Consider the following 56,799-nt stretch of genomic DNA (forward strand, 5'->3'; position numbering starts at 1 on the left):
GAATATTACATCCCGACTGAGAAAGAAAAGTACCTTACCGGTACACGCCTGGCCAGCTCTATGGGTCTTGGCCAACTAGCCGAAGAGCAGCTCCGCTATTTGAAACGCCGGCTGGAGAACGACAATTTGTTAGTGCCTTTTGAAGCTGAGATTTACTACTCCCGTGGATTTATTGCAGAGGCGCTACTGATACAGAACTATCTAAAATCCCCGCACGAAAAAGTTAGAAACGTGAATCGTACAGGCCTGATTCGGGCTAAAAATAAACCTGCAACAGCGCTTTTATTTTATCTTGCTCGGTGGTTAAGGGGCCCACTCAAAGTCTCATTTGATGAGCAAATCGATGCGTTTGGCTGTATGCTCGATATCGCTGAACGGAGACAAAAATGGCGACTCTGGCAGAGTAAACCTTTGCGATGTCTCAGCGAAAAGATATGCATCCTTTTCCGTAGGTATTTCATGAGGCTTGAGAATACTAAGCTGCCTCTGTATCTGCATGGAAGATTACAAATGCAGTCCATTCGCTTGGGCACTTTGTTTTATGACGAAGAGGTTTTTCCCTTTGGAGAGGTCTGGAATTTGCTGTATCGCGAGAGCAATCCGCCGAGTTTTTACACTCCGTTCGGCCCGGCAATCCCTGGTTTTTATCTTACTGAACGCAGCACTGCCCGTGAAGAAGATCGCATAGCAGACTTGGCACTGGCCAATATTAATTACGTCAATATCCTGCTTTCCGCTCTGCGGCGTCGCTGGCCTAAGGGCAGCAAAAGTGTGTTTAAAGAAAGGCAGCAGAAGGATGGGTATTTTGATTCGGGAGAGTATGTTGTTACGTATATCGTGCGATTATTAAATGAAAGCTCCCAAATCATCAGTGTACTAAATGCACCGCATTTGCAGATCCATGTAGCCAGAGCATGGATTAGGGCGGATAGCATTTTAGGCGGTATCGAATATTGGAAACAGCAACGGCTTTATCTTGGTACTCCACCCTCGCTAAAGAGCGCTTAGGTATAAGTATGCACTTCGAACTTCCGCTCCTCGCTCATAGCGGACATTGGCCTGAGCGTAAGTCCGCTCAGTGCCAGAAGCGGACATTGCAGATCTGGAGTGTATACGCCAGACTGGAGACAGACAGGAGCGCAGGTCAGCCAGTCTTTTTTGCATGAGTGTAAATATCAGGGCGTGTGATACTCCATGCATAGTTTTCCCGATTAACAGGCTCGTAGCCAAATTTTTCATAGAGCCAGGGCGCTGTGGTTGTAAACAACATGATCCTGCGAAGCCGCTCAAAAACAGGATGATCATGTATGCATTGCATCACCCATCTACCCAATCCTTCTCCCTGATATTCCTCCAGGATATAAACATCACAAAGGTAAGCGAACGTAGCGTAATCTGTTATTAAGCGCGCGAAACCAATCTGGGCGTCATCGTGATAAACACCGAAATTAAGGCTGTTTTCAACGGATGCACGGACAAGAGCCAGATCAATCCCTTTAGCCCAGGTTGACCTCGTGAGATAGAGATGGATAGCCTGCACATCCAGTTTTTTTCTGTCTGTACTTATCAGGTAGTTATCTTTATGCCACTCATATTTCTCTGAAATACTCACGCTCAATCCTGTTTAAGAATTCCCGGAAAACCTGACCTTATCACCTGATGGAAAATCGGACTATCAATACTTCTTAGTAAAAAAATGAATCCTGCACTCTTATACCAGCGTTTCATTTAGCACTTTTGCGCAGCGGGCTCCGTTTCCTGGAAAAGAGTGTCCATCATTACTGGACAGGAGTAATCAGCCGGTATCAGGCCCCATGATGAACTCCCCGGCTGATTCAGCGTTATGCATCCAGACTAATAACCACTTTCCCGATATGTCCGGCAGCCTCAAGGTAGCGATAAGCTTTCCGTGTATCGGCAAAAGTAAAAATACGATCAATTACGGGATAAATCGTGGATGCTTCAATCGCCCTGACCGCCGCGCGCAAATCTGAAGTCGAACCCGTATTGTTACCCACAATATTCAACATCTTTTGCATTACGGGCAGAACAGGCATGCTGACTTCAACACCACCAACAAAACCAATAACGAAAATGGTTCCGTTATGAGCTGCTGCGTTAATCGATTTCGCAAATGTTGAGCCGCCCACTGATTCCAGTACGAGATCAGCGCCATGCCCCTCAGTCAGCTTAAGCACCCGTTGATCCCATTCGGGCACCTCGTGATAGTTAATTCCTTCATCCGCTCCCAGGGCTTTCACTCTGTCCAGTTTTTCCTCAGAAGAGGAAATGATGATTACCCGCGCACCTGCTGCCTTCGCATATTGCAATGCAAACAGACTCACACCTCCCGTGCCAAGCAGTAAAACAGTGCTGCCGGGCTGTATTTTACCGCGCACTATAGCGTTCCATGCGGTCGTTGCGGCAATGGGTAACGTCGCTGCCTGCTGCCAGTTGAGAAAATCGGGGATACGCACCAGTGATTCAGCAGGCACTACAGCGTATTCTGCCAGCCCACCATTGGTTGTAACTCCGCGTAATGTTTGATGATGTTCGGATCGTATTGCTCCAGCATGCCAGTGAGACATCATACCCGGTACCACACGTTCGCCAATTTGCCAGCCTTCAACTCCCTCTCCAGACTCAACAATTTCTCCCGCGCTGTCTGCACCAGGAATAACCGGCTGCGAAACAGCGCCGAATTTACCAGTGGCCAGCGCCAAATCAAGGTAATTCAGACTCACAGCATGCTGACGAATCAGCACTTCGCCATACCCTGGTTGTGGTCGTGAAATATCACATATTTTTAAGCCGTCTATTCCTGCAGCGGATAAGTGGATAGCTTTCATGGTGTCCCCCGGTTCAATTAATACGACCATTTTGAGGCAGAACTGACGCTATAATGAGCCTGAAAAACAAATAACTGTTGCATGAGGTGCAATAATGCATGATGACGATTATCGTCAGCGGGAAGCTTTTCTTGCGGTAGTGCGCGCTGGCAGCTTTAGTGCTGGTGCGCGCGATTTGGGAAGAGATGTCTCTGTCGTTTCCCGGCGTGTAGCTGCATTAGAAAAACGTCTGGGAATTCGCTTGCTGGAACGCACCACCCGCCGCATACGTCCCACAGAAGAGGGCTTACGCTATCGGCAAAAAATTGAATTGGCAGATGAACTGCTACGGGAAGCGGAAGAGGAAGCCCGTGATTTGGCAGCGCGTCCGGCTGGGACGATTCGCCTTACCGTTCCAGCCTCATTCGGACGAAAGTGGGTCGTACAGGCCTTACCATTCTTTTTAAAAGCCTATCCCGACATCCGTATTGTGCTGCACTGCAGCGATCGCTACGTAGATTTACTGGGTGATAATTTTGATATGGCAATCCGTATTGGTGTTCTGAAGGACAGCAGATTAATTGCCCGAAAGCTGGCAAATACAAGTCGCATTTTATGTGTCGCGCCGGATTACCTGGAGCGCCATTCTCCTGTAACACACCCTCAGGACCTTCGTAAGCATGATTGCCTGGGTTTCACGCCCATGCACAGCTGGCCCGAATGGCGACTCGAGAAAGACGGTCAACAGATAGCGGTACCAGTTAAGACGCGTTACGAGAGTGACGAAATGGATGGGCTTATACTGGCCGCTCAATCGGGTATGGGGATATTACTCGCGGCCAACTGGCTGGTACAGAAAGAACTGGCTGAGGGTTCACTGGTGCCAGTGCTGTCGGACTGGCAGGCAACAGGCGAGGATGGTGTCTGGTTAATGAAACCTTCAAGCCAGTTGCAGTCGGCAAAAATCAGTGCATTAACAGACTGGCTGACTTCATGGTTTTCCACACCACGCTGGTAACCTGCGGGACGCAATATGAAACAGCCTGTCACCTTTTCTGAATAGCAGATGGGTTATGTATGTACAGCTTGTGCAGTCCAGCAGTCGACATACCCCGGAATAATGTCGGCGCTCCTGGAGATAATAACGTATTTCTTCACGCTGATGCCGCTCCACTTCGTCATGGATCACCGGCAGGTTAGATCGCTCTTTATATGCTACGGCAGACTCAGCTAAACCCCCTTAATACTGCTCCGGCGGAATCATGATGTCATATAACCTTTCTGCCCGATGCAGATAACAGCGGGACATAAATTGCCAGCTTGAGTGCAGGGGAGTCATTTGACGTAAACGTTGAATAGCTGAATGTCCGCGTTATCCCGTCTTTTCCTGTGAGTTTTTTCTCTCCGGACACCGGTGCCGTTATCACATGCTCGCTCCACCATGTATCAAACTCCGGGCATTCACGGCTTAAGCGTTCTACCAGCGCAGTGAAGGTCTCATTGTCTGCATTTCGTGAATAACTGGAATGAAACAGGCCAAGCATTCTCTGTGCCTCTGCAGGCCAGGTGTCGCCAAAAAGGTATCTGGCTGCCTCTGTAGTGAACATGAAAACCATGATATTTCGCTCATTCGCAGCCAACAGGCTGAAGTCCGTGATGACCTGTTCTGCTGCAGAATTCCACACCAATACATCCCATCTGTCATTGGTGACGTAGGCAGGCTCATTCAGCGCCCTGACCAGATGCGATAAGCTAGCCGGGACTTCCTGTTCGATATCTGCACTTTTTTTCCGGCCTGTCAGTGTTTTCAGGTGCAGAAATTCTGCCTCGTTCAGCTGCAGAGCTTTACATAGGGCGTTAACTATCCGTTCGGAAAGCGTGCTGACCCGTCCCTGTTCGATTTTGGTATACCATTCCGTACTTATTCCCAGCATCGCCGCAACTTCCTCACGCCTTAGCCCGGGCGTTCGCCGTCTTTCTGGCCCGGCAGAGGGGGGACGCTCAGGCTTTACCCTTGCACGTCGTGAACGTAAAAACTGACTGAGCTCAGTATTCTTAACCATTTTTTGAACCTGGTAGTAAATTATACCTGTATAAAACTAGTGTATTTTACGCCGTTTTGGGTGGCTCTATGATGGTTTCAAATTGTTCTATGCCCTCAGGAGAATATGACCATGAAAGCTGCTGTGCTTACTGCCTTTGGCCGTCCGCTGGACGTTAAGAATGTGCCTGCACCGGTGATGGGAACCGGGGAAGTCATTGTCGATGTGGTTGCGGCGCCCGTTCTCTCCTACACGAATGAAGTACTGAGTGGGGAAAGAAAATATCTTTTACCTGTGCCGGTCATCCCGGGCTGTGGTGCCATCGGAAAGGTTTGCCAGACCGGCCCTGACTCAGCCTGGCTGAAACCAGGAGACTGGGTATTTTGCGATCCGACGGTGCGTTCCCGTGACAACGCGCTGTCGCCAGAAATTGTCCTTCAGGGATGGAGTGCCCGTGGTGAAGGAGGACAAAAAATCCAGCAATATCACCTGAATGGCAGTCTTGCTGAACAAATACGCATTCCGACTGAAAACGCAGTGCCCATTGGCGACATATCGCCTGCAGAAGCGGGGCGGTGGTGTGCCATCAATACGCTGCTTGTAGCCTATGGCGGATTGTTATCTATGGATTTGAAAGCGGGAGAGCGCCTGCTGGTCAGTGGCGCAACCGGTAATTTCGGCAGTTCCGCTGTGCTTGCTGCCCTGGCCATGGGAGCCCATAAAGTCATCGCACCGGGCCGTAGTGAACGGGTGCTGAACGATTTGAAAAAACGTTTTGGATCGCGTGTGGAAACAGTAAAGCTCACAGGTACAGCAGAGATCGATATTGCTGCCATGAAGCACATGGCCGGGGGACCCATTGATGCGGTCCTTGATTTCCTTCCGCCGTCTGCGCAGGCCTCTGTCGCCCGGAATGCGATTATGTCAGTCAGACCTTATGGTCGTGCAGTCCTTATGGGCGGTGTTGGCATGCTGGGTGGGGACGATCTTTCGCTACCTTATCCCTGGATAATGCGTAACCTCATTACCGTAAAAGGGCAGTGGATGTATGAACCTTCGGCAGTCCATACGCTCTGCGGCCTTATACGCGCGGGACTGCTTGATCTCAGCCACTATGACGTAACCGAGTTTCCGCTTGAGAGAGTGAATGATTCAGTCGCGTATGCTGCGAAAAACAGCGGGCCGTTTAAACTCACCGTCGTGCGTCCCTGACCAAAGGCGCCGCGTTGGACCGGATTGCTCTCCTACGACGGCCCTGCGTATGGGTTCAATCACAAAGTTCTGGCACAAAAAAGCCCGCTGCGCGGGCTTGATAAGAACCGATTAATGCGGAATCTCAGAGACTTCTTTGACATCCGCTTTGTTGATCTGCTGTTTGACACCATTGGCATCAACGTAACCCAGCAGTCCGCTTTCCGCTTCCTGCGGTTTACCATCGCTGACAATGGTACGGCCATCATTGGTATGAATGGCGTAGCTGGTACGGGTACAGCCGGTCAGGGCGCTCAGTGCCACAATGGCTGCCAGTGGTAACAAAATCACTTTTTTCATGTCGCTCTCCCTATCGAGTAGATCAGTTGTTCAGTTCACTCATATTGGTGATCTGGTCACGGTTAATCTGTTCTGTTTTACCGGTTTGCGCATCTTTATAAGAGACCAGGCCAGTATCACTATCCACCTGTGGCTTACCATCGGTGACGATAGTACGTCCGTCGGTGGTTTTAATCGCCTGATTCGATGAACAGCCGGCGATGGCAAAAATTGATGTCAATAACACAGCCGCTACAGTCAGTTTCTTCATAGTAATTTCCCTGATTGGTCTGAAGTCCAGCTATAAGCGTAGAACAAAATCCGGATTCTGGTCTGACCTGACTCGCTTTCTTTGCACAATTAATGCGGTTTAGCGTGCAATTGATGAGGAGGAAATTACCAGGCGCGGCTAATGTGTTTCGCCGCGTATATTGGGAAGGCAGGATAGCGTTGCGATATTACTCAGCGGCCAGGCGACCAAGCAGCAGAGAAAAAATAGCCTCGTAATGCGTTTTCAATATCACATCGTCGCACTGGTCGAGACGTGCTATTAGCGCGACAAACAGGGTTTTTCGGTTCAGCAACTTGCCGCTACACAAAATTTCCTGCACCAGCGTGCCAAGTAACTCATGCTGCTTTGCCTGCAGCGATCCACCAGTCCATGGTAATGCATCTTCAGAATTATTATGAAAAGGATCGTATCGCATCATCATTACCCTGATAGCAGTGCGTTAATTCAGCTTTTTGGCCAGCAGCCTGATCGCATTATCGCAGGCCTGCTGGATGGCCGGATTCTCCGAGCGCAAGCCCGTGCGATACAGCGCGCCAATTATTTGCTGAACAGATAAGGTTTCACCCGGTTGTACAATCTGTGTGACGACTTTGCCCAATAAAAGATAGATCTCATCGGCATCTTCTAATTCATCGTGCTTCACTCAACCCCCGGAACAAATAAACATAAATCTAAGTAATATGTTACTGACTGATAAATATTATTAAGCGCGCGATTCCAGGGTTTAAAAAGTTATCGCGGCGAATATTAATTAGGAAACGCCTATTTCCTAATAGGCCAGACGAATCAGTCCAGAATGCTGAGTACCATATTAATGGTTTCTTTGCCATTAGTCACATCCTGAATTTTGCCTACCACGCGCATACCAAATGCCACGCAAAGCAGCAGTCCGGCGGCGGTGTCGGCATCCAGTCGTGGCGAAATCGATCCGTCCTCTTGCCCCTGCTCAACCAGCGAAGTCAGGAAGTTGCGGTTGCGTAATACCGCTTCACGCACCAGCTGGGATAACTCTTCGTCCAGCGTTTGCAGTTCCACGGTACTGCCAACCACCAGGCAGCCGCGTCTGCCCTCGATCTCGCTGGCTGAGTCGAGATAAAACTGCAACAGCTCAGCAATGCGCGCCCGGCCGGTCGGGTACTGTTGCAAACGGGCGCGCAGGTCCACATTGCGCAGCAGGATGTAGCGCTCAAACACCCGCAGAAACAGGGAACGTTTATCCTGAAACGCTTTATAGATACTGCCCGCCGTCAGGTTCATCGCTTCACCTAAATCGGCAATCGAGGCCGCATGAAAACCCTTCTGGCGGAACACGATCATAGCGCTGTCGAGCGCTTCGTCGATATCAAAGTTGCGCGGTCTGCCGCGCTCTCTGGCAGCCGGCGCCGGATTGGGTTTACTGGTCATAATGCGTGCTATTTAGAATGAATCGTTTCCAAATTATCCGGCTTATCGGTGACAGGGTCAAATCCTGCACAAACGCCTGGCCCGGCGTGCACTGATCGACAGCGAGCCGCGTTAATGTTCAGCCCAGCTAGTTGAGAATTTTTGACCGCCGGAGGATGATAAACCTTTTGCCGGGCCAGGACCTTTTCATGCTGATCTCCACTGAGGATACGCGCACTTTCAACACCGACATCCGCCTGGCGGCGACGCTGGCCGCCGTGGCGGGCGCACTGAACACTGCGGCGTTCGAAACGGTTGGTTTCTTCTCCGCCAACATGACCGGTAACGTCTCATCCCTGTCCGATCATCTGGCGAAAGCCAATCTGCATATCGGGCTGTTCTTCCTGCTGATTGTGCTGTTATTCATCGCCGGTTCGTCTGTCTCCACGCTAATCATTAATTCCGGCCGCAGGCGGCAGATACGCGGCATCTACGCCATCAATATTCTGCTCGAGGGCATTGCGTTGCTGGTGCTGGGGATTGTCGAAAGCGGCTTTCATTTTAGCGAGGGCGGCGTGTTGCTGATTCTCAGCCTGAGCTTTCTGATGGGCCTGCAAAATGCGGTGGTAACGCGCATCTCCAATGCCCGCGTGCGCACGACTCACGTTTCCGGCACGTCAACCGATATCGGCATTGAGCTGGCGATGCTGTTCGACGTGCTGCGTCGCAAAGAGTCACCAAAAGACGCGCCGCTGTACATTGAGCGGCTAAAACTGCATTGCTACACCGTGCTGGCATTTCTCGCTGGCGGCGTGCTGGGCATTCTGCTGCTGCAGTGGCTAAGCTACGCGCTGCTGATCGTCATTGGGTTACTGCTCAGTGCGCTGGCGCTGTCGGCGCTGAAACGTGCGGGCAGCAATCCGCTTCACGCCCGCTAAGGAAGGGAATCATGATCTCGCTCGACGACCGCCTGCAAGCCATCTGGCAGCTGCTTAGCACAGCCACCACATCGCGTTCGGCTTTCACCCTGATGCAGCTGGCAACGGTGACCGCTGACGGCCAGCCCAGCCTGCGCACCGTGGTGATACGGCAGTTTTTACCCGCGCTGCCGGCCCTGCGTTTTACCGCCGATCGGCGCAGCGCCAAAATGCAGGATATTGCAGCCCAGCCGCAGGTGGCGTTACTGGCTTATGATGCCGCCAGTCGCGTTCAGCTCAGGCTGGCAGGCACGGCTCAGCGCGTTGACGATGCACAACAGCGTGCCGCAGCCTGGCATGCATTGCGCCCGCACTCACACGCGTTGTTTCAGTCACCGGTCAGGCCGGGCAGCGTCATTACTCATCCTGATGACGCACTGCCTGCCAGCGCGCAAAAGGCGGGCACCGGGCCCGACGAGCACTTTGCGCTGGTGCAGATCACCTTGCACAGCGTGGAGTGGCTGGATGTAAGCCGCGAGCCCCATCAGCGCGCGCGATTTGAGGCCACTGCGGATGGCTGGCAGGGCAGCTGGCGCGTGCCCTGAGATTTATTGTTCCGCCGGTGTTTTTGCCTGACGCGGGCGGCCAGCCGCACCGGCGCACACCAGCGCCAGCAGAACCATGATCAGTACCGGCAGCATCGCCATGCGCAATCCGGCATGTTCGCCGATAAAGCCCAGTCCGGGCGGGCCGACCAGAAACGCCAGATAACCCAGCGTGGCGGCAATCGTGACGCGCACCGCGCTGTTATGGCCATCGCCCGCCGCCGAGACCGTTAGCGGGAAGCCGAGCGACGCGCCGACGCCCCAGAACAGCACGGCCGCCGCCGCCAGCCATGGGTTATCGGAGAAAATCACCAGCGTCAGCCCCAGCGCGGCGGAGAAAGCGCTGGCGCGCAGTACCCAGACGCGGCCCAGACGATCAACCACCAGCCCACCGAGAAAGCGCCCCAGCGTCATGCCAGCGGTGAAGCCCGCGTAGACCAGCGTGCTTTGGGTATGATTGAGGTTATGGCCGTCGATCATCAGTAACGGCAGCCAGTCGTTAGCCGAGCCTTCCGCCAGCGCCATCGCCAGAATCACCACGCCGAGCACCAGCAGCTGGCGGTCACGCAGTTCACGTCCAACCTGGGCCAGAAAGCCGCCATGATGCGGCTGTTCGCTGCGTTCGCTGTCGCTGGTGGCGGGCAGATGGCGCAGCGCCAGGGCGGCAATCAGCAGGTTAACCAGCAGCACCACGCTAAAGTGCCAGTGGGTGCTGATATCGGCTGCGGTCATGGCCAGCCCCGCCAGTGCACCGAGCAGCGTGCCGAAACTGAAGAAGCCGTGAATGATTGTCATGATTGACTTGCCGATGCGCCGCTCAAACGCTGCCCCTTCGACATTAACCACCACATCCATCAGCGCGGTTCCGCCGCCCAGCAACACCAGACTGGTGAACACCAGCCCGCTACTGGCGAGCGTTAACGCGACGGTCATCAGCACCAGGCCACCGAGCAGGATCAGGTAACCCGAGCGCATCACACGGCTGGTGCCAAAGTGCGCGACCAGCTTACCGGCCAGCAGCACGCCCAGCATGGAGCCACAGGAGAAGCCAAACAGAATCAGGCCCATCATTTCCGTCGAGGCGTACAGCACATCGCGCATAAAGGGCGTGCGGCTGACCCAGGAAGCCCAGGTAAAGCCAGGGATAAACATCAGGCCAAAGATGGCCCATTTACCGCGTGTCTGTTGCTGAGGGTGCATAAGGTTCCTTTAGGGAGCGGTGGGCAAGCGGGGGTGAAACGCTTTCGTTGCTGATGGCCGTTAGCATGGTTCACAGAATAGCAGTTTTGCTGGCGCTCGTTGAGGCAATGTCGCTCGCGTCAGCGCGCCGGGGAAAATTCGTCAGTGGGAGAAAGCCCCTCCGCGCGACGACGCGGAGGGCAAAGGGATTAGAAACTCTGCCAGTCGGCATCGCTGGCCAGTGCCAGGCGTCCCGGCTGTGGCGCTTTGTGGCTCGCCGGCGCAGGCTCGATGACCGGCGTTGCGCCGGATTCCGTCAGCACGAAGCGGGTCACCAGCTGGTTGAGCGTCTGGGCCTGCTCCTGCAGCGATTGCGACGCGGCTGAGGCCTGCTCCACCAGCGCGGCGTTCTGCTGCGTCACATCATCCATCTGATTCACCGCCTGCTGCACCTGGCTGATGCCCTGACTCTGCTCAACCGCGGCCGCGGCGATTTCGCTCATCAGTTCGCTGACCTGATGGATAGCGTCATTCATCACCTGCATATTGCTGCTGACGTCGCTGGCCTGGGCGGCCCCGGCTTCAGTCAGTCGATGCGACTCTTCAATCAGTCCCTTAATTTCGCGTGCGGCGGAAGTGGAGCGCTGAGACAGGCTGCGTACTTCGCCGGCCACCACCGCAAAGCCCTTGCCGTGCTCACCGGCGCGTGCGGCTTCGACTGCGGCGTTGAGCGCCAGAATATTGGTCTGGAAAGCGATGCCTTCGATCATCGAAACAATGTCCGTGACCTTGCGCGAGCTGCCACGAATGTCATCCATGGTCGAGAGCATGGTGCTGAGCGAGGTACCACTTTTTTCTGACAGCGAACTGGCGTTAGCCGCCAGCTGGCTGGCCTGACGCGTGTTATCGGCAGTCTGACGTACGGTTTCACTCAGTTCAGTCATGCTGGCCGCAGTCTGCTCCAGCGAGGCGGCCTGCTGTTCGGTACGCGCAGAGAGATCTTCATTGCCGGCGGCGATTTGCACCGATGCGCTGCTCACCGAATGCGACGCGCTGCGCACGGCACTCAGCGAACCGGCCACGCTGCGCATCAGCTGATTAAAGGAGCGCGCCATATTGCCCACCTCATCGCGACGGCTTTCGTCTGCGCTGAGCGTCAGGTCGAGATTTTCGCTGGCGTGCATCATGACTTTGCCGACATCGGACAGACTGCGACGAATGCGCAGCACGGTGAACAGGGCGAACAGGCCAAAAATAATCACTGTGGCTATCACGCCGGTAATGGTGGTCCACAGCACTTCATGGAAGGTGCTGAGGTTGGTGGCGCGTAACTCATCGCCGATAGAAATATTCAGCATCAGCTGCTGCTGGTAATTGGTGACCAGCTGGCGAATGGCGGCACCAATGCCGTTCTGCCCCTCGATCAGATCAAGGCTGATGGCGTTCTGATGCGCGCGCGAGGCAGTGAGAAACGCCGGCAGCCGCTCGCTCACGCGCTGAATATTGGCAAAGGCCAGCTCGGTCAGGCGCTTATCTTCGTCACTGGAGAGGTTGTGAGTCAGGTAGTAATCGGTGAGCGATTTCAGGCCGCCGATCTGTTTATCAATGTCCGCTTCGACGGCGGGCATGTTGCTGTCCTGCAACTGGGTCTGGTGTTTGTACAGCGTCAGCGCCAGCTGGTTGCTGCGATCAATTAACGTGTTGAGATCTTTGATCGAGGGGATGGCGTTGGTTTGCACATATTCAAAGCGCTCCTGGAAGCCGGAAAGCAGTGAGATGGCGAGCACGGCTTGCAGAATGATGGCGCCAAACAGCATGGTAAAGGTCAGTAACAATCGTTGGGAGATGTTCATCTTATTATCCTTAATCTAAACGCACCCCGACGCCTGACGCGGCGGGTACAAGGGCAGATTAAAGAACATCGGCAGATTGTGGTTTTTAGTTAATGAAATTTTAGCGCCGGGTAGCAGAAGAGGCTGGCGGGTTAACAATGGAGCCGGTCGCCGTGAACGGCGACCCTACGGTGCATGTCCCGTTATTTCCGCAGGGTACGCATTCATGCGCACCTGGATACCGGGAGTGCATGTCCCGTTGTTTCCGTAGGGTGCGCATTCATGCGCACCTGGAAAGCGGGGTGCATGTCCCGTTTTTTCCGTAGGGTGCGCATTCATGCGCACCTGGAAACCGGGAGTGCATGCCCCGTTATTTCCGCAGGGTGCGCATTCATGCGCACCTGGAAAGCGGGAGTGCATGTCCCGTTATTTCTGTAGGGTGCGCATTCATGCGCACCTGGAAACCGGCACCCCGCGTTTCACTCACGGCCGGCGGAACAGCGCCAGGCTGCGGCCCTCCAGCTCGAAATCCTTCTCTTTGGTAATTACCAATCCCTTACTGGCGCTGTCGGAGGTGGTCAGCTCCAGCACCCAGCCGCCTTCACCAAACTGCGGGATGCGGAACGGCACATTGCCTTCAAACGGATTGAACAGCATCAGCACATCGTGCCAGATACCCTCTTCGGTTTGCAGATCCGGACGCCCGATGTACACACCGAGCGTCGAGCCCTCGTCCCACTGTTCCGCCTGCTGAAAACCGCCGCCGGCGTTAAACCATTTGATCTCCATGCCGTCGCGCCAGCTTTCGCGTCGCAGCAGCGGCTGCTGCGCGCGCAATGAGATGATCTGACGGGTAAAATCGCGTAACGCATCAGCGGAAGCCGGCAGATCTTCCCAGTGCAGCCAGGAAATCTCGCTGTCCTGGCAATAGCCGTTGTTGTTGCCCATCTGGCTGCGGCCAAACTCATCGCCCGCCAGCAGCATCGGTGTGCCGTGAGAGAAAAACAGCGTGGCGAGGAAGTTACGCTTCTGCCGCTCGCGCACCGCGTTGATGCCTTCGTCGTCGGTGGGGCCTTCGGCACCGTAGTTGTATGAACGGTTATCGTTATGGCCGTCGTTGTTATCTTCCCCGTTGGCATCGTTGTGCTTGTCGTTGTACGAGACCAGATCGTTCAGCGTAAAGCCATCGTGCGCGGTGATGAAATTCACACTGGCCCACGGGCGGCGGCCGCGTTGATCGTACAGATCGCCGGAACCAAGCAGGCGCGCGGCAAAGTCGGTTGAGACGTTGTCGCCTTTCCAGTACTCACGCACCGTGTCGCGATATTTGTCGTTCCACTCAGCCCAGCCGGGCGGGAAACCACCCACCTGGTAGCCACCTGGGCCGATGTCCCAGGGTTCGCCGATCAGTTTTAGCTTAGACAACACCGGATCCTGCGTCATGGCATCAAAGAAGCCGCCACGCTGATCGAACCCTTCCGGCTCGCGGCCGAGAATGGTGCCGAGGTCGAAGCGAAAACCGTCGATATGCATCGATTCTGCCCAGTAGCGCAGCGAATCCGTCACCAGCTGCAGCACGCGCGGATGGGAGGTATTCACCGTGTTACCGGTGCCGGTATCGTTGATGTAATAACGATGCTGATCCGGCAGCGTGCGGTAATAAGAGAAGTTATCAATGCCTTTAAACGACAGCGTTGGCCCCAGTTCGTTGCCTTCCGCGGTGTGGTTATAAACCACGTCGAGAATCACTTCGATGCCGGCATCGTGGAAAGCGCGCACCATGTCGCGAAAGCCCTGAATACCGCGCGGGCCAAAATAGCGGCTGGCAGGCGCAAAAAAGGCCAGCGAGTTATAGCCCCAGAAGTTTTTCAGTCCGCGATCCAGCAGATGCTGATCGTCCGGGAACCAGTGCACCGGCAGCAATTCCACTGACGTCACGCCGAGGCTTTTGATGTAGTCGACGGTGGATTTGTGGCTCATGCCGTCATAGGTGCCGCGCATCTCTGCCGGAATGCCCTGATTAAGCTGGGTGAAACCTTTGACGTGGGTTTCATAAATCACCGTACTGGACCACGGAATGCTGGGGCGGTTATGGTCCTGCCAGTCAAACTCATTAGTGTCAATCACCCGGCACTTGGGAGTAAACGGCGCGCTGTCACGGGTATCCAGCGTCAGATCTTTATCTTCGTGCAGTAAATCGTAAGCGAAGTGCGCTTCATTCCAGTCGATGTTGCCCTGCAGCTCGCGGGCGTAGGGATCAATCAGTAATTTGCTCGGGTTAAAACGGTGACCGTTTTCCGGATCGAACGGTCCGTGAACGCGATAACCATACAGCGCGCCGGGTTTCAGCCCGGGCACGTAGCCGTGCCAGATTTCGTGGGTATATTCCGGCAGATCGAAGCGGGCAATTTCATGCTGACCGCTCTCATCGTACAGACAGAGTTCGACCCGTTCCGCGTGTGCTGAAAACAGCGCAAAATTGACGCCGTCCCCATCAAAGTTGGCGCCGAGCTGGTGCCCCGATCCAGCGGTGATTTCTAAAGGTTTACCGTTAGACATTCAATCCTCTCCATCCAGTGAATAGATAGTCATGTAAAACAACAGGTTTATCGGGGACGCTACTGGCTAATCAGCACCAGCGGCGCGCTATAGCTCACATTGTCCAGCGTAACATCGTCATTAATCACTACGGTCTCGCCGGTCAGCACATTGCGATAGTGGCGATGCGCCAGCGATTCCGGCAGTGCCAGGCGGGTATGACTCCACTGTGCACCATTGAAAATCAGCCGTGGCGTAATCACCAGCAGCGCGTAGTCGCTGTCCTGACGGGCAAAGGCGATCACTTTTTCCGCATGTTCGCCCGATGCACTGAGCGGTTGATAATCACCGAAGCGGAACAGCTGCGCATGGTCGCGGCGCAGATGCAGCAGGCGCGCAACCATCTGCTGCTTCAGCTGGCCGCTCAGCCAGTCCTGCTGGCTGGCGAAATCCGGCGCGGCGTGGACATCCAGCTGCGCCGTCAGCTGAGCAAAATCCGGCTCGCGTCGGTTATCCGGATCGACCAGGCTGAAATCGAGCGCTTCGCAGCCCTGATAGATATCCGGCACGCCCGGCGCGGTCAGTTTGATCACCGTCTGGCTCAGACTGTTAACCAGTCCGGCCCGGATGAACGGCTGCAGTGCGTGGCTGAAGTCCTGCAGAAACGCCGGATTGGTGGGTGACAGCAGCTGGCGGGCGTACTCCAGCACGGCATTTTCATAAGCTTCGTTGCTGTCCGCCCAGTCGGTGCGTAACTTCGCTTCGCGCAGGGCTTTTTCCACAAACGGCAAAAAGCGATCGCGCAGCGCGTCGAGTGCCGCCGTGTCCTCCGGCTGCAGCGTGGTGGGCCAGACGCCGGCCAGCGCCTGGTACAACATCCACTCAACCGGCGGTTCGGGCGCCGGTCCGTCCGCCAGCGCAACCACGTGCGGCTGATTCATCTGGCGCCAGCGCGTCACGTTCTCCGCCCACAGCGCCGGCGCTTCACTCAGGGTATACAGCCGTGCACGTGCATCCTCGCCGCGTTTGGTATCGTGCGTGGAGGTACCCGACAGCCCATCCGGCTGGTGCTGCAGGCGGATTTGCATTTCGCGATGAAAGCGTTCAAGCGAAAACGCATGCGGCAGCGGTTCGGCACCCACTTCGTTGATCGCCAGCGCCACGTGATTGCGGAAAAACAGCGTGTCTTCGACCGATTTCGCCATCAGCGGGCCGGTCAGCTGCTGGAAGCGGGCGCGGAATTCCGCCGCATCCTGCTCGCCCTGTTCAGTGATCGCCCCCAGCAGTAATGCCTGCAAAAAGCTCAGCGCCGCAGGCGAGGCGCTGTGTTTAACCTGCTCCAGCACCTGTAATAGCAACGCTTCGCCTTCCAGCGGCATACCGGCTTTCCGGCCGTAGGTGCGATACACCGGGAAGGCGATCAGCAGTTCGCGCAGCGCCACGTGCAGCTCAGCCTCACTAAAGTTGCGATGCACCAGATCGGCTGCCTCGGTAGCCAGCGCCAGCAGGCGGCTGAATTCCCCGGCAAAGTTGCGATCGACCATCAGTTCACGCGCTGCACGCAGGCCAGCCGCCACGTCGTTACGTTCGGCGGATACCGCTTCATAGGCCAGATGCAGCATATCGATCTGATTATCATCAATCAGCGCATGTGACAGCGCGGCGATAAACTCGTAACCGGTGGTGCCGGACACTGGCCAGTCGGCGGGCAATTGCTCACCGTCAGCGAGAATCTTCTCCACCGTGATATAGCACGCGTCGCCTGCGGCCTGACGCAGCTGTTGCAGATAGCCGAGCGGATCGGCCAGCCCGTCAACGTGATCGACCCGCAGCCCGCTCACCACACCGCTGTGTACCAGTTCGAGAATCAGGCGATGCGAAGCCGCGAACACCTCTTCATCTTCGACCCGCACGCCGACCAGCCCGGTAATTTCAAAGAAGCGGCGGTAGGAGAGCGCGCTGCGCGCCTCACGCCAGTTCATCAGCTGCCACGGCTGTTGCGCATGCAGTTCCGCGATGGCCGCGCGATCGCGCAACGCCAGCACCTCGTCTTTACGCTGCTGCCAGCTGGCGGGCGTCAGCGGATAGTAACTGTCGTAATAGACCAGCGCCGGATTGCCGCTGTGCGGATCGGCCTTGATGCTGAGTTCATCATTGGCCAGCACGCGGTCAAAATCATCGCCGAGGAACGGCAGCGTCAGCCTGCGCGACCAGTCGATATCAAAGTAGTGCGCATAGCGGCTGGCTTCCCCATGTTCAATCACATCGCGCCACCAGGCATTTTCCAGCGACGCTGCCATGTGGTTAGGCACAATATCGAGGATCAGGCCAATCCCGGCCTGCTGCAGCGCTGCGCTGAGGCGGTCAAAACCGGCGCGTCCGCCAATCGCCGGGTCAATCTCATTAGCATCGGTAACGTCATAGCCGTGCGTCGAGTCGCGCGTGGCGGTAAAGATCGGCGAGGCATAAAGATGGCTGATGCCCAGCTGCTGCAGATAGGGCACCAGTTGCGCTGCGCGGTCAAAGGTCATGCCGTTGCGGAACTGAATACGGTAGGTTGCGGTTGGAATGCTCATTGCGCTGCTCCTTTTGCCAGACGCACGATGAGGGAGTGCTGCGGCAGCTCGCCGCTTTCCTGTGGCCACGCAAAGAGCGTCTCGCCGGGCATAGCGGGCAGCGGCTGGCTCTGCTGTCCAATATTCAGCGCCAGCGACAGCTGGCCCTGCGGGAACTGCCAGCTGACGGCGACAAAGCCTGGTGCGGTGCGCAGCACCTGGCCGTTATGCCTGCGGGCATCCGCCAGCAGCGGCACGATGTGCTGCTGGCGCAACGCCAGCAACTGGCGCGTAAGCGTCAGCCACGCCTGGCCTGCGGGATTTTCCACTTTGCTCCAGTCCAGTTTCGAACGCGTGAAGGTCTCTTCAGCGTTGGGATCCGGTACCGTATCGTCATGACCGGCGTGACCGGTAAATTCGCGCGCACGTCCTTCGCGCACCGCTTTCGCCAGCTCGCCGTGGAAATCGGTAAAGAACAGGAATGGGTTGGTTTCACCGTACTCTTCGCCCATAAACAGCAGCGGAATATGCGGTGACAACAGCAGGGTGGCGAGCAATACTTTGGTGCGATCGACACCGGCCAGACTAATCAGGCGTTCGCCCTGTGCGCGATTGCCCACCTGATCGTGGTTCTGGATGAAATCGACAAACGCGACCGGCGGCTGGCCTGCGCTGGGTACGCCGCGCCGCTGGCCACTCTGTGGTGACAGCTCGCCCTGATAAGCAAAGCCCTCGGTGAGAATGCGCGCGATTAATTTCTCCGGTACGTCGGCAAAATCCCGGTAATACGCGTGCGTCTCGCCGGTGGCAAAGACGTGAATGGCATTATGAAAATCGTCGTTCCATTCACCGCTGAACAGTGGCGCGTTACCGTCCGCATCGCGCGGATGCAGGAAGATCACGTTGCGGCTGTCTTCGGTGGTGAGATGGATCGGGCGAGAGTGGATTTCGCTGCGAATGCGTTCGGCAATCTCGATCAGCACATGCTTGCTGGACGTATCCTCAATCTGGTCGATGGCATCGAAGCGCAGGCCGTCGAGGTTAAACTCTTTCAGCCAGTAGAGCGGTGCTTCGACGATATAACGCCGCGCGGCGTCCACATCGTAAGCAATCCCGGCGCCCCACGGCGTCATGCGCTCTTCGTGGAAAAAGGCCGGTGCCAGCAGCGGCAGGTAATTGCCTTCCGGACCAAAGTGGTTGAGCACAATATCCAGCACCACCGACAGTCCCAATGCGTGCGCGGCATCGACAAAGGCTTTGAAATCATCCGGTGAGCCATACGCCGCGTGCGGCGCATACAGCAGAACGCCGTCATAGCCCCAGCCGCGCGTGCCGCCAAACTGCGATACCGGCAGCACTTCGATCATGGTGATACCGAGGTCGGCCAGCGCAGGGAGTTTTGCGATAGCCGCGCGGAAGGTGCCTTCGGCGGTAAAGGTGCCGATGTGCAACTCGTAGACCACCGTTTCGTGCCACGGCCGTCCCTGCCAGTCACGCTGCTGCCAGGCGTAATGCTGTGGGTCGATAACCAGAGAAGGGCCGTTGACATCGGCGCGTTGTGCCCGCGCGGCCGGATCGGGTACCGTGCTGCCATCGGCCAGCTCGTAGTGATATTCGCTGCCGTGACCAGGTCCGCGCAGCGTCAGGCTGAACCAGCCATCCTGCTGCGGCTGCATGGCATGCTGCTGACCATCGGCGTGAAGGGTAATTTGCTGCTGACCGGGTGCCCAAAGGCGAAACCGCACGCTGCCGTCAGCAAGGATTTCAGCACCCCAGGATTTTTCCAACGTTGTGGATTCCATTCTATTGCCTCGTTAAGCCCCGCACGGGGAATGGACGACATCAAGCGATTCGCGTTCCTTAAAACCATTTACTCTCTGAATACAAAAGACTAAATGCCCTGGTAGCAAACAGGTACGCAGATAAATCACTGAGTACCCTGAAAAATCATAGCCTATATTTTCAGATTTAATTCCCGCTGCGCTTTAAACAGTACCGTTACGTAAATTTTCCGATTTGTTCGCTTAAGCACCTTTTAATCTCAGTCATAGGCTACGCTTATCTCTGCGCAGTTAACGCTGCGCGAAATAATGCCAGGCGGCACTGTCACCTAAATGAGGAGAACACTGATGAACGAAGATCGTATCAGCGGAAACTGGAAGCAGTTCAAAGGAAAAGTGAAAGAGAAATGGGGCCAGCTTACAGATGACGATTTAGACGTAGCCGAAGGGAAACGCGATCAATTAGTCGGCCGCATTCAGGAGCGCTACGGCTACGGTAAAGATCAAGCAGAGAAAGAAGTCAAAGAGTGGGAAGATAGTAATAAATTTAACTGGTAGTGTTGGTTATCCCCGGCACACTGATGTGCCGGGGTTTTGTTATTTATAATGGCACTGTTTTTGAGCTGGATAAAATATCAGGCATGTCTTGATTTATTTTCTATGTTATTTTAGACATATATATGCCTATGTATTCATCACTCCTGTAAAAAAATCTTTCGGCCCCTGTAGGGTCGCCATTGATGGCGACCAATGACAGGTGCTTACCTGCACAAACGCTTTTTCTCAAAGGGGTCTGCGGTGATCGTCCTTATTGAGCGAAAGCAGCGCGACAAAACTCACTACGGCGGTGGCCATCACATACCAGGCGGGAATGTCGGCGTTGCCGGTTTGCTTCATCAGGCCGGTAATGATCAGACCCGCGCAGCCGGAAAACAGCGCGTTGGAGAGCGAATAGGCCAGCCCCAGCCCGGTGTAACGCACGCGGGTAGGGAACATCTCGGCCAGCATCGCCGGTCCCGGTCCGGCCAGCATGCCCACCAGCGCACCGGCGATAAACACCACCAGCGCTTTGATCGCCATACCGCTCTCCGGGTGCTGCAACACTTTCAGCAGCGGGAAAGCCAGCACCAGCAGCAAAAACGTTGCCAGCAGCATTAATGTGCGGCGGCCATAGCGATCGCTGAGTATGCCGGCCGGCAGGATGGTGGCGGCAAAGCCGAGGTTAGAGATTACCGCAATCAGCAGCGCCTGGTTAAAGCCGGTATGCAGCGCGGCCTGCAGATAGGTAGGCATGATTACCAGGTAGGTATAACCGGCGGCTGACCATATCATTAACCGGCCAATGCCCAGCCCGATAGCGCGTAGCGTGACACCCAGCGATGCCTGCTGTTGTGGTGCCGCCGGTGTCTGGCTGAACTGCGGTGATTCATCGAGGCCGCTGCGCAGCCACAACGCCAGTGCGCCGAGCGGCAGCGCCAGCAGGAAGGGAATACGCCAGCCCCAGGCGTTCATGGCGGCGTCTCCCAGCAGCAGCGGCAGTACTGCCACCACGCCCGCGCCCGCCAGCAGTCCGAGCGCCACCGTCAGCGACTGCCACGCGCCATAAAATCCGCGCTTGCCGGGCGGCGCCGATTCGGTCATCAGCGAGACCGCGCCGCCGTATTCTCCGCCGGCAAACAGTCCCTGCAGAATGCGTAGCAGTGTAATCAGCAGCGGCGCAGCCACGCCAATGCTGGCATAAACTGGGACCAGACCGATGGCGACGGTGGCCAGCGTCATTAATACCAGCACCGCGATCAGCACCGGTTTACGACCATAACGATCGCCCAGGCGGCCAAACAGCACCGCCCCTAACGGGCGAAAAAAGAACGCCACAGCAAAGGCCGCATAGGTGAGGATCAGGCTGGTGAGGGCGCTTTCTCCTTCCAGCTGGAAGAAATGTTTAGCGATCAGCGTGGCCATGAAACCGTACACAGCGAATTCATACCACTCGATAAAATTGCCGACGGATCCGGCAATCAGTACGCGCTTTTGATTAACGGCGGGAGCCACTGCAGATGACATCATTATCCCTTAATGAGTAAAAAACAGTCAGAGAGGGACAGTCTAGCGCAGCCCGGGGCGATTATCTGGGCTATAAGTCTGACGCAGGGCACAAAAAAGGTGCGCATTGAGCGCACCTGATGTGAATATCAGCGGGGATTATGCTGGCTGCTGTTTTTTACGGCTGCGCTGTTTACGCAGTTTATCAATTAGTTTATGCGCCTCGGCTTTAGTCGCCACCGCAGGCGATGAACCTTTCAGCGGCTTACGCGCTGTCTCACTCAGCGTTAATACCGTCAACAAACCAATCACGCCGGCACCCATCATGTAATACGCCGGCATCATGGTATTGTGCGTAGTGTCGACCAGCCATGCGGTAATTAACGGCGTGGTGCCACCAAACAGCGAGACTGACAAATTAAAGCCGATAGCCAGCGCACTGTAACGAATATCGGTGACAAACAGTGCCGGTAATGTCGCTGGCATGGTGCCGCTAAAGCAGGTATGCAGTAAGCCCAGCACGGCCAGACCGGCAAATACCCATAGCATGTTGCCAGAACCAATCAGCATGAACGCCGGGATCGCCAGCACTAATAATCCCAGTGCGCCGAAACCAATCACCGGTTTACGGCCGATGCGGTCGGTAAAATGGCCCCACATTAGGGTCAGTGGCATCATGATAAACATCACTACCATCACCAGCAGCAGACCGGATATTTCGCTCAGCCCCAGAATGCCGGTTAAATAACTTGGCATATAGGCGGTCAGCATATAATTAGACACGTTAAACAGCAGCACCAGACCAATACACTTCAATAGCGGCTTACTCTGCGTGCGCAGCATTTGCCACAGCGTGAGCTGCGGCTTGTTATGTTCGGCCTCTTCACGCTTATCCATGTGCTCTTTAAACGCGGGTGTCTCTTCCAGCTTCAGGCGGATATACAGGCCAAACAGCCCCAGCGGCGCGGCCAGGAAGAACGGAATGCGCCAGCCCCAGTCCATCATCGCCTGATGCGGCAGCAGCGCAATCATACCGGTCACCAGGCTGGCACCCAGCAGATAACCTGCCAGTGTACCAAACTCCAGGAAGCTGCCCATAAAGCCGCGGCGTTTGTCGGTGGAGTATTCCGCAATAAAGGTGGCGGCACCGCCATATTCACCGCCGGTGGAAAAGCCCTGCACCAGACGCGCCAGCAACAGCAGGATCGGCGCGGCAATACCGATACTGGCATAGCTGGGAATCAGGCCAATACAGAAGGTGCCAATCGACATCATAATCATGGTAAAGGCCAGCACTTTCTGCCGGCCAAAGCGATCGCCGAGTGGACCAAATACCATGCCGCCAATCGGGCGCACTAAAAACGCGGCCGCAAAAGTACCAAACGACGCAATAAGCTGCGCGGTATTACTGGCGTCCGGGAAAAATACCTGGCCGATAATCACGGCAAGGTAACTATAAACGCCGAAATCAAACCACTCCATGGTATTACCCAGCGCTGCAGCGCTGACGGCGCGTTTCAATAATTTGTTGTCAATGACGGTAATATCGTCAACGGTCAAATCAGGTTTATTGGTCATCGTTCCGGTGCTCATAAACTCCCCATGAGTAAAATTGGAGCGATCTTATAGCTTTCGCAGCCGGCACTTCACAAAGGGAAATGAAAGCTATAAGAGGCTGAAAGGCGGTCACCTTAGGAAATATTTTATCTTTACGCAAGTTTGCGACATATATCCTTGCAATTAAGCGTAGCGTTAGAGTATGAGACTGTCAAAAGGCGCAGCGGCTGAAATAACCCATTATGCTGATGCTTAAAGCTGATAGCATTCTGCACATGATATTCTTTGGTGAGGCGATGATTTACAGGGAAATATGCTGCGTTGCTACAGGATAAGAATGTCGGCTTTGATAAATTTCATACGTTACTGGCAAGTACATCACCAAAGGATTTGGCTGAAAGGAATAGCCAGACCGTTGCCATGCTGGACACCAACCTGCGCCGCCAGTCTCGTAGCGGATTGTCGTTCATGACGTAGCTGCACATCGTGGTCTGGCTCAATAGCTGTCTTGTCGCGTTAATTATCGTGATTGCCGGCTGAATACATCTTTCAGACCCTGGGAAAGCAATGCGCGTGATAAACCGCTACCGTCCACCGGAATCAACGTCCTGCGATGAATTTTCCATTGATCCGCAATGCGTTTCAACTCCCAGCGATTCACTACAACGCGATGTATGCGATACCCAGAAGAGCTGCCGTGATTGGCCAGCATGCGTGATTCGCCTTTATCATCCAGATAAATTAACTGTAAATAAGAGGTGACTACCGCGCTGTCTCCGCGCAGATCAATCAAGGGTAATCCGGTAAAATGCGCTAATCCGCTAGCCAGTGCTTCCTCATGCTCAGGTCGCAAAATAAAGGCGGCTATCGCCTCTGCACCCTCCGCGCCATCAAGATGAGGGCCGCGATTGAATTCACTCTTTTCCAGATAAACCGATAATGTATATTCCGCCATTGCAGTATCTGCGCTGGGAGGATGTGACGCAATCAATTCATAAATAGCCAGTTTGTCTTCGATAATTTGTAATCTCTGCGCTAATTCAAGGTTTTCCTGCAGCATAAAGCGCTCCTGATATTATTTATTAATTATGATTTGAGTGATTATAACGAGATACTTACAGGCGTGAAGTTCCTGTATCTTAATGGTGTGTTAAGTAGCGTTTAATAAAGGACATAAATAATGATTAACAGCGCGGAGTATCTGGCTTTACGGGCTTTTGTCGTGGTTGCTCAGCAACTGAATTTCAGAGCCGCTGCGGAAATACTCGGGGTATCCGCGTCAGCCGTCAGTCAGCAAATCACCGCGCTGGAAGCACAACTCGGGCAACGTTTGCTGAACCGGACCACCCGGGCGGTATATCTTACCGATGATGGCAAGTCCCTGTTTCTTCAGACTGCACCCATTATGACTAATCTGCATGAGACCCTGCAGCAGGCACACGCCAGAAGCCAGGATATTAAGGGGCTGATTCGCGTTCATGCTTTTCGGTCGGGTGCTGAAATGTTTCTTGATCACAATATTGCCGGGTTTCTTACTGATTATCCCAACGTGCAGCTGGATATCACAACCAGCGATGCGCCGGTCGATCTGAGCCGCGGCGGCTATGATTTATCACTGCGCTTAGGCGAGGTGCTGGAACCGGGATTTGTTGCTATTCCATTAGGCAAGCCGCTCCATCAGATTGTGGTCGCTGCGCCAGCATATCTGGCAAAGCATGGTGCGGTTGAAGTCCCGGAAGATCTGCTCAATCACAATTGCATCGGCTGGCGCTGGCCGGGAAGTAGCAGGGTAGAGCCCTGGCAGTTTTTAAATGAGGGGGAAATTTTTGATATTCCCGTGCATGGAAATCTGGTGGTAGACGATCGCGAAAGGCAGCGGCAGGCTGCTATTGCTGGCGCAGGGATTGCCCAGTTAACGGCGGAACGGGTCAGTGCATCGCTGGCCTCCGGCAAGCTTTGTCGCCTTCTGCAACCCTGGGAGATGGAATTCCCAGGTTATTCACTTTGCTGGATAGCAGGTAAAGCCATGTCACCTGCCATGCGCGCGTTTATACAATGGCTGCGCATAAAATAACCCTGCCCGGAGTGTGTCAGCGCACTCTGTTCACATCGAATAATCACCACGTTTTTAATTCATCTTCGCCCGGCTCAATCCTCTTATAAACGTTTATTTGCGGCTTCTCGCTGAAACGTTTCATATCTCATTTCCTTACTCAGCCCATTGAAGAGTGGTCAGCGAATGTATACAACAGAACTTGTATACAAGTGCATTTTTTATCCATGACACCAACATCGGGAAAGACCATGCAAAGTACAGATACTGAAATTGAAAAGCGGGTGATCCGTAAACTGTCGTGGCGACTGATTCCGCTCCTGATTGGCTGCTATGTGATTGCGGTGATCGATCGCGCCAATATCGGCGTGGCCGCCCTCACCATGAATGCCGATCTCGGCATCAGCGCCGCCAGTTTTGGCCTCGCCGCCGGTCTGTTTTTCCTGCCTTACGCCATCCTTGAACTGCCCTCCAATCTGCTGATGGAAAGGGTGGGCGCGCGCTGGTGGATCGCCCGCATTATGGTGACCTGGGGCATCATCTCCGGTGCACATATGTTTGTGTGGAGTGAAAACAGCCTCTATGTGATGCGCGCGCTGCTGGGTGCCGCTGAAGCCGGTTTCTTTCCCGGCATCGTGTTTTATCTCACCCTGTGGTTTCCGGTGGCGTGGCGCGGACGCATTATCGCCTCGTTTATGACCGGCATTCCGATTGCGCTGATTATCGGCACGCCGGTTTCCAGCCTGTTGTTAGAGCTGCACGGATGGCTGGGGCTGCGCGGCTGGCAGCTGATGTTTCTGCTGGAGGCCATTCCGGCGATTGTGCTGGGATTGATCGTCCCCTTTGCGTTGCCCGATCGGCCGGAAGATGCCCGCTTCCTCAGCGCAGATGAGCAGCACTGGCTGGTGACAACTCTGGCTGCTGAGCGGCAAAAATTGCCGTCGCGCGGCCACGGCGGTCTGCTGAAAGCGCTGTTCAGCCCGCTGGTGTTGTTGTTCAGCCTCACCTATTACGGACTGGCGAACCTCAACGGCGCGGTGAGCACCTTCCTGCCGCTGATCATCAGCGAAACCGGCTTAAGTCATGTTCAGACCGGATTCATCACCATCATTCCTTACGTATTTGGTCTGGCCGGCATGCTGGTGCTGGGACGCATAGCCGATCGTCCCGGGTCACGGCTGCTGGCCAATTATCTGGCGCTGATCTTCTCCTTTGTCGGGCTGTTATGCGTCGCATGGTTCGATAACTCGCTGATTAAAATGATGTTTTTGTGCTGTTCGGCATTTGGCTTTTTCGGCGCGATGCCGGTGTTCTGGGGATTACCCGCGCAGTTTATCCCGGCGTCGGTGGTGGCGGGTGGCCTCGCCCTGATCAATGCGCTGGGCAGTATTGCCAGTGTGGTGAATCCGTGGGTCATCGGCGTAATACGCGACCGCAGCGGCAGTTATAACGGCGGATTTTACTGGCTGGCGGCGATGGCCATGCTCTCGATCATTACCCTGAGCCTCATCTTTCGTCGCCAGCGTTTACCGGCTTACCAGGCCAGCAATGAACAACGTGAGGGGCAGTAGTATGAAGATTATTGATGTCCGGTTACTTCAGGTGAAAGGTGTGATGCCGGGAGAGGGTGATTTCTGGGAGGAGCGTCTCGCGCGTCCCACCGATATCTATGCGCAGTTTCGTACCGTGAATAATCATGACGGTGGCGTTCAGCTGGAAGACGGTTTTGCCATTACCACTGTGTTTCTTGAGATCGTTTCTGATGAGGGCGTGGACGGGCTGGCAGGACCGGTGCCGCATGCCGTTGCATCAATCATTCATGGCCAGCTGCGACCGTTGTTGCTGGGTCAGGACCCGCGCGACACCGAGCGTTTGTGGGATCAGATGTACCGTGCGCAGATTCATGGGCGTCAGGGCGATGGCATGCTGGCGATCAGCGCGGTGGATTGTGCCTTGTGGGATTTGCGTGCCAAATGGATGCAGCAACCGGTGTTTCGCCTGCTGGGCGGTTCGTTACGGGAAGAAATACCGGCGTACGCATCAATGCTGGGCTTTGCGGTGCAGGATATGGCGCGGGTGCACGAGCGGGCGCTGGAGTATAAGGCGCTGGGATATCGCGGACAAAAATGGTTTTTCCGCCACGGCCCGATGAGCGGCAGGGAAGGGCTGAAGAAAAATATCGAACTGGCAAAAACGCTGCGCGAAGCCGTAGGGGATGATTACGATCTGATGTTTGATTGCTGGCAGTCGATGGATGTGACGTATCTGCTTGAACTGGCAAAGGGCATCGAGCCGTATCGCCCGCGCTGGCTGGAAGAGTGCGTAATGGCCGACAGAATCGGCAGTATGCAACGACTCAAAGATAAACTGTCCATCCCGATGGCGGGTGGCGAACATGAGTACACGCGCTGGGGCTTCAAACGCTTCTTTGAATCCGGGGCGCTGGATGTGATTCAGCCTGATATTTACTGGTGCGGTGGGCTTTCAGAAACGTTAAAAATCGCCGCTATCGCCACCCTGTACGATCTGCAGGTGATCCCGCACGGTCATTCCAGCATCGCGACGGCCCATTTCAGCACCACGCAATCGCCGATCCACACGCCTTATCAGGAGTATCTGGTGAAATGGAACGATATTCATCAGTACTTCCTGCGCGATCCGCTGGTGCCGCAAAACGGGTTAATCCCGGTACCGCAGGGACCCGGCATGGGCATGGCACTTAATCCAGCGCATATTCAGCAGCAGACATACTTGTTCACCTCATAACCCAACGCTCCCTCAAACAGGCCCGTTATTGTTTGGGGGATCTGTCTCTTGTATACTACAAAACACAGTGCCCACCGTCATTCTGACCCCCTAAATGCTCGCTGTTTAAAGGACGCTCGCCACGCTATGCCCGCCGACAAACTCATCATTGACTGGTCATCGAAAAACATCCTCCGTCCGCAGTCACTGAGCAGCATTCTGGCCGATCATATTCGGGACCTGATCGTGAACTGCCAGATTGCACCCGGTGCATTAATTTCCGAGAACGATATTGCCACCCAGCTTAACGTGAGCCGGACGCCGGTAAGAGCGGCGCTGCAAAAGCTGGAGATGGAGCGTCTGGTGCAAATTATCCCGCAGCGCGGCACTTTTGTGTTTTCGTTTAATGAACGGGAGATGCGCGAAACCTGTGAGATGCGGCAGATTCTGGAATCAGGCGCATTAAAGCTGGCGCTGCAACACGATCGTCAGGCGCTGATCGCGCGCCTGAACGAACAGCTGGCGCGTGGACGCGATGCATTACAAAACTCGCCAGAGACCTACCGCGAAACCGATGCGGCCTTTCATATGGCACTGATTGAAGCCAGCCAGAACAGCGAGCTGGTCGGTTTTTACAAAACCAGCATTAACCGCATTCGTGCCTTTCTCAATCACCTGACGCGCACGCCGGATGAGTTTCAGGGTTCGCAAAACGATCATGAGGCGATCGTGGCGCGGTTAACTAATTACGAGGATGAACAGGCGCTGGAACTTCTGCACTGGCATCTTGGCGGCATTATGCGCATGTTCCAGCGGTCGGTAGCGGACACCGACTCAGCCAGTTGACCGGCATCACTTCGCAGTCAGAACATCACTGAAAAGCGATCACGCCTCAAGCGCTGCAACCACCGCCAGACCCGCCAGCTCCGCGCTGGCCAGCAGTTGCTCAACGCTGTGGCCCTGACGCGCTCTGGCAGAAAGTCCGGACATCACGGTGCTGACAAAATCGGTCAGGCGCTGCGCGTCCTGTGGGTAGCGGGCCGCGATATAGCGCCGGATGGTATCCTCAGCGGCGCGATGAAACACTCTGGCCGCCTCGCGCGCCTGCTGATCCTGACAGCGAATTCCTTCCAGCACCAGACAACCCGTACACACCTCATCCCGGGCATAATGCAGCGCCGCCGCTTTCAGTAATGCATCTAGGGCTTCGGCCACCGGGCGGTCGTCGCGCAGTATCTCAGCCAGAGGAATCGAGCCGGTAGTGGCGTAGCGATCGAGAACGCGGGCATACAATCCGGCCTTGTTACCGAACGCGCTGTAAAAGCTCGGCGGATTGATGCCCAGCGCGTCAGTGACATCGGCGACGCTGACGGCGTCATAACCTTTGGCATGAAATAACCCCTGCGCGACCGCTACGGCGTGTTCGGGGTCAAAGTTACGGGGACGACCAGGTGATTTCATATTTTATAGTGCTCGCTACAAAATTGCATTGACATTAATTCGGGCTCATTTTGTAATGCATACTAAGAAATCACACGTGGAGATGCAAATGAGCGTATTTAAAGATAAGCAGGTTCTGGTTCTGGGCGGCAGTCGCGGTATTGGTGCGGCTATCGTGCGTCGCTTTGCTGATGAGGGGGCCAGCGTGACCTTCACTTTCTCAGGTTCGCCCGAGGCCGCCGAAAAACTGGCGCACGAAACCGGTTCGGCTGCCGTTCATACCGACAGCTCAGAGCGCGATGCGGTGATTGCCACCGTGCGCGACAGTGGACCGCTGGATGTGCTGGTGGTTAATGCTGGTATCGCCCTGTTTGGCGATGCGCTGGAACAGGATCCGGACGCGGTCGATCGCCTGTTCCGCATTAACATTCACGCGCCGTATCATGCTGCGGTTGAAGCCGCCCGACAGATGCCAGCCGGCGGCCGCATCATCATCATCGGTTCGGTCAATGGCGACCGCATGCCGATTCCCGGTATGGCGTCTTATGCGCTAAGTAAATCCGCTTTACAGGGGCTGGCGCGCGGCCTGGCGCGGGATTTCGGCCCACGCGGCATCACCATTAACGTGGTGCAACCGGGCCCGATTGATACCGATGCCAATCCGGAAAATGGTCCGATGAAAGATCTGATGCACAGCTTCATGGCCATCAAACGCCATGGCCGTTCTGAAGAGGTGGCGGGCATGGTGGCCTGGCTGGCAGGACCCGAAGCCGGTTTCGTCACCGGCGCCATGCACACCATTGATGGGGCGTTTGGCGCATAACGTCAGTGTCTGAACAGGGCGCTGACCACCGCGCTGAATACCGAACCGGTGGCAAAAGCGTGTTCGGTCATGTGCTCTTCATGGCGAATATCAGCCAGCCGCCGCAGCGCCGCCTGCGCGCTGGCTGCATTAATTTCTTCGTCCATCTTGCTGTAACCGTCCGCCATCAGCAGCCGGGCTCGTTTCACATCCGATCGTTCCAGCGTGGCGATAACCTGTTGTTTGCGATAAAAAACGTAATCTGTCATAAGTGCGTCCTGTTGCCGTTATCATGATTATGCCGCGGAGGCGATGGTTTAAATCAGCTGAACATCGCACCCTCTTGGTAGCGGCGCAATCAAAACCTGGCCGTTGTATAAACAATTCGCAGCATAGCTGTTTCTCCCCGCGCGTCCGGCAACCTATTTTATCAGCCCGGCCCTTCGCTGCCCGCTGTCAGCAGCGGCACCACGACATCACTGATCGGCGTAGCAATAGCATGCTGACGGCCATAGCGCTGTACCACACCATTGCGGGTATCCCACTCCAGCGGGCGGTTGGCCTGACGATCGGCCAGGATCGAAGTGCTCAGATCGGGCGGCGCGCGGTGAAAACCATCGATAATTTCCTGCGGCACGCTGTCGTCGAGCACCGCACCGGCCGCGCGCGCCACCGTCAGGCACTCCTGTAAATAGGCTAATCCCAGCTGCGTGATATCGCCGCGGCTAAACATGCCGGCGCGACGGTTGGCCAGCACCATCAAACCGGCGGCGGCATTTTGTAACAGCTTGCGCCAGGCGATGGAGAGAAAGTCCGCGGCCAGTGCCACCTCGCAGCGCGTGTCGCGCAGCGCATCCACTACGCGCGCGGCCTGCGGCACATCCGGCAAGGTCAGGCGAGGCTGAGCGCGCAGCCAGACTGACGCATCCGGCTCGCGCTGCGCCGGAAACCACACCACCGAAGGTAATACCGTGGCGCCGTTGACGTAAGGCGCCAGCTGGCTCTGCTGCTCGACGCCATTTTGCAGCGCGCACACCACGGTTTTTTCATCGCACAGAGTGGCCAGCCACGCGGCGCTGTCCGCGACCTGGGTGGTTTTAACCGCCACGAACAGCAAATCGCAGCGTTGTGTCACGTGCGAGGCATCATGCAATACCGGACCGGGCACGCTGATTTCGCCTGCATCGTAGCGTAGCGTTAACTGGGCATGGGCCGTGCGGCCACACAGCAGCGGGGTGCGCCCGGCTTCATGCAGCACCGCCGCGACGGTGGTGCCAATTGCACCGGGGCCCAGCAGGGCGATTTTACAACGTTCAGACATGCTGCCATCTCCTCATCGCTTAACCGATCATCAGCGTGCCGAGTGCAATCACCGCACACGCCAGCATTTTCCTTACCGTTAATGCTTCACCGAGAAACAGCGCGCCCAGCACGGCGGCAAACAGCACGCTGGTTTCACGCAGCGCCGACACCGCGCCCATCGGCGCTGCCGTCATGGCGTAAATGATGATGCCGTAGGCCAGCAGCGAAACCAGGCCGCCCGCCGCGGCGCTCAGCACGCCTGGACGCCACTGCAGCAGGCTTTTGCTGTCGCGCAGCGCGATGTAGACCGCCGGCATTAATATGCCCCACAAGCTGCACATCCACGCGGTATACGCAAATGCATTGCCGGCAACGCGCACGCCCATGCCGTCCACAACGCTGTACGCGGCGATAAAGGCACCGGTCGCCAGCGTGTAGCGCAGGCCCGGCAGCGCCAGTTTGCCGCCGCGCAGCGCCAGCGACACAATGCCAGCGGACACCAGCACAATGCCGCACAGCGTAGTAAAGGCGATGTGCTCGCCGGCAAACAGCGCGGCGGCGCAGGTCACCAGCAGCGGCGACGATCCGCGCGCAATCGGATAGGTCTGGCCGAGATCGCCGCTCTGGTAGCTGCGCACCAGGCACAGGTTATAGCCGACGTGCAGCAGCGCCGAAAGCAGCGCATATTTCCAGCTGGCGCGCGCCGGCAGCGGCAGAAACAGCGTACTGAACGCACACACCAGCGCGATCGCCACGCACATAATGGTCATCGACCACAGGCGATCGGATCCGCCGCGCAGTAAGGTGTTCCAGCTGGCGTGCAGCAGTGCGGCGCACAGCGTTAAGACAATAATGTAATCAGGCATAGGCTGATGCTATGCAGCCGCAAATGGATTGGAAAGCGAAGATTTATCATTGCGCTATGAGTAAATACTCATGCTTCACTGATAATCCTGCTGCGCCTGACGTGATTCGGCGAGCAGCCAGCGTCGAAAATTAACGATGTGCGGCTGGCTTTCAATGCCCTGCGGACAAACGAAATAGTAGGCGGCGGGCGAGGAAAACGTGACGCTGAACAGCCGTACCAGGCTGCCGTCGCGCAGCTCTTTTTCAACATGACCGCTGCGCGCCAGTGCCACGCCTTGCCCCAGCAGCGCGGCTTCCAGCGTCATGTTGGTGTCGGCAAAACGTACGCTCTCCTGTAAGGCATCCAGCGTCAGGCCGACCTGTTTAAACCAGATCTCCCACTTTGGCACCAGATCGGCGCCATCACGCATCAGCAGCGGGTAGCGCAGCAGTTCTGCCGGTTCCTGCGGTGTGCCGAAGCGCTGCAGCAGCGCCGGACTGGCAACCGGAAACAGCTGTTCACGAAACATAAATTCGCTGTGCAGCGCCGGATAATTGCCATGGCCAAAGCGGATCGCCACGTCAGAATCCTGGCGCGAGAAGGTGATGGCATCATCGGTGCTTTCCAGCGTCACCAGAATTTCCGGATGCTGGCGCGTCAGGCCCGGCAGGCGCGGCAACAGCCACTTCAGCGCAAACGAGTAGGTGGTATTCACGCGCAGCCGCACGCGGCCTTTCTGCTCGCGTAAGTCGGCTAAGGTGGTTTCCAGATTACTGAAAAACTCGCGCACGATCGGTGCCAGCGCCGCGCCGGCTGGCGTCAGACTCAGCGTTTTGCCGCGCTGAAACAGCTGCACGCCCCAGATCTCTTCCAGGTTTTTGAGCTGATGGCTGACGGCGCTTTGGGTGATAAACAGCTCTTCAGCGGCGGCGGTAAAGGTCGGATGGCGCGTCGCCACTTCAAATGCGCGCAGCATGGCGGTAGGCGGTAACTCTCTCATCGGTGCAGCCTTGTTTTATGAGCGTTCACTCATGATAGCGGAATCGTCTGTTCACTCACGAAACTTATTAACAAACGGCGCTGTCTGTATCTCATTAACCACTCCTCTGGCGGGTAACGCGATGACCTCGGTTTTGTTGATTGAGGATGATAACCGGCTGGCGCAAATGATTGTGCCATGGCTGGCGCAGTACGAATTCAGCGTGCAGCACAGCGCCAGCGTCAGCGATGCCCATTACCGCATGCAGCAGCAGCCATTTGATGTGGTGCTGCTGGATTTGATGCTGGGCGATGCCGATGGTCTGGCGCTGTGCCGCCAGATTCGCAGTGACTATCAGCACGATCCGGCCATCATCATGGTGACCGGCCGGGGCGATCCGGCTGACCGCATCATCGGGCTGGAAGTCGGTGCCGATGATTACCTGCCCAAACCGTTTGAACCACGTGAGCTGCTGGCCCGTATGCGCGCTGTGCTGCGGCGTACCCGCCCGGCAGGCACCGCCGCCGGGCGCAATGTGATCCGCAGCGGCGCGCTGGAGATCGACACCGCCGCGCGCAGCGTCACGCTGGCGCAGCAATCCTGTCAGCTGACCTCGCTGCAGTTCGATCTGCTGGTGGCGCTGGCGCGTCAGGCGGGCCGCGTCCTTTCGCGCGAACAGATCTGGCAGGCGGTGCGCGGCGAGAATTATGACCCGTTTGACCGGGCGATTGACGTCCACATTGGCCGCATTCGTCAGGCGATTGGTGACGATCCGCGCGCGCCAACGCGGATTATCACGGTGCGCGGTGTCGGTTACGTGTTTTCGGCGCAGCCCGGCTGATGAAACGTCTCACTGATTTTCCACTCTATCTGCAGATATTTTTTGCTTTCAGCGGCGCGCTGCTGATTGTGGTCACGCTAACCATCGTGCTGTGGCTGTGGAATAACGATGACAGCCGCCATCGCGATGCCTTCGCTACCTTTGCTGAACTGGTGGAGCAAAACCTGCCACCTGCGTCCGCGCCACAGCGCGCGCAGGCCGCCGCCATCGATCGCTGGATGGTGCGCACCAGAGCGCGCTTTGCGCTGTTCGCGCCTGATGGGGCTCTGCTGAGCCGTCCGCTCCAGCCACTGCTGCCGCGACCCGCGCACAGCGTACCGGGCGGCAGTTTTGATGACTGGTACGCGACGCGCTTTGTCTGGCCACTGCAGGATGGGCGACTGCTGGTGATCCAGCTCAGCCTCGATCGCATCAAGCGGCCGTGGTTGTTTATCCTGCTGCTGATTGCCCTGGCAGTCAGCGTGGCGCTGGTTTCACTGCCGGTGATCCGCCGCCTGACAGCGCGGCTGGAGTCGTTGCAGCAGAGCGTGGAGTCGCTCGGGCAGGGGCAGCTCAGCGCGCGCGTACTGGTCACCGGGCGTGATGAAGTGGCGCAGCTTGCCGCCAGTTTTAACCGTTCGGCGGCGCAAATCGAACAGCTGGTTCAGTCACAAAAAACCATGCTGGCCAATGCATCACACGAACTGCGCTCGCCGCTGACGCGCATTCAGATGGCGGCGGCGTTACTGGCAGATGATGCATCCGTCGCGCGTCGCGAACTGCAGCGCAGCGTGACCGAACTGGATGAACTGGTGGATGAGATCCTGACGCTCAGCCGGCTGGAAATGGCCACCACCCTCGTCAGCGGTACATTTGAGCTGAGTGATGTGACGGCCATCGCCGCAGAAGAGTGCGCCAGCGCCCAGGTCGAGCTTAGCGCACAGCACGTGGTAGCGGAGGTTGATGCGCGCCTGCTGCGGCGGTTGCTGCGTAATCTGCTCGACAACGCACGGCGTTATGCCGGTGAGAAGATTGAAGTGCACCTGCAGCAGGAGGCGCGCCATTTCCTGCTGGAGGTGAAAGACCGCGGACCGGGTATTCCGCCGCAGGAAATCGAACGGATTTTTGCACCGTTTTATCGACTGCACCACGCGCAGCCCGGCACCGGACTGGGACTGGCGCTGGTACGTTCGATTGTCCATCATCACGGCGGCAGCATCACGGTGCGCAACCGCCAGGGCGGCGGGGCCTGCTTCAGTCTGCGCCTGCCGCTGGCTGTTACATAACTTTACCGAAGCGAAAAACGCACTTTACAGCCGGCTGGTTGAATAGCACCACTCATCAGAATGGTGTTTTGCAACCTTAAGGACATAGCGATGCGTTTTCCTCTGGCCCAGCCTCTCATCCTGTTCTGCCTGCTACCGGCGACACTGCCGGTGCTGGCGGACGACACGCTATCCGGTTTCATCGGCGGCGGCGTTGGCGTAAAGCCCAACTATTCCGGGGCGAAACATAATCAGACCACCTTTGTGCCGGCGATCAAACTGGCGTATGGCCCGTTTTTCGTCGGCGGCGTGGACGACCTGCTGGGTGCTGGCTGGGAGGTGGCTAAAACCGATCGCTGGGCCTTTGCGCTGGGCGTTGGGACCAACCTCTCGCCACGCCAGGAATCCGATGATGCGCACCTGCGCGGACTGGGCGACATTGACGTCACGCCCCGCGCCTTTACCTCCGCGACTTATCAGAACGGCTGGCTCAAAGGGGGCGTGATAGCCTCGCAGGATGTGGGCGGCAATCAGCAGGGATTTAAGCTCACCGGCTACGCGCATCTGCAGTGGCGTCCGGTTGAAAGCGTTCGTCTGTTCACCGGCCCCACCTTTAGCTGGGCCGATAGCGACTACATGCAAACGCAATACGGCGTGACAGCGTCACAGGCCATGCGCAGCGGTCTGCCACGCTATGACGCGGGTGCCGGACTGGAGAAGGTCGGCTGGGAGCTGGGTATGGATTATGAGATGACCTCCAGCTGGCTAGTGGGCGCGCGCCTTGTCGCGCAGCATCTGGAAAATAACGCAGCGGACAGTCCGATCGCTGAACAGTCCGGGCAGCTGAGCGGACTGTTATTTACCGCGTGGCGGTTTTAATTCGCCGCCGGATAGTGTTCCCGCTGCGCTCGCGTCCTGACGCTGATTAACTATGTTTATCACTCAATATAAGAATGGGGTGATGAAATGCGAAACCGTGTATTTAGCGCGCTGGCGTTATTGTTATTATCCGGCTGTGGCGCGAATAACAGCGCCTCGCCGGTCTCAGCACCTGGTGCGCCGGTAGGGGGGAAAACCGCGCTGCTGGAGAGCGGGGCGGCGGCGTTGCAGTCGCGGCCGCCGATTGAGGCGATCAATACGTATCTGGATGGTTTTCATTATTACTGCGGAAATCAGCAGGGGCAGATGGAGGCCCATCACTACGTCACCATTCTTAATGACGATGTGATGCAGGCGGTTATTTTTGACGGTAACAAAAAAGACGCCAAATTAATGGGCGTGGAATATATCATCAGCGAACGTTTATTTAAGCAGCTGCCGGCGCAGGAAAAGCAGTACTGGCACAGCCATCGCTATGAAGTGAAATCCGGTACGCTGATTGCGCCTGGCCTGCCGCCAGCCGCAGAGCATGCGCTGATGAGCAAAATCGTCAACACCTACGGAAAAACCTGGCACACCTGGCATACCGACCGCGATAAAACGCTGCCGCTGGGCGCGCCGACGCTGATGATGGGCTTTACCGCCGACGGTCAGCTCAATCCGGCGCTGCTGGCTGACCGCGACAAGCGCTTTGACGTCAATACCGCGACAATCCGCGCCGACCGCGCTGATATCGCCGCCCATCCGGTGGCGGCAGGTGCCGATCATTGCCGGCGCGTGCATCCGTAACCGGCGATTCCGCTTTACTCGTGATACATCTGGCTGCGCCCACCGTCGATCAGGATATCGGTGGCATTGATAAAGCGCGCCTCGTCGCTGGCGAGAAACAGCGCTGTGTAAGCCACTTCATCCGGCTCGCCGATGCGTTTACACGGCAGCAGCGCCGCCTGACGCGCGCGCTCGGCCTGCGGATCCGGACAGCTCGCCAGCCAGGCTTCAGCGGCTGGCGTCATGATCAAACCGGGCGAAATACTGTTTACGCGGATGCCCTGCGCGGCGTACTCCACGCCCAGCGAACGCGTCAGGCCGATCAGCCCGTGTTTAGCCACCGGATAAGGGAACGCGCCGGGAATGATTTTGTGCCCGTGCACCGAGGCAACGTTAACGATGTTGCCGTACTGACGGGCCAGCATCGCCGGCAGGACGCTGCGTATCAGGTTGTACGGCCCTTTCAGATTGGTGTTCATGCAGCGCTGCCAGTCATCCTCGTCCAGCGTCAGCGGATCGCGAAAAACGTTTACGCCAGCGCAGTTAATCAGGATATCAATATCCCCCAGCGCCTGCTGCGCCTGCTGTACCGCGCGGCTAACCTGCTGCGGCTGCGTGACATCGGCTGCGCAGGCCAGGCAGCGCTGGCCGGACTGCTGCTGTAGCTGCGCCGCCAGCGCTTCGCTGCTGTGTGCGTCGCGATCAAACAGCGCCAGGCGGGCGCCTTCGCGCGCAAACAGGGTGGCGATGGCGCTGCCGATGCCGCTACCGGCACCGGTAATGATGGCGGTTTTATTTGCTAAACGTGGGGACATAGTCGCTTCCTTATGAGGATGTCGGGAGAATCAGCCAGTCGGCCAGTTCAAGGGTATTATCACCGCGCTGCAGGCGAATCAGCGGCCAGCTGTCGCTGCGCGTGAGCGGCACCAGCCCGCTGCGGCTGAGCAAAAAAGTGTCTTCGCTTTTCACGCCGCTCAGCGTCGGGTTCCACGCCAAGGCGATGTCGGGCTGCACCTCGCCGCGACTCTCCGGGGTGATAATCCAGTCGCGACAGCCGTAACCGGCCGGACCGCCCTGATGATGATCGCGCCACGCCTCAGCGTGACCGTGGCGTTGATAAGCCTGAGTGATGCCGGCAAAAACCGCTGACCAGCTGCGCTGCGCCTGAGTGGCGTACAGCATATCGGCGTGGATCTCCGCCAGCGTCACAATGCGCTGGCGCAGCGCCGCGTCGGGGTCACCGAGATGCACCAGGCGCGTCAGGCTGACATGCAAACCGTGCCGTTCAGCACCGAGGGTGATCAGCATCATGCGCTGCAGCGTTTTGCGTGTCGGCACCGGATGTTTAAATGCGGCGATGCGCTCATCAGCGGCCACCAGCGTGCACATCGGGCGAATGCCGCGCGCCAGACAGCCGGCGGCAATCTCGGCTTCGACCTGCCATTCGCTCACGCCCGCGCGCAGCTGGCGCGCCACCGTTTCGACAATCTGCGCCGTCTCCTGTCCCAGCGTGCGAAAGCGCTGCTGTTCCGCTGCGCTCAGCCCCTGGCGCAGCGTGATCATCTGCGGCTGGATATCGCTCAATCCTGCCATGGGCGTATCGCTGCCGATATTGCCCGCCGGCAGCACGCTGCTCAGCGACTGGTACCACGGGTAGTGCCGGGTCGCACAGCTGAACGGCAGCGGCTCTTCGGCCAGAATGCGCGGTAATTCATTGTCCGGTGCCAGCAGCAGCACGCTGTCGCGGCCGATCAGCAGGCTGGCAACGCCGGTCTCGGCACGCTCTACCACATAATAGCTGGCCCCGTCGGTCAGCCAGGCGATGTTATCGCGACGCGTCAGCAATACCGCATCCAGCTGCCAGTGTGCCAGCGCCTGTTGCAGGCGCGCCAGTTTGTCACTCATACACGGCCTCCTTGTGCTCGACAAGTTGTGACTGCAGAACCAGCTCCGCAGCGCGATGCGCCACGGCCATCACCACCGCATTGGTGTTGCCACTGATAATATTCGGCATCATCGAGGCATCCACCACGCGCAACCGCTGTACGCCGCGCACGCGCAGGTCGTCGTGCAGCACCGCCAGCGGATCGTCATCGTGGCCCATGCGACAGGTGCCGACCGGGTGATAGCCGGTTTTCACCATGCGCCGGCAATGGGCGCTTATCGCGTCATCACTGGTGACTTCCGCACCAGGGAAGATCTCCTGATTGACCATCTCGCGGATGGGCGCGGCGGCCAGCACCTGACGCGCAAAGCGAAAGCCGGCGAGGGTGCGGGCTAAATCGTCCGGATGGCCGAAAATCTGCGTATCGATCACCGGCAGGCTGCTGGCGTTGTTATCGCGCAGCGTGACTTCACCGGTGGCTTTAGGGCGCAGCAGCAGGGAATTCACCGTGACACCGTCACCGGGATCGGCACCCATTACATCGCGATCGAGATAGACCGTCGGCACGCAGAACATCTGAATGGTGGGCGTTGCCGTGAAATCGAGCGGATCGAAAAAGGCGCAGGTTTCCACGCCGGTGGTGGTCACCGGGCCGCTTTTGAACAACAGATATTGCAGTCCGGCTTTGACCATCGGCCAGCCGCGATCCTGACCGTAGTAGCCAAACGCACCGCGCGTGCTGGCAACCACCGGCACTTCGTAATGGTCCTGCAGGTTTTTACCCACGCCCGGCAAGGCATGGCGCACGGCTATGCCGTGCTGTTTCAGCTGCTCCTGCGGACCGATGCCAGAGAGCATCAGCAGTTTTGGCGTCTGGTAGGCACCGGCAGCCAGAATCACTTCGCGGCTGGCGCGCGCCTGTTGCGGCTGGCCATCCTGACGATAGCGCACGCCGCTGGCACAGGTGCCGTCAAACAGCACTTCTTCAACCTGTGCACCAGTAACCAGCGTCAGCCGTGCGTCATGGCGCAGCGGGTTGATAAACGCATCGACCACGCTGCAGCGCTGCCGCGTCTGACCGTCGATGGTGTGCTGCATGAAGCCGACGCCAGACGGATTGCCGCTGTTAAAATCCGGCGTGTAGGGAATACCCAGCCCCTGCAGGGTTTTGACATAGGCGCGGCTCAGCGGACTGAAATGGCCGAGATGCGACACCTTCATCGGACCGCCAACGCCGTGATTCGGTGCGCCGAGGTGATCGTTATCTTCGATGGCGGTAAAGTGCGGCAGCAGCGCCTCCCACGACCAGTCGATGCCCTGATGGCCCAGCGCCTGGTTCCAGTCGGCGTAATCCTGTTTATGGCCGCGCATGTAGACCATGGCGTTGACAGTCGAGCCGCCGCCCAGCACTTTGGCCTGCGGCACGATCACGCCGCGTCCGTTGAGCTGCGGCTGCGCTTCGGTTTGATGCATCGTCAGAAACCGGTCGCTGGCGAGAAACTTCATATAGCCGGCGGGCATTTTCAGCACCGGATGGTATTCGTCGCGCCCGGCCTCCAGCAGCAGCACGCGTGCATTTCCTTCGCTGACCAGGCGCGCGGCAACGATACAGCCCGCGCTCCCGCCGCCCACCACAATGTAATCGTACTCTTTCATAACGCTCTGTTTACTCCGACGCGATGGAATCTAACCGGCGCAGGCGCTGCGCCGCCGGGTTGTGCTGCTCGCCCGGATCGAGCGGACTGAGCAGATAACGCCACGAGATAAACGCACTCACCAGATACAGGAAGGCGTAGCCCCAAATCACTCCGAGCGTGCCGAGCAGCGCATTGATCGCCCCGTACAGCGCCGGACCGAAGAAGGTGGACAAACCGGCGGCGAAGCAGTAAATCGCCATGGCGTTACCTTTGTCCTTCGGCTGGCACAGCGAGGAGAACAGCGCGGCGGCGGGCACGTAGCCGCACAGCGTGATGCCGTACAGGCAGGCGCAGATCACGCTGAGCACAAAGCTGCCGTGACTCCACTGCGGCACAAAGTACATCAGCAGCATCGAGACGCCGGAACCCAGGCCGCCGAACACCGTCAGCACTTTGCGCCAGCCGATGCGGTCGCTCAGCTTGCCAACGATCGGATTAAAGCTCATGCCCACCAGTCCCATGATGGTGATCAGGCTGAGGTATTCGGTCTGGGAAAAGCCAATCTGTTCGGTGAAAAAGCCCGGCAGAAAAATAAAGAAGCCGAAGTAGGGCGTGGTGTTGATGATGCGCACCACTGCCGCGGCAGCGATGCGCGGCTCACGCCACAGAATATCGATGCCGCCCATCAGCGTGCGCAGCGTGCCCTGCTGACGATGTTCGGCATCCAGCAGCGACTGATAACCGCTGCGCTCTTTCAGCGCCAGCAGCATCACCAGCAGACCGATCGCCACCAGACCCAGCGACAGCCAGAAGGTGGCGTATTCGCCCACCAGGCGGATAGAGAAGATCGCTACCAGCGAACCGAGCGTCGGCAGCCCGCCGGTAAACGCCAGCCAGAACCAGCCGGTGGCGGAGCCGCGCATCTCCGCCGGGGCCGCCGACTGAATCCACACCAGAAAGGCGTAGGCAAACATCGGATAAGCCACGCCGCGCAGGCCATAGGTTAGCGCCAGCAGCAGCACGCTATGCGACGGCAGCGCCACGGCCAGGAACAGCACTTCAAACACAATCCATATCAGGCCACCCGCCAGCATCACTTTACGCGGGCCGATCAGCGTTGACAGCGAACCGGCCAGCCATGAGCCCAGCGTGACGGTGACGCCGTAAAAGGCGATTACCCAGGCAGCGATATTCAGGGAGAAGCCGTTTTCGTGCAGATAGGGCGCGAGATAGTTGGACTCGACGCCGTCGCCAATCATAAACAGCAGGACTGCCAGATAGCCCCAGGCCAGCGCGGGCGGAATGCCGAGGCGGATCAGCCACGGATGGGTTGCAGGTGATGTTGTCATTATGTTTTCTCTGTAGGGTTGGTGTCAGCACAGCCAGATAAAGCGTTCGCCCGGCCTTATCGGAACGTTTTTTACCGGGATAGCGCGAACAGGTTGTTATGAGCAGGGACTCTAAAGCACGGCAGGCGCGCAGGATGGCGCAACCATCACAGAACTCAGTAAACACTGTTTAGTAAGATAAGCGCGGATGAAGCGAAAGGAGGCCGCGTGAAAACCGTCGGACTGAATAATTTCCAGGTGCGTAAGCACAATAAAGCGCTGTTTATGCAGCTGATGTGGCGTCATAAACGTCTGAGCAAATCGCAGCTGGCGCAGCTCAGCGGCCTGACCATACCGGCAGCCAGCAAGATTTTGCAGGAGCTGCTGGAGCAGGGCCACGTGCAGCACTCCAGCGCCACGCTGAGCACGCGCGGCAACAGCAACGGCAGTTTTCAGCTGCCGGCCGAGGGCGCGTGGACGCTGTGCCTGTGCGTCAAGCCGACCAGCATTGAACTGCAGCTGGCGGATGCGCAGCTGGTGGCGCAGGGCGACTATCAGCAAATCAGCATCAACGCGCAGACGCCAGAGCAGCTGCTGGCGGAGATTGAAACGGTGTGGCGCGCGACCTGTAAACGCTGGCCGAAGCGGCAGATTAATCTGGCGCTGGCGGTGCATGGGCAGGTCGATCCGGTAACCGGTGTCTCGCAGCATATGCCGCAGGCGGCTTGGCGCAGCCCGCTGCAGCTGAAGTTTCTGCTGGAGGAGAAGCTGGCAGTTGACGTCCGCGTCGATAACGACTGCGTGATGCTGGCGCTGGCGGAAAAGTGGCTGAACCGCAATGTGCTGGCCGAATTCTGCGTCATCAATGTCGATTACGGCATCGGCTCATCATTTGTCATCAACGGCGAGATCTTTCGCGGCAACCTGTACGGCAGCGGGCAGATTGGCCACACCATTATTGATCCGCGCGGGGAGCGCTGTAACTGCGGACGACAGGGCTGCCTGGAGACGGTCGCCTCGCTCAGCACGCTGAAGCGGCTGGCGCATCAGCGCGCGCCGCAGGCGGTGCAGCCCACCAGCCGTCAGCTGCTGGCCGCCTGGCAGGCCGGCGAGCCGTGGATCGTCGAGTGGGCGCAGCGCAGCGCGGAAGCCATCGGCATGAGTCTGTACAATTTCCTTAATACGCTGAATATCAATCAAATCTGGCTGTACGGTCGCAGCTGTACTTTTGGTGAGAGCTGGCTGCAGACCATCGTGCACCAGATTGATTTCAACCCCTTCGATCCGCGCGATGCGCTGAAAAGCAAAGCCACCAACGTGCATTTTGGTCAGCTGGATCGCGCGCGTCAGGTCCTCGGCATCGGTTATCTCTATGTCGAGGCCGATCCCGGTACGGCCTAGTTTACTAAACTCCTGTTACTAAAATCTGTGAGGACCTGAACTTTCACCCTGCGGTATTGGTGATGAGATAGCCGCACTTTGACCCTGGTGCGGAGAGTGGCCGTGAACAATCATCAACATCTGAATATGCGTTACGTGTGGAGCATCTGTCTGGTGGCAGCCTGCGGCGGTTTGCTGTTTGGCTATGACTGGGTGGTGATTGGCGGGGCCAAACCCTTCTATGAGGCCTGGTTCAACGTCACCGATCCGGCGGCATCCGGCTGGGCGATGAGCTCGGCGCTGGTGGGCTGCGTGTTTGGCGCGCTGGTGTCCGGCTGGTTAGCGGACAAGCTGGGGCGGCGGCTGCCGCTGATTGTCGCCGCACTGCTGTTTGTGGTGTCGGCGATCGGCACCGCGCTGGCCAGCAGCTTTACGCTGTTTGTCTGGTGGCGCATTCTCGGCGGCGTCGGCATTGGTATCGCCTCGGCGCTCAGCCCGATGTACATCGCGGAGATCAGCCCGGCAGACAAGCGCGGCAAGTTTGTCGCGGTTAACCAGCTAACAATCGTCATTGGCGTGCTGGCGGCGCAGCTGATCAACCTGATGATTGCCGATCCGGTCGTCGGCGCATCAACCCATGCGGCGCTGCGTGAAACCTGGAACGGTCAGGTTGGCTGGCGCTGGATGTTCGCCTCGGCCGCCGTGCCGTCACTGGCATTTCTGTTGCTGATGATGTGGGTGCCGGAATCACCGCGCTGGCTGATGCTGGCGGGTCAGCCACAGCGCGCGCTGGCGATGCTGAATAAAATTGGTTCGCCTGCTTATGCGCAGCAGACGCAGCGCGAGATTGCCCGCGCGCTGGAACAGGATCGCCAGCAAACGCGCACCCGCGCCGGCTCGCTGCTGGCACCGCGTACGCTGCCAATTGTCATCACCGGCATCGTGCTGGCGATTTTCCAGCAGTGGTGCGGTATCAACGTGATTTTCAACTATGCGCAGGAGATTTTTGCTTCGGCTGGTTTCGATATCAACGGCACGCTGAAGTCGATCGTGGCCACCGGCCTGATCAATTTGCTGGCGACGGTGCTGGCACTGCCGCTGGTGGACCGGCTCGGCCGTCGCAAACTGATGTTAATCGGCGCCGGAGGACTGACGCTGTGTTATGCACTGATTGCCGGTGCCTACACGCTGGGCATCACCGGCTGGCCGGTGCTGATTCTGGTACTGGCGGCGATTGCGGTTTATGCGCTGACGCTGGCGCCGGTCACCTGGGTGCTGCTGGCGGAAATTTTCCCCAACCGGATTCGCGGTCTGGCGATGTCGGTCGCCACGCTGGCGCTGTGGATTGCCTGTTTTGTACTGACCTACACCTTTCCCATCCTCAATGCCGGACTCGGTGCAGCGGGCAGCTTTATGCTGTATGGCGTGATTTGTGCGGCGGGCTTTGTCTTTGTGCTGCGTCGCGTGCCGGAGACCAAAGGCATATCGCTGGAGCAGCTGGAGCAGCAGCTCACCGCAGGCGAGCCGGCTGCGGTAGCAGGTGAGCATTCGCTGCGGTAACCGCAGCCATTCTTCAGGCAGAAAGCCGGTGCGCCAGGCGGCGCACCGGTACAACACCCGCTTACACCTGCGCCATACCGCCATCGACAAACAGCTCGGCTGCATTAATAAAGCTGGCGGCGTCGGAGGCGAGAAACGCCACCACCTTGCCAATCTCTCGTGGCTCACCCAGACGACCGAGCGGCACCTGTGCGGCCAGCGCATCGAACAGCCCCTGGCGCTGATCTTCCGGCACCAGTCCGCCTAAGCCTGGCGTCTGCACCGGGCCGGGGCTCACCACGTTAATGCGGATGCCGCGGTCTTTCACATCCAGCGCCCACGAGCGGGCAAAGTTACGCACCGCCGCTTTACTGGCGCTGTAGACGCTGAAGCCCGGCGTGCCCTGAATCGCGGCGGTGGAGCCGGTGACAATCACCGACGCCTTATCGCTCAGCAGCGGCAGCGCTTTCTGCACGGTGAACAGCACGCCGCGGACGTTGGTGCTGAAGATACGATCAAAATGTTCTTCTGTGATGGCCCCCAGCGGCAGCATGTCGCCGCCACCGGCATTGGCAAACAGGATATCCAGCCGGCCGGCCTGGCGCGCAATCTGAGCATAGACGGTGTCGAGATCGCTTAACTGTGCCGCATCGGCGCGAATGCCGGTGGCGGTGGCGCCGATGCTGGCGACGGCCGCATCCAGCTCAGCCTGACGACGACCGGTGATAAACACGCGTGCGCCCTGTGCCGCCAGTTCCTGGGCGGTGGCGAGGCCAATACCGGAGGTGCCGCCGGTCACTAAAGCAATTTTGTCTTGAAGAATCAGGTTCATAGTACGTACTCCACAGTTGATCAGGTTAAATGGTGACGGCCTTGCCGTCGCTGAAGTGCACTGTAGCGCTGCCGCTTTTACGGATAAATGGTGTAAAATCGAAAGGACTATTTCTCTGGGTGGATAATCAGGTTGGGGCGACAATGGATCAATTGCTGGCAATCCGGGCGTTTGCCCGCGTGGTTGAGGCAGGCAACTTTACCCGGGCGGCCAATTCACTGGATATGCCTAACGCCACCCTGAGTAAGCTGGTGCAGGAGCTGGAAGCGCATCTCGGCGTGCGCCTGTTGCAGCGCACCACGCGGCGGGTCACGGTGACGGCAGAAGGGCGCGATTACTACGAGCGGGCGCTGCGCATCGTGCGCGATCTGGAAGATATCGATTGTGCGTTCAATAGCGTCACGACGAAACCGCACGGTCAGCTGCGTATGGATATCGGCGGCTCAACGGCGCGTGATGTGCTGCTGCCGGCGCTGCCCGATTTTGTCGCCAGGTTTCCCGACATCACCCTGGACCTTGGCGTGTCCGATCGCACCGTGGATCTCATCAGTGATAACGTGGACTGCGTAGTGCGCGGTGGCCCGCTGAGCGATTCGTCACTGGTGGCACGGCACTTAGGCAATGCGCAAATGATCACCTGTGCCACGCCCGGCTATCTGCGGACCTACGGCATTCCGGCGTATCCGCAGGAGCTGAACAATGGCCACCGTATCATCAGCTATCTGTCGCCGCAGAGCGGGCGCGCGTTTCCGCTGCGCTTTCGCCACGGTGAAGAGCGAATCGAGGTCAAGACCGCGCATCGCGTTGGCGTCAATGAGAGCAACGCGCACCTTGCCGCGGCGGTGGCGGGTCTGGGCATCATTCAGACGTTCCGTTACGCTGCGGCCGCGGATTTGCAGGCCGGACGGCTGGTGGAGATCCTCGTCGACTGGCGTCCGTCCGACTATCCGTTCCACGTGGTTTATCCGCAGAGCCGCCATCTCACCCAGCGCCTGCGGGTGCTGATTGACTGGCTGCGTGAGGTGTTTCCGCAACGGCTAAATGGATGACAGGGTGTAAACAATCTGTTAACGTTTGGCCTCAACCCCATGCTACAGGCGCGTTTATGACACTCTCTGCTGATTCCGCATCGTCATCTGACTTTCGCCTGTATGCGCCTTGCTGCCCGCCACCTCCGGCACGCGTTGTGATTCGCTAAGTATCGAACTTCCTGCGCCTCGCTAAGCGAGCGCGCTAACAACGTTTGTTTCAGGAGCAATGCTATGCGTTCTTCTTCTTCGCTGACTTCGCAGGCAGCGACGTCAGGCTTTGTGCTGCTGTGGGGCAGCGCAGCCATTTTCTCGCGTCTCGGGCTGGATAATGCCTCACCGCTGGCACTGCTGGTGGTGCGTTTCAGCATCGCGCTGGTCGCGCTGTTGCTGGTGGGACTGTTTCGCCGCCGCTGGCTACCGCAGCCCGGTACGCGCCCGCGCGTAATGCTGACCGGCCTGGTATTGATCGGCGCTTATTCGCTGTGTTATTTCCAAGCGATGGCGGAGGGCGTGACGCCTGGGCTGATCGCCACCATCATGGGCATCCAGCCTATTCTGACGCTGTGCCTGGTGGAGCGGCGTCTGCCGGGCAGTCGATTGCTGGGCTTAACGGTCGCGCTGGCGGGGCTGATACTGCTGGTGTGGCGTAGTCTGGCGGCGTCACAGCTGCCGATCAGCGGCGTGCTGTTTGCGCTGGCCGCGCTGCTGTGCATGACCTTCGGTGCCATCATGCAGCAGCGGGTGACGCAGCATCCGGCGCAGGTGCTGCCGCTGCAGTACGGCGTGAGTTTACTGCTGTGCCTGCTGTTGCTGCCGGTTAAACCGTTTCATGTCAGCTTCACGCTGCATTTCTGGCTGGCCGTGCTGTTCCTCGGCGTGATGATCTCCGTGGTGGCCCAACTGCTGCTGTATCGCTTACTGAGCGCGGGCAGTATCGTTAACGTCACCAGCCTGTTTTATCTGGTGCCGGTGATTACCGCGCTGCTCGACTATCTGCTGCTGGGTAACCGACTGCCGTGGCTGAGCCTGCTGGGCATGGCGGCGATTCTGGCGGGTATCCTGCTGGTGTTTCGTGCGCCACAGCCTTCACGTTAACATCATGCCCCGCCAGCCGGCGGGGCATTTCAGCCATGATCGGTCAGCGCCTGTGCGGCGCAAATTAATGCCAGATGACTGAGGCCCTGCGGCATATTGCCGCGCCATTCGTCACTGCGCACATCAAACATTTCGTTGAAAGTTTCCACGTTGCCGCGCTGGCACAGTTTGCCGAGAATCTGCTGCATGGCGTTCTCGGCGCGCGTGCATTCTCCCAGCGCCGCCCAGGCTTCCACCAGCCAGAATGAGCAGGCGATAAAGGTGCTCTCTTCCTGTTCCGTGCCGCTGTAGCGATACATCATGGCGCTACCGTGCCCCAGTTCCTGCTCAATGGCACGATAGGTAGCGCTCATGCGAGCCGGGTTAACCCGGCTGCCGTAGGGATGCACCAGCGCCAGCGCGGCATCCAGCCGTCCGTCGCTGTCGGGATAAAATTCATACGCCTGTTTCGCTTCGTTCCAGCAGTGCGCTTCAATCCAGCTGCTGATGCGGTCGCGCTCGCGCTGCCAGCGTTTCAGCCACGTGGGTTCAATGTGGCGCGCTTCGGCCAGCGCTACGGCACGATCCAACGCCAGCCAGCAGGCCATCTTTGAATGGGTATAGTGCTGCTGTTCCGGCAGTTCCCAGATGCCGCTGTCTTTCTGACGCCATAAATCGGCACAGTGATTAGCCAGCGCACCCAGCATGCGCGAGGTGGCTAAGTCCAGCACGTGCCCGGCGCGAATAAACAGCTCGGCGGTGGCAAGCATGTCGCCATACATACTGAGCTGCAGTTGGTCGCGCGCGTTGTTGCCCACGCGTACCGGCTGAGAATGGTGATAGCCACGCAGCGGCACTAAGCGTTCGGCAGGCACTTCGTTGCCCTCCAGCGTGTAGCAGGTGCGCAGCGCGGTACCGTGGCGAATGATGGTTTTCGACAGCCAGGAGAACGCCGCTTTACAATCTTCCAGCGCACCGAGAAAAACAAAGGCTTTGATGATCAGACAGGCATCGCGTACCCATGCATAGCGGTAGTCATAATTCTTTTCCCCGCCAATGCCTTCCGGCAGCGAGGTAGTGGCTGCCGCCGCCAGCGCGCCGGTGGGGGAATACCATAAAAATTTCAGCGACAGCGCCGAGCGGCGCACGTGCTCAGCAAAGCGCCCCTGATAGCTCAGGCTGCGGGTCCAGTCGCACCAGGCGGTATGGCTGGTTTCAATCCGGGTATCGATCGCCTCCAGCGGCGGCACCGCCAGCGGTTCGCGCTCGGTGACCAGCAACGCCACCAGCGAGCGACTGTCCGCAGCCGTTTGCAGCGTAGCGCTGATGTGCTCATCGTCACGCTGTTCGATCTGCCAGTCCTCGCTGGTGCGCAGCATCGCCATCAGATCGCCGATGTGGTACACGTCGCCCTGTTCGGTGCTGTCCTGCCACGGCGAGCGGGTTTCGGCAACGGTGCCAAAGCGCAGCGTCAGGCGCAGGGTCACTTCGCCATCTACGCCTTCTACGCGCCGCGCCAGTTCACTCCACGGCAGACGGCCGGCCAGCGTGCTGTTCAGTGATTCGGTCAGCAGCACGCTGCCGTCATCGGTAAAAAAGCGGGTTTCCAGTACGTTACTGTCGGCGCGATAAGCGCGCTCGATGCGGTAAGGAACGTCAGGTTCAATCTGGAAAAAACCGCCAATCTCCGGGTCGAGCAGGCGGTCAAACAGCGGGGCGGAGTCAAGGTTGGGTGCGCACCACCAGTCAATAGCGCCGTCGGGCGCAATTAGCGCCACCGACCGGCCTTCACCGATGGCCGCGTAGTCGCCGAGACGGGCAAAGCCCTGGTCGCGCATCGGCGACTGCAGCGTTTGATTATTCATGGATCTTCCCTGTCAGCAGAAACGGCAACGTGGCCGCCTGCTGGCAGCCACGTGATGCGGGTGGAATTCCCCGGTCAGACGGTACCGGTACCGCCATCGGAGCACCACACCTGACCTGAGGTGAAGCTGTTGGTGGTTTCAGCGAAGGTCACGTACAACGGCGCGATTTCAGCCGGCTGACCCGGACGCCCCAGTGGCGCGCTGGCACCAAACTTCTCGATTTTTTCCTGCGGCTGACCGCCGCACACCTGCAGCGCGGTCCAGTACGGTCCTGGCGCGACGGCATTGACGCGAATTTGCTGTTCGCCCAGCTGTTTCGCCAGCGCTTTGGTAAAGGCAGCGATAGCGGCTTTGGTTTGCGCGTAATCCAGCAGAATGGCGCTCGGTTCATACGCCTGAACCGACGAGGTATTAATAATGGATGATCCGGCAGGCAAATATTCCAGTGCCGCTTTGGTGATCCAGAACATCGCATAAACATTGGTCTTAAAGGTGGCGTCAAAATCTTCCGTTGAGAGCGTGCGAATTGACTCATTAAATTGCTGGCGACCGGCGTTATTCACCAGAATATCCAGACCGTCGAGTTTTTCTGCTGCCTCTTTTACCAGCTGCTGGCAAAAAGATTCTGAGCGAATATCACCCGGAATAGCCACCGCTTTACGGCCTTCCGCTTCGATTAATTGCACCACTTCAGCGGCGTCCTGCTCCTCTTCCGGCAGGTAGTTGATTGCCACGTCAGCCCCTTCACGGGCATACGCAATGGCTACTGCGCGGCCAATGCCGGAGTCACCACCGGTAATCAGCGCCTTGCGCCCGGTTAAACGGCCAGTGCCGCGATAGCTGGTTTCACCGTGATCGGGACGGGGTTCCATCTTACTGGCTAATCCCGGAATGGGCTGATGCTGCTTTTTGAATGGCGGCTTTGGATATTCCTGGGTAATCAGCGTTTTGTTAGTAAATGAAGTCATACCTATCTCCTTGTACAGTGGAACGAGTAAATTAAGCCTGGCAGAGATGTGATATTTGTCACGTCAAAAAATAAGCAGTCGCGTTTTATTAAAGCGTGGCGGCAGTGGCTGAAATGATATTTTTAGTTACAAAATCACTAACGTAATGATTATTTTAGCGCTGCGTAAGCTGTGCGCATTATTAAGCGAATCGGTCTGCTTGCGGGATAAAGATTTGTTCCTAAGCTCTATGCATAACTTTACATAATAACCGGCGCTGTCCGGCCCGAATATTTATGAGCGATGGCTTAAACGAGGCGTTAAATGAGCGAAGCACAATGTACCATTATATTTAATGGTGAACGCTTAAGCGGAACCGCAAATCAACCGTTAATTGATTTTCTGCAGGAGCAGGGAAAAAAACTGCCTCATGTCTGTTATCACCCGGCGCTGCCGCCGCTGCAAACCTGTGATGTCTGCTGGGTGGAGGTGGATGGCGAAGCCGTGCGCGGCTGCACGTTACGCAGCGCCGAGGGCTTGCGCGTGGTCAGCCAGAGTGCGGTACTGCAGGCGGCACAGCAGGAGGGCATGGACCGCATCCTCAATCGCCACGAGCTTTATTGCACGGTGTGTGAGCACAACACCGGCGACTGCACGTTGCATAACACCGTCGCGGACATGCACATTCCGATTCAGTATTACCCCTACCAGCGCAAACCGGACAGCAAAGACCACAGTAATCCGTTTTATACCTACGATCCGGATCAGTGCATTCTGTGCGGACGCTGCGTGGAAGCCTGCCAGAATGTCGAGGTAAATGAGACGCTGTCGATTGATTACAGCGCCGATCACCCGCGCGTGCTGTGGGATGGCGGAACGCAGATTGCCGGTTCCAGCTGCGTCAGCTGCGGGCACTGCGTGACCGTCTGCCCGTGCAACGCGCTGCTGGAAAAAACCATGCAGCCCGACGCCGGTCCCTTCACCGCGATGGATGAAGACCTGAAGCGGCCGCTGATTGATTTCGTCAAATCGCTGGAAAACAGCATCGGTATGGAGCCGATCACCGGAATTTCGCTGATCGATGATGCGCTGCGCAAAGTCGAAATCAAAAAAACCAAAACCGTCTGCACCTATTGCGGCGTCGGCTGCAGTTTTGAAGTCTGGACGCGCGATCGCCACATCCTCAAAATCCAGCCGGTGGCTGATGCGCCGGTTAACGGCATCTCAACCTGTGTCAAAGGCAAATTTGGCTGGGATTTTGTGAACAGCCCGAACCGGCTGACCACGCCGCTGATTCGTGAAAACGGCCAGTTCCGCCCGGCCAGCTGGGAAGAGGCGCTACAGCGGGTTGCCGACGGACTGCGCGCGGTGGCGCGCCAGCACGGCGGTAACGCCATTGGTTTTATTGGTTCCAGTAAAGCCAGCAATGAGGAAGCCTACCTGACGCAGAAGATCGCCCGTCTGATTTTCGGCACCAATAACGTGGACAACTCCTCGCGCTATTGCCAGAACCCGGCGACGGAAGGGCTGTTTCGCACCGTGGGCTACGGCGGCGATGCCGGTACGCTGCGCGATCTGCAGCAGACCGACCTGATCATCACCGTTGGCAGCAACCTGGCGGAAAACCACCCGGTTTTCGCGTCACATATCAAGCAGAGCCACAAACATCGCGGACAAAAGCTGCTGGTGGTCGATCCGCGCCGTCACGAAATGGCTGAGCGCGCCGACTGTTATCTGCGCATCCGTCCCGGTACCGACATGGTGTGGGCATCGGCGATGGCGCGCTACATGTTCGATCACGGTTATGCCGATGACGCATTCCTGCGCACGCGCGTTAATCAGGTGGCGGAATATCGCGCCTCGCTGGCTCCGTTTACGCTTGAGATGGCCAGTGAAGTCACCGGTCTGAGCGTGGCGCAGTTGACCGAAGCCGCCGAGATGATTGGCAACGCGGGCAGCGCCTGCCTGCTGTGGGCGATGGGCATTACGCAGCACAGCCACGGTGCGGATACCAGCACCGCGCTCTCCAATCTGCTGCTGGTCACCGGCAACTACGGCCGCCCTGGCACCGGCGGTTACCCGATGCGCGGTCACAATAATGTGCAGGGCGCCAGCGATTTTGGCTGCTTAAGCAATGTCTATCCCGGCTACGAAAAAGTGACCGATGCGCAGGTGCGGGAAAAATGGGCGCGCGCCTGGGGCGTGGCACCGGAAGCGCTTTCCGATGAAGCCGGGCTGGATAACTTCATGATGGTGGAAGACGCGCATAAACAGCGGGTGCGCGCCATGTACATCATCGGCGAAGAGACCGCCTTTTCTGATGCGGACTCGACCAAAGTGCACGAAGCCTTTAGCCGGCTGGATTTCATGGTGGTGCAGGACATCTTCATGAGCCGTACCGCGCAGTTCGCGGATGTGGTGCTGCCTGGCTGTCCGAGCCTGGAGAAAGAGGGCACCTTCGTGAATACCGAACGGCGCATTCAGCACTTCTCGCCTGCGTTTGCGCCGCTCGGCGACAGCCGGCCTGACTGGCAGATACTGACTGATGTCGCGGCGCGTCTCGGTCATCACTGGCACTACCCAAATCCCGGCGCCATCATGGCAGAAGCTGCGGGTATCGCCGCGCTGTTTGCCGGGGTCAGCTATGAGAACCTCGTCGGCTGGCAGTCACAGCTGTGGCCGGTAAACGCCGACGGCAGCAGCACGCCGCTGCTGTATACCGAGGCGTTCGCCTTTCCTGATGGCAAAGCGCGTCTGTACCCGCTAACGTGGCAGCCACCGATGGAAGCGCCCGATGAGCAGTACGATCTGCTGCTCAACAATGGACGTATGCTGGAGCATTTCCAGTCGACTAATCAGACCGGGCAGGGCGGGCGCATCAAATCGCTGTCGCCCAACTGGTTTGTTGAGATTTCGCCGCAGCTGGCGCAGGAGCGGCAATTACAGCAGGGCGACTGGGTGGAACTGCGTTCGCGCCGGGGCAGCGTAGAGGTGCCGGTGGTGGTGACCGAACGGATGGCCGGCAATGTGCTGTTCATTCCTATTCACCATGGCAAACCGGGTATTAACGGGCTGACCGGTGAACATCACGATCCCGACGTCAACACGCCCGCCTACAAGGAAATTGCGGTGATGATGCGCAAACTGGCGCATGCGCCACAGCCGCACCCGATTCCGCTGCACAACTTCCGCCACGGCCAGCGCACGCCGCTGGATCATCTGCCCGTTGAACAAAAATGGCAGCAGCCTAAATACCGGCTGCCGCCTGAACACGTTTCGCATCCGGAGAAAAGCTAATGGCCGAACCGCTGCACTATCAACCCACTCCGACGCGCACCGAACCCAGCGCGCAGGAAGCGCTGAATGAGCTGCTGGAGAATCTGCATCAGCACGGTTTCCTGCGTCTGGCTAACGACGTGGTAAAAGCCAACAATGACATCGGCAAAATCGTCGCCGCCGGGCTTAACCGGCCCGGCACGCAGAATGCGGTTCAGAACCTGTCGCTGCTGTTTATGACGCTCAGCACCGTGCCGCCAGAGCGCTTCAACCATTTGCTGCTGGCGCTACGCGATGCCCTGCTGGCGATGAAGCCGGCCAGCGACACGGCGCAGCAGGAGAAAAGCGCGCCGGGCGTCAGCGGTGTGCTCAAACTGCTAAATGATGAGGCGCTGTGGCAGGGTATCCGGCCACTGCTGGCGGCGCTGGAAACCTTCGCACGCGCCATGCAGGGTGACGAGGAGAAGCCGATCACCCGCTACAGCGGTAAGCCGAGCCGTGAGTAGCCAGGAGTGGGTGCTGCTGATCGCGCGCGGTCAGTTTGCCCTGACGATGGGCATGCACATTACTCTGGCGGCGCTGACGCTGGGGCTGGCTCCGTTTCTGGTGTGGTTTGAAGCGCGCTGGCTATGGGGCAGGCGGCCGGAAGCGCATCAGGCGCTGCACTTCTGGATCAAGGTATTCGCGCTCACCGTGGCGATTGGCACCGTCTCCGGCGTGATCATGGAGTTTCAGTTCGGCACCCACTGGTCGGTGTTTGCCAGCAAAGCGGGCGGCATTATCGGTCCGCTGATGCTGTATGAAGTGCTGATCGCTTTTTTCCTCGAGTCGGCGCTGACCGGCGTGATGCTGTTTGGTATCGATCGGGTGAAACCCGGCGTGCATTTCGCCATTACCTGTCTGGTGGCGCTTGGCGCGATTTTTAGCGCTTTCTGGATCCTCGCCGCTAACTCATGGATGCAAACGCCGCGCGGCTTTACGCTCAATGACGCCGGCCAGTTCACGCCGGACAGCGCCTGGAGTTTGATTTCCGCGCCCTCGTTTGGCTGGCGGCTGGCGCACATGCTGCTGGCCTCATGGATCAGCGTGGCGTTTTTGCTGGGTGGCGTCGCAGCGTGGCGCCTGCTGCGTAATGCTGGCGAGGCCGCCAGCCGGCTGATGCTGCGCAGCGCGCTGACGGTGTCGCTGTGCATCCTGCCGCTGCAGATGGTGGTGGGCGATTTGCATGGCGAAAACACCCGTGACTATCAGCCTGCTAAACTGGCGGCGATCGAGGGCAGCTGGCAGCCGCCTGCGCCAGGGGAGGGCGAGCCGCTGCGGCTGTTTGCGCTGCCCGATCAGGCGCAGCAGCGGAATCACGCCGAGCTGGCGATCCCGGCTATCGGCTCGCTCTACCTGCGCCATAACCTCAGCGGCCACATCAAAAGCCTGGGTGAATTCCCGCGCGACAGCCTGCCGCCGGTGCTGCCGGTGTTTTTTGCCTTTCGCCTGATGGTGGGACTGGCGCTGCTGATGCTGCTGAGCAGCCTGGCGGGCAATGTGCAGCGCTGGCGCGGCCGCCTTGATCAGTCGCGGCGCGTGCTGCGTCTGCTGGCGCTGATGTCACCGGCTGGCTTCATTGCGCTGCTGGCGGGCTGGGTGGTGACGGAGGTCGGCCGGCAGCCGTGGACGGTATACGGCATGCTACGTACCGCCGACAGCCTGGCGCCAATGTCCCTCGGCAGCAGCGTCGCCATTTTCGTGTCGGTGGTGGTGATTTACGCACTGAGTTTTGCCTTTGGCCTGTGTTATCTGCTGCGCCACCTGGCGGCACCGCTGCCGGATCCGCAGGCGACGGCGGTAGCGGAAACCATACAGACGCCAGCCTGAGGAGGGTGAGAATGTTGGTCGAACTTTCTGCGGTGCTCCTGCTGTTTGCCCTGCTGATGTATCTGGCGCTGGATGGCACGGATAGCGGCGTGGGGATGCTGCTGTACAGTTTCGACCAGCCACAAGAACGGCAGTGGATGGTGCACAGCCTGCTGCCGCTGTGGGATGCCAATGAAACCTGGCTGGTGTTGCTGGCAGGCGGCATGCTGGCGCTGTTTCCGCCGCTGTACAGTCTACTGTTACAAACCCTGAAGGTGCCGCTGTTTCTCTTCCTGCTGGCGCTGTTTTTGCGCGGGCTGGCGCTGGCGTATCGCGGTCAGCCTGGCGAGACCGGGCGACGCTGGCTGGACCGGCTGCTGATGGTCAGCTCGCTGCTGGCGGCGTTTCTGCCAGGCTGGATGAGCGGCTTGATGCTGGTTTCGCGTCCGCCCAGCGGGATTGTGATTGATTTTTCGCTGGTGCCGCTGCTGTGCGGCCTCGGGCTGGTGGCGGTTGATCTGCTGCTGGGCTGCTGCTGGCTGTGCTGGCGCATTGGCGAGCCGGTGGTAGAGCGGGCGCGGGCGCTGGCCATGCTGTGGTGGGTGGTGATGCTGGCCTGCTTTATTGCCGTGCTGCTGCTGGAGCCGGCGCTGTGGCAGCAGAGCTGGCAGCGCTGGCCGGGAAAAGTGTTGCTGAGCCTGTTGCCTGCGCTGTGGCTGCTGCAGCTGCTCACGCTGTGGCGTGAAGCGATGGTGGCGTTGCTGATGATCACGCTGGTGCAGACGGGCGTGGTGGTCGCGGCGCTGGCGTGCGGGCTTTATCCGTGGTTGCTGCCGTGGCAGCTGGAGATGCACCAGCAGGCCTCCTCGCCGGTGACGCAGGGGTTCGTGGTGACGGGTTTATTGATTGTGTTGCCGCTGACGCTGCTGTACCACAGTTGGGCGTTCTGGGTGTTTAAGCGCCAGCCGCAGGCAGCGCAGCGGTCGCCATAAATGGCGACCCTACAGGACATAGCTCAATTGCGCAGTAGTTTCAGGTATTTCACGGATCCGCCGGTCGCCATAAATGGCGCCCCTACAGAGACCATCCCCGGGGGCGCATTAATGCATACCGGCATCGGGTCTGAGGTCATCTGTAGGGTGCGCATTCATGCGCACCGGAATCGCTGCACAGAA

51 protein-coding genes and 1 pseudogene (1 of these 52 only partly in view) are annotated in these 56,799 nt (G+C 57.9%); 23 read left to right on the plus strand and 29 right to left on the minus strand.

All coding sequences use genetic code 11. The features are described 5' to 3' along the window. Positions 1-1,008: the 3' portion of an SIR2 family protein gene (locus tag ABVR31_RS22230; protein WP_278707200.1), read on the plus strand. 954 nt of this gene lie to the left of the window's left edge; only the last 1,008 of its 1,962 coding nucleotides appear in the window; its start codon lies beyond the left edge, outside the window; it ends in the stop codon at positions 1,006-1,008. Between the two features lie 136 nt (positions 1,009-1,144). Here ABVR31_RS22230 and ABVR31_RS22235 read toward each other — a convergent pair whose 3' ends face one another. Further along, entirely contained in the window at positions 1,145-1,612 is a 468-nt protein-coding gene (locus ABVR31_RS22235) for a GNAT family N-acetyltransferase (RefSeq protein WP_127834811.1), read from the minus strand. A 229-nt stretch (positions 1,613-1,841) separates the two neighbouring features. Continuing rightward, on the minus strand, positions 1,842-2,849 hold the full coding sequence (locus tag ABVR31_RS22240) for an NAD(P)-dependent alcohol dehydrogenase (RefSeq protein ID WP_278707203.1): 1,008 nt from the start codon (positions 2,847-2,849) through the stop codon (positions 1,842-1,844). Between the two features lie 94 nt (positions 2,850-2,943). Here ABVR31_RS22240 and ABVR31_RS22245 point away from each other — a divergent pair, with 94 nt between their 5' ends. Beyond that, complete coding sequence (locus ABVR31_RS22245; RefSeq protein ID WP_058775118.1) at positions 2,944-3,846, plus strand: LysR family transcriptional regulator; 903 nt, start codon at positions 2,944-2,946, stop codon at positions 3,844-3,846. Here the strand turns inward: ABVR31_RS22245 and ABVR31_RS22250 are convergent. After that, a pseudogene (locus tag ABVR31_RS22250) lies at positions 3,820-4,050 on the minus strand (DNA polymerase III subunit theta); the annotation flags it as partial. The gene ABVR31_RS22245 and the pseudogene ABVR31_RS22250 sit on opposite strands and share 27 nt — an antisense overlap. 46 nt (positions 4,051-4,096) lie before the next feature. Beyond that, on the minus strand, positions 4,097-4,891 hold the full coding sequence (locus ABVR31_RS22255) for a helix-turn-helix transcriptional regulator (protein ID WP_372774648.1): 795 nt from the start codon (positions 4,889-4,891) through the stop codon (positions 4,097-4,099). 111 nt (positions 4,892-5,002) lie between these two features. Here ABVR31_RS22255 and ABVR31_RS22260 point away from each other — a divergent pair, with 111 nt between their 5' ends. Beyond that, positions 5,003-6,082 (plus strand): zinc-binding dehydrogenase, encoded by a 1,080-nt coding sequence (locus ABVR31_RS22260; RefSeq protein ID WP_372774650.1) that lies wholly within the window; start codon positions 5,003-5,005, stop codon positions 6,080-6,082. A 111-nt stretch (positions 6,083-6,193) separates the two neighbouring features. On the opposite strand, the gene ABVR31_RS22265 is transcribed toward ABVR31_RS22260, so the two are convergent. The 5 genes from ABVR31_RS22265 to ABVR31_RS22285 form a co-directional block, all read right to left on the minus strand. Further along, the gene (locus ABVR31_RS22265; protein ID WP_021508704.1) at positions 6,194-6,421 is read right to left on the minus strand and encodes a YgdI/YgdR family lipoprotein; all 228 of its coding nucleotides are present in this window, start codon (positions 6,419-6,421) and stop codon (positions 6,194-6,196) included. Positions 6,422-6,443: 22 nt separating this feature from the next. Then, on the minus strand, positions 6,444-6,671 hold the full coding sequence (locus tag ABVR31_RS22270) for a YgdI/YgdR family lipoprotein (RefSeq protein WP_021508703.1): 228 nt from the start codon (positions 6,669-6,671) through the stop codon (positions 6,444-6,446). Positions 6,672-6,858: 187 nt separating this feature from the next. Beyond that, positions 6,859-7,113, minus strand: coding sequence for a biofilm development regulator YmgB/AriR family protein (locus ABVR31_RS22275; protein ID WP_125310694.1), 255 nt, complete (start codon positions 7,111-7,113; stop codon positions 6,859-6,861). Positions 7,114-7,131: 18 nt separating this feature from the next. Then, positions 7,132-7,335, minus strand: a complete 204-nt coding sequence (locus ABVR31_RS22280; protein ID WP_021508701.1) for a hypothetical protein — start codon at positions 7,333-7,335, stop codon at positions 7,132-7,134. A 143-nt stretch (positions 7,336-7,478) separates the two neighbouring features. Beyond that, on the minus strand, positions 7,479-8,096 hold the full coding sequence (locus ABVR31_RS22285) for a TetR/AcrR family transcriptional regulator (protein WP_058770495.1): 618 nt from the start codon (positions 8,094-8,096) through the stop codon (positions 7,479-7,481). A gap of 188 nt (positions 8,097-8,284) precedes the next feature. Here ABVR31_RS22285 and ABVR31_RS22290 point away from each other — a divergent pair, with 188 nt between their 5' ends. Both ABVR31_RS22290 and ABVR31_RS22295 read left to right on the plus strand, forming a co-directional pair. Next, positions 8,285-9,013, plus strand: coding sequence for a YoaK family protein (locus ABVR31_RS22290; RefSeq protein ID WP_010615793.1), 729 nt, complete (start codon positions 8,285-8,287; stop codon positions 9,011-9,013). Between the two features lie 11 nt (positions 9,014-9,024). Then, positions 9,025-9,597 (plus strand): pyridoxamine 5'-phosphate oxidase family protein, encoded by a 573-nt coding sequence (locus tag ABVR31_RS22295; protein ID WP_325924322.1) that lies wholly within the window; start codon positions 9,025-9,027, stop codon positions 9,595-9,597. Positions 9,598-9,600: 3 nt separating this feature from the next. On the opposite strand, the gene ABVR31_RS22300 is transcribed toward ABVR31_RS22295, so the two are convergent. From ABVR31_RS22300 to treZ, 5 genes are all read right to left on the minus strand, one after another. Next, complete coding sequence (locus ABVR31_RS22300; protein WP_372774654.1) at positions 9,601-10,797, minus strand: MFS transporter; 1,197 nt, start codon at positions 10,795-10,797, stop codon at positions 9,601-9,603. Between the two features lie 188 nt (positions 10,798-10,985). Then, positions 10,986-12,629: a methyl-accepting chemotaxis protein gene (locus tag ABVR31_RS22305; RefSeq protein WP_372774656.1), complete on the minus strand. Its 1,644-nt coding sequence runs from the start codon at positions 12,627-12,629 to the stop codon at positions 10,986-10,988. Between the two features lie 462 nt (positions 12,630-13,091). Then, the gene (gene glgX / locus ABVR31_RS22310; protein ID WP_372774658.1) at positions 13,092-15,167 is read right to left on the minus strand and encodes a glycogen debranching protein GlgX; all 2,076 of its coding nucleotides are present in this window, start codon (positions 15,165-15,167) and stop codon (positions 13,092-13,094) included. A gap of 59 nt (positions 15,168-15,226) precedes the next feature. After that, positions 15,227-17,722, minus strand: coding sequence for a malto-oligosyltrehalose synthase (gene treY / locus ABVR31_RS22315; RefSeq protein ID WP_372774660.1), 2,496 nt, complete (start codon positions 17,720-17,722; stop codon positions 15,227-15,229). Next, complete coding sequence (gene treZ / locus ABVR31_RS22320) at positions 17,719-19,503, minus strand: malto-oligosyltrehalose trehalohydrolase (RefSeq protein ID WP_372774662.1); 1,785 nt, start codon at positions 19,501-19,503, stop codon at positions 17,719-17,721. Before treZ ends, treY begins: the two co-directional genes overlap by 4 nt. 327 nt (positions 19,504-19,830) lie before the next feature. Here treZ and ABVR31_RS22325 point away from each other — a divergent pair, with 327 nt between their 5' ends. Continuing rightward, the gene (locus tag ABVR31_RS22325; RefSeq protein WP_021509571.1) at positions 19,831-20,040 is read left to right on the plus strand and encodes a CsbD family protein; all 210 of its coding nucleotides are present in this window, start codon (positions 19,831-19,833) and stop codon (positions 20,038-20,040) included. 225 nt (positions 20,041-20,265) lie between these two features. Here the strand turns inward: ABVR31_RS22325 and ABVR31_RS22330 are convergent, their stop codons facing one another. The 3 genes from ABVR31_RS22330 to ABVR31_RS22340 form a co-directional block, all read right to left on the minus strand. Further along, positions 20,266-21,549, minus strand: a complete 1,284-nt coding sequence (locus tag ABVR31_RS22330) for an MFS transporter (RefSeq protein WP_372774664.1) — start codon at positions 21,547-21,549, stop codon at positions 20,266-20,268. A gap of 135 nt (positions 21,550-21,684) precedes the next feature. Then, positions 21,685-23,118 (minus strand): glycine betaine/L-proline transporter ProP, encoded by a 1,434-nt coding sequence (gene proP / locus ABVR31_RS22335; protein WP_031280122.1) that lies wholly within the window; start codon positions 23,116-23,118, stop codon positions 21,685-21,687. Between the two features lie 484 nt (positions 23,119-23,602). Continuing rightward, positions 23,603-24,142 (minus strand): nuclear transport factor 2 family protein, encoded by a 540-nt coding sequence (locus tag ABVR31_RS22340; RefSeq protein WP_372774666.1) that lies wholly within the window; start codon positions 24,140-24,142, stop codon positions 23,603-23,605. A 120-nt stretch (positions 24,143-24,262) separates the two neighbouring features. Here ABVR31_RS22340 and ABVR31_RS22345 point away from each other — a divergent pair, with 120 nt between their 5' ends. The 4 genes from ABVR31_RS22345 to ABVR31_RS22360 all read left to right on the plus strand — a co-directional run bounded on the left by ABVR31_RS22345 (position 24,263) and on the right by ABVR31_RS22360 (position 28,726). Then, positions 24,263-25,156: a LysR family transcriptional regulator gene (locus ABVR31_RS22345; protein WP_058758857.1), complete on the plus strand. Its 894-nt coding sequence runs from the start codon at positions 24,263-24,265 to the stop codon at positions 25,154-25,156. A gap of 230 nt (positions 25,157-25,386) precedes the next feature. Then, positions 25,387-26,706, plus strand: coding sequence for an MFS transporter (locus tag ABVR31_RS22350; protein ID WP_190286096.1), 1,320 nt, complete (start codon positions 25,387-25,389; stop codon positions 26,704-26,706). Between the two features lies 1 nt (position 26,707). Continuing rightward, the gene (locus ABVR31_RS22355) at positions 26,708-27,901 is read left to right on the plus strand and encodes an enolase C-terminal domain-like protein (protein WP_058781387.1); all 1,194 of its coding nucleotides are present in this window, start codon (positions 26,708-26,710) and stop codon (positions 27,899-27,901) included. 126 nt (positions 27,902-28,027) lie between these two features. Further along, positions 28,028-28,726 (plus strand): GntR family transcriptional regulator, encoded by a 699-nt coding sequence (locus ABVR31_RS22360; protein ID WP_372774669.1) that lies wholly within the window; start codon positions 28,028-28,030, stop codon positions 28,724-28,726. Positions 28,727-28,765: 39 nt separating this feature from the next. Here ABVR31_RS22360 and ABVR31_RS22365 read toward each other — a convergent pair whose 3' ends face one another. Continuing rightward, positions 28,766-29,341, minus strand: coding sequence for a TetR/AcrR family transcriptional regulator (locus ABVR31_RS22365; RefSeq protein ID WP_372774671.1), 576 nt, complete (start codon positions 29,339-29,341; stop codon positions 28,766-28,768). Positions 29,342-29,429: 88 nt separating this feature from the next. On the opposite strand from ABVR31_RS22365, the gene bdcA reads away from it, so the two are divergent. Further along, a complete protein-coding gene (gene bdcA / locus ABVR31_RS22370) occupies positions 29,430-30,143 on the plus strand; it encodes an SDR family oxidoreductase (RefSeq protein WP_021509562.1) in 714 nt (237 codons plus the stop codon). Positions 30,144-30,145: 2 nt separating this feature from the next. Here bdcA and ABVR31_RS22375 read toward each other — a convergent pair whose 3' ends face one another. The 4 genes from ABVR31_RS22375 to gcvA form a co-directional block, all read right to left on the minus strand. Then, positions 30,146-30,391 carry a hypothetical protein gene (locus ABVR31_RS22375; protein WP_372774673.1) on the minus strand — a complete coding sequence of 82 codons (246 nt, stop codon included), beginning with the start codon at positions 30,389-30,391 and terminating at the stop codon, positions 30,146-30,148. A gap of 161 nt (positions 30,392-30,552) precedes the next feature. Then, the gene (locus ABVR31_RS22380) at positions 30,553-31,443 is read right to left on the minus strand and encodes an oxidoreductase (RefSeq protein ID WP_372774675.1); all 891 of its coding nucleotides are present in this window, start codon (positions 31,441-31,443) and stop codon (positions 30,553-30,555) included. 19 nt (positions 31,444-31,462) lie between these two features. Beyond that, a complete protein-coding gene (locus ABVR31_RS22385) occupies positions 31,463-32,290 on the minus strand; it encodes a DMT family transporter (protein WP_338671290.1) in 828 nt (275 codons plus the stop codon). A gap of 75 nt (positions 32,291-32,365) precedes the next feature. Continuing rightward, positions 32,366-33,271: a transcriptional regulator GcvA gene (gene gcvA / locus ABVR31_RS22390; RefSeq protein WP_372774677.1), complete on the minus strand. Its 906-nt coding sequence runs from the start codon at positions 33,269-33,271 to the stop codon at positions 32,366-32,368. Between the two features lie 121 nt (positions 33,272-33,392). Between gcvA and ABVR31_RS22395 the strand changes: the two genes are divergently transcribed. From ABVR31_RS22395 to ABVR31_RS22410, 4 genes are all read left to right on the plus strand, one after another. Further along, positions 33,393-34,091, plus strand: a complete 699-nt coding sequence (locus ABVR31_RS22395; protein ID WP_058775100.1) for a response regulator transcription factor — start codon at positions 33,393-33,395, stop codon at positions 34,089-34,091. Continuing rightward, positions 34,091-35,356: a sensor histidine kinase gene (locus tag ABVR31_RS22400; protein ID WP_372774679.1), complete on the plus strand. Its 1,266-nt coding sequence runs from the start codon at positions 34,091-34,093 to the stop codon at positions 35,354-35,356. The genes ABVR31_RS22395 and ABVR31_RS22400 overlap by 1 nt, the downstream gene beginning before the upstream one ends. Positions 35,357-35,446: 90 nt before the next feature. Beyond that, entirely contained in the window at positions 35,447-36,214 is a 768-nt protein-coding gene (locus ABVR31_RS22405) for a MipA/OmpV family protein (protein ID WP_372774681.1), read from the plus strand. Between the two features lie 87 nt (positions 36,215-36,301). Next, complete coding sequence (locus ABVR31_RS22410; protein ID WP_372774683.1) at positions 36,302-37,003, plus strand: OBAP family protein; 702 nt, start codon at positions 36,302-36,304, stop codon at positions 37,001-37,003. A gap of 14 nt (positions 37,004-37,017) precedes the next feature. Here ABVR31_RS22410 and ABVR31_RS22415 read toward each other — a convergent pair whose 3' ends face one another. The 4 genes from ABVR31_RS22415 to ABVR31_RS22430 are packed head-to-tail and all read right to left on the minus strand — an operon-like array spanning position 37,018 to position 41,853. Beyond that, complete coding sequence (locus ABVR31_RS22415) at positions 37,018-37,797, minus strand: SDR family oxidoreductase (RefSeq protein WP_104187187.1); 780 nt, start codon at positions 37,795-37,797, stop codon at positions 37,018-37,020. 10 nt (positions 37,798-37,807) lie between these two features. Continuing rightward, on the minus strand, positions 37,808-38,887 hold the full coding sequence (locus ABVR31_RS22420; protein ID WP_372774685.1) for a M24 family metallopeptidase: 1,080 nt from the start codon (positions 38,885-38,887) through the stop codon (positions 37,808-37,810). After that, on the minus strand, positions 38,880-40,523 hold the full coding sequence (locus ABVR31_RS22425; RefSeq protein ID WP_372774687.1) for a GMC family oxidoreductase: 1,644 nt from the start codon (positions 40,521-40,523) through the stop codon (positions 38,880-38,882). The genes ABVR31_RS22420 and ABVR31_RS22425 overlap by 8 nt, the downstream gene beginning before the upstream one ends. Before the next feature lie 10 nt (positions 40,524-40,533). After that, the gene (locus ABVR31_RS22430) at positions 40,534-41,853 is read right to left on the minus strand and encodes an MFS transporter (protein ID WP_059011891.1); all 1,320 of its coding nucleotides are present in this window, start codon (positions 41,851-41,853) and stop codon (positions 40,534-40,536) included. A gap of 207 nt (positions 41,854-42,060) precedes the next feature. Here ABVR31_RS22430 and ABVR31_RS22435 point away from each other — a divergent pair, with 207 nt between their 5' ends. Together ABVR31_RS22435 and ABVR31_RS22440 are read left to right on the plus strand one after the other, a co-directional pair. Beyond that, complete coding sequence (locus ABVR31_RS22435; protein ID WP_372774689.1) at positions 42,061-43,233, plus strand: ROK family protein; 1,173 nt, start codon at positions 42,061-42,063, stop codon at positions 43,231-43,233. A 102-nt stretch (positions 43,234-43,335) separates the two neighbouring features. Continuing rightward, a complete protein-coding gene (locus tag ABVR31_RS22440) occupies positions 43,336-44,772 on the plus strand; it encodes a sugar porter family MFS transporter (RefSeq protein WP_372774691.1) in 1,437 nt (478 codons plus the stop codon). A 61-nt stretch (positions 44,773-44,833) separates the two neighbouring features. On the opposite strand, the gene ABVR31_RS22445 is transcribed toward ABVR31_RS22440, so the two are convergent. Continuing rightward, the gene (locus tag ABVR31_RS22445) at positions 44,834-45,583 is read right to left on the minus strand and encodes an SDR family oxidoreductase (protein ID WP_372774693.1); all 750 of its coding nucleotides are present in this window, start codon (positions 45,581-45,583) and stop codon (positions 44,834-44,836) included. A gap of 143 nt (positions 45,584-45,726) precedes the next feature. On the opposite strand from ABVR31_RS22445, the gene ABVR31_RS22450 reads away from it, so the two are divergent. Together ABVR31_RS22450 and ABVR31_RS22455 are read left to right on the plus strand one after the other, a co-directional pair. Next, on the plus strand, positions 45,727-46,632 hold the full coding sequence (locus ABVR31_RS22450; protein ID WP_372774695.1) for a LysR family transcriptional regulator: 906 nt from the start codon (positions 45,727-45,729) through the stop codon (positions 46,630-46,632). A 213-nt stretch (positions 46,633-46,845) separates the two neighbouring features. After that, positions 46,846-47,709 (plus strand): DMT family transporter, encoded by an 864-nt coding sequence (locus tag ABVR31_RS22455; RefSeq protein WP_372774697.1) that lies wholly within the window; start codon positions 46,846-46,848, stop codon positions 47,707-47,709. Positions 47,710-47,738: 29 nt separating this feature from the next. Here ABVR31_RS22455 and ABVR31_RS22460 read toward each other — a convergent pair whose 3' ends face one another. Beyond that, positions 47,739-49,553, minus strand: a complete 1,815-nt coding sequence (locus ABVR31_RS22460) for a glycoside hydrolase family 15 protein (protein WP_372774699.1) — start codon at positions 49,551-49,553, stop codon at positions 47,739-47,741. Between the two features lie 74 nt (positions 49,554-49,627). After that, a complete protein-coding gene (locus ABVR31_RS22465; protein WP_021509546.1) occupies positions 49,628-50,521 on the minus strand; it encodes an SDR family oxidoreductase in 894 nt (297 codons plus the stop codon). Positions 50,522-50,824: 303 nt separating this feature from the next. On the opposite strand from ABVR31_RS22465, the gene fdhF reads away from it, so the two are divergent. From fdhF to ABVR31_RS22485, 4 genes are read left to right on the plus strand one after another with little or no spacing between them, the layout of a single operon-like run. Next, positions 50,825-53,797 (plus strand): formate dehydrogenase subunit alpha, encoded by a 2,973-nt coding sequence (gene fdhF / locus ABVR31_RS22470; protein WP_372774701.1) that lies wholly within the window; start codon positions 50,825-50,827, stop codon positions 53,795-53,797. After that, the gene (locus tag ABVR31_RS22475; protein ID WP_150360207.1) at positions 53,797-54,282 is read left to right on the plus strand and encodes a DUF1641 domain-containing protein; all 486 of its coding nucleotides are present in this window, start codon (positions 53,797-53,799) and stop codon (positions 54,280-54,282) included. Before fdhF ends, ABVR31_RS22475 begins: the two co-directional genes overlap by 1 nt. Next, complete coding sequence (locus ABVR31_RS22480; RefSeq protein WP_238562268.1) at positions 54,275-55,645, plus strand: cytochrome ubiquinol oxidase subunit I; 1,371 nt, start codon at positions 54,275-54,277, stop codon at positions 55,643-55,645. Before ABVR31_RS22475 ends, ABVR31_RS22480 begins: the two co-directional genes overlap by 8 nt. Before the next feature lie 11 nt (positions 55,646-55,656). Next, complete coding sequence (locus tag ABVR31_RS22485) at positions 55,657-56,616, plus strand: cytochrome d ubiquinol oxidase subunit II (protein WP_282996860.1); 960 nt, start codon at positions 55,657-55,659, stop codon at positions 56,614-56,616. The last annotated feature ends 183 nt before the right edge of the window (positions 56,617-56,799 follow it).

Source organism: Pantoea sp. WEP (assembly GCF_041678305.1).
Taxonomy (GTDB): domain Bacteria; phylum Pseudomonadota; class Gammaproteobacteria; order Enterobacterales; family Enterobacteriaceae; genus Pantoea; species Pantoea dispersa.

Excerpts from the sequence above, each read along its gene's own strand:
- ABVR31_RS22355 (WP_058781387.1), top strand. The coding sequence starts at position 26,708 with ATGAAGATTATTGATGTCCGGTTACTTCAGGTGAAAGGTGTGATGCCG.
- ABVR31_RS22245 (WP_058775118.1), top strand. The coding sequence starts at position 2,944 with ATGCATGATGACGATTATCGTCAGCGGGAAGCTTTTCTTGCGGTAGTG.
- ABVR31_RS22450 (WP_372774695.1), top strand. The coding sequence starts at position 45,727 with ATGGATCAATTGCTGGCAATCCGGGCGTTTGCCCGCGTGGTTGAGGCA.
- ABVR31_RS22345 (WP_058758857.1), top strand. The coding sequence starts at position 24,263 with ATGATTAACAGCGCGGAGTATCTGGCTTTACGGGCTTTTGTCGTGGTT.
- ABVR31_RS22350 (WP_190286096.1), top strand. The coding sequence starts at position 25,387 with ATGCAAAGTACAGATACTGAAATTGAAAAGCGGGTGATCCGTAAACTG.
- fdhF (WP_372774701.1), top strand. The coding sequence starts at position 50,825 with ATGAGCGAAGCACAATGTACCATTATATTTAATGGTGAACGCTTAAGC.
- ABVR31_RS22405 (WP_372774681.1), top strand. The coding sequence starts at position 35,447 with ATGCGTTTTCCTCTGGCCCAGCCTCTCATCCTGTTCTGCCTGCTACCG.
- ABVR31_RS22425 (WP_372774687.1), bottom strand. The coding sequence starts at position 40,523 with ATGAAAGAGTACGATTACATTGTGGTGGGCGGCGGGAGCGCGGGCTGT.
- ABVR31_RS22485 (WP_282996860.1), top strand. The coding sequence starts at position 55,657 with ATGTTGGTCGAACTTTCTGCGGTGCTCCTGCTGTTTGCCCTGCTGATG.
- ABVR31_RS22365 (WP_372774671.1), bottom strand. The coding sequence starts at position 29,341 with ATGAAATCACCTGGTCGTCCCCGTAACTTTGACCCCGAACACGCCGTA.
- ABVR31_RS22430 (WP_059011891.1), bottom strand. The coding sequence starts at position 41,853 with ATGACAACATCACCTGCAACCCATCCGTGGCTGATCCGCCTCGGCATT.
- bdcA (WP_021509562.1), top strand. The coding sequence starts at position 29,430 with ATGAGCGTATTTAAAGATAAGCAGGTTCTGGTTCTGGGCGGCAGTCGC.
- ABVR31_RS22260 (WP_372774650.1), top strand. The coding sequence starts at position 5,003 with ATGAAAGCTGCTGTGCTTACTGCCTTTGGCCGTCCGCTGGACGTTAAG.
- proP (WP_031280122.1), bottom strand. The coding sequence starts at position 23,118 with ATGAGCACCGGAACGATGACCAATAAACCTGATTTGACCGTTGACGAT.
- ABVR31_RS22265 (WP_021508704.1), bottom strand. The coding sequence starts at position 6,421 with ATGAAAAAAGTGATTTTGTTACCACTGGCAGCCATTGTGGCACTGAGC.
- ABVR31_RS22465 (WP_021509546.1), bottom strand. The coding sequence starts at position 50,521 with ATGACTTCATTTACTAACAAAACGCTGATTACCCAGGAATATCCAAAG.
- ABVR31_RS22415 (WP_104187187.1), bottom strand. The coding sequence starts at position 37,797 with ATGTCCCCACGTTTAGCAAATAAAACCGCCATCATTACCGGTGCCGGT.
- ABVR31_RS22240 (WP_278707203.1), bottom strand. The coding sequence starts at position 2,849 with ATGAAAGCTATCCACTTATCCGCTGCAGGAATAGACGGCTTAAAAATA.
- treZ (WP_372774662.1), bottom strand. The coding sequence starts at position 19,503 with ATGGAATCCACAACGTTGGAAAAATCCTGGGGTGCTGAAATCCTTGCT.
- ABVR31_RS22385 (WP_338671290.1), bottom strand. The coding sequence starts at position 32,290 with ATGCCTGATTACATTATTGTCTTAACGCTGTGCGCCGCACTGCTGCAC.
- ABVR31_RS22460 (WP_372774699.1), bottom strand. The coding sequence starts at position 49,553 with ATGAATAATCAAACGCTGCAGTCGCCGATGCGCGACCAGGGCTTTGCC.
- ABVR31_RS22295 (WP_325924322.1), top strand. The coding sequence starts at position 9,025 with ATGATCTCGCTCGACGACCGCCTGCAAGCCATCTGGCAGCTGCTTAGC.
- ABVR31_RS22325 (WP_021509571.1), top strand. The coding sequence starts at position 19,831 with ATGAACGAAGATCGTATCAGCGGAAACTGGAAGCAGTTCAAAGGAAAA.
- ABVR31_RS22400 (WP_372774679.1), top strand. The coding sequence starts at position 34,091 with ATGAAACGTCTCACTGATTTTCCACTCTATCTGCAGATATTTTTTGCT.
- ABVR31_RS22300 (WP_372774654.1), bottom strand. The coding sequence starts at position 10,797 with ATGCACCCTCAGCAACAGACACGCGGTAAATGGGCCATCTTTGGCCTG.
- ABVR31_RS22360 (WP_372774669.1), top strand. The coding sequence starts at position 28,028 with ATGCCCGCCGACAAACTCATCATTGACTGGTCATCGAAAAACATCCTC.
- ABVR31_RS22255 (WP_372774648.1), bottom strand. The coding sequence starts at position 4,891 with ATGGTTAAGAATACTGAGCTCAGTCAGTTTTTACGTTCACGACGTGCA.
- ABVR31_RS22410 (WP_372774683.1), top strand. The coding sequence starts at position 36,302 with ATGCGAAACCGTGTATTTAGCGCGCTGGCGTTATTGTTATTATCCGGC.
- treY (WP_372774660.1), bottom strand. The coding sequence starts at position 17,722 with ATGAGCATTCCAACCGCAACCTACCGTATTCAGTTCCGCAACGGCATG.
- ABVR31_RS22290 (WP_010615793.1), top strand. The coding sequence starts at position 8,285 with ATGCTGATCTCCACTGAGGATACGCGCACTTTCAACACCGACATCCGC.
- ABVR31_RS22340 (WP_372774666.1), bottom strand. The coding sequence starts at position 24,142 with ATGCTGCAGGAAAACCTTGAATTAGCGCAGAGATTACAAATTATCGAA.
- ABVR31_RS22380 (WP_372774675.1), bottom strand. The coding sequence starts at position 31,443 with ATGTCTGAACGTTGTAAAATCGCCCTGCTGGGCCCCGGTGCAATTGGC.
- ABVR31_RS22270 (WP_021508703.1), bottom strand. The coding sequence starts at position 6,671 with ATGAAGAAACTGACTGTAGCGGCTGTGTTATTGACATCAATTTTTGCC.
- ABVR31_RS22375 (WP_372774673.1), bottom strand. The coding sequence starts at position 30,391 with ATGACAGATTACGTTTTTTATCGCAAACAACAGGTTATCGCCACGCTG.
- ABVR31_RS22330 (WP_372774664.1), bottom strand. The coding sequence starts at position 21,549 with ATGATGTCATCTGCAGTGGCTCCCGCCGTTAATCAAAAGCGCGTACTG.
- gcvA (WP_372774677.1), bottom strand. The coding sequence starts at position 33,271 with ATGAGAGAGTTACCGCCTACCGCCATGCTGCGCGCATTTGAAGTGGCG.
- ABVR31_RS22455 (WP_372774697.1), top strand. The coding sequence starts at position 46,846 with ATGCGTTCTTCTTCTTCGCTGACTTCGCAGGCAGCGACGTCAGGCTTT.
- ABVR31_RS22395 (WP_058775100.1), top strand. The coding sequence starts at position 33,393 with ATGACCTCGGTTTTGTTGATTGAGGATGATAACCGGCTGGCGCAAATG.
- glgX (WP_372774658.1), bottom strand. The coding sequence starts at position 15,167 with ATGTCTAACGGTAAACCTTTAGAAATCACCGCTGGATCGGGGCACCAG.
- ABVR31_RS22420 (WP_372774685.1), bottom strand. The coding sequence starts at position 38,887 with ATGAGTGACAAACTGGCGCGCCTGCAACAGGCGCTGGCACACTGGCAG.
- ABVR31_RS22475 (WP_150360207.1), top strand. The coding sequence starts at position 53,797 with ATGGCCGAACCGCTGCACTATCAACCCACTCCGACGCGCACCGAACCC.
- ABVR31_RS22305 (WP_372774656.1), bottom strand. The coding sequence starts at position 12,629 with ATGAACATCTCCCAACGATTGTTACTGACCTTTACCATGCTGTTTGGC.
- ABVR31_RS22285 (WP_058770495.1), bottom strand. The coding sequence starts at position 8,096 with ATGACCAGTAAACCCAATCCGGCGCCGGCTGCCAGAGAGCGCGGCAGA.
- ABVR31_RS22275 (WP_125310694.1), bottom strand. The coding sequence starts at position 7,113 with ATGATGATGCGATACGATCCTTTTCATAATAATTCTGAAGATGCATTA.
- ABVR31_RS22445 (WP_372774693.1), bottom strand. The coding sequence starts at position 45,583 with ATGAACCTGATTCTTCAAGACAAAATTGCTTTAGTGACCGGCGGCACC.